At 65.1% G+C, this 44,176-nt stretch carries 38 protein-coding genes and 2 tRNA genes (1 of these 40 only partly in view); 35 read left to right on the plus strand and 5 right to left on the minus strand.

What is annotated here, in order from left to right; translation table 11 throughout:
- The 16 genes from AC1DES_RS10935 to AC1DES_RS11010 form a co-directional block, all read left to right on the plus strand.
- On the plus strand, positions 1 to 30 hold the 3' end of the coding sequence (locus AC1DES_RS10935) for a bifunctional hydroxymethylpyrimidine kinase/phosphomethylpyrimidine kinase (RefSeq protein ID WP_476895722.1). The gene continues 1,548 nt to the left of window position 1, outside the view; 30 of the gene's 1,578 nt are visible here — the last part of the coding sequence; its start codon lies beyond the left edge, outside the window; the stop codon is at positions 28 to 30.
- Between the two features lie 355 nt (positions 31 to 385).
- The gene (rplU, locus tag AC1DES_RS10940) at positions 386 to 694 is read left to right on the plus strand and encodes a 50S ribosomal protein L21 (RefSeq protein WP_018773353.1); all 309 of its coding nucleotides are present in this window, start codon (positions 386 to 388) and stop codon (positions 692 to 694) included.
- Between the two features lie 61 nt (positions 695 to 755).
- Positions 756 to 1,019 (plus strand): 50S ribosomal protein L27, encoded by a 264-nt coding sequence (rpmA, locus tag AC1DES_RS10945; RefSeq protein ID WP_069952019.1) that lies wholly within the window; start codon positions 756 to 758, stop codon positions 1,017 to 1,019.
- Positions 1,020 to 1,135: 116 nt separating this feature from the next.
- Entirely contained in the window at positions 1,136 to 2,725 is a 1,590-nt protein-coding gene (gene obgE, locus AC1DES_RS10950; protein ID WP_476895723.1) for a GTPase ObgE, read from the plus strand.
- On the plus strand, positions 2,715 to 3,881 hold the full coding sequence (proB, locus tag AC1DES_RS10955; RefSeq protein ID WP_476895724.1) for a glutamate 5-kinase: 1,167 nt from the start codon (positions 2,715 to 2,717) through the stop codon (positions 3,879 to 3,881). The genes obgE and proB overlap by 11 nt, the downstream gene beginning before the upstream one ends.
- A gap of 26 nt (positions 3,882 to 3,907) precedes the next feature.
- Entirely contained in the window at positions 3,908 to 5,317 is a 1,410-nt protein-coding gene (locus AC1DES_RS10960; protein WP_476895725.1) for a glutamate-5-semialdehyde dehydrogenase, read from the plus strand.
- Between the two features lie 78 nt (positions 5,318 to 5,395).
- Positions 5,396 to 5,635 (plus strand): hypothetical protein, encoded by a 240-nt coding sequence (locus AC1DES_RS10965; protein WP_476895726.1) that lies wholly within the window; start codon positions 5,396 to 5,398, stop codon positions 5,633 to 5,635.
- 55 nt (positions 5,636 to 5,690) lie between these two features.
- Complete coding sequence (gene nadD, locus AC1DES_RS10970) at positions 5,691 to 6,356, plus strand: nicotinate-nucleotide adenylyltransferase (RefSeq protein WP_476895757.1); 666 nt, start codon at positions 5,691 to 5,693, stop codon at positions 6,354 to 6,356.
- A gap of 7 nt (positions 6,357 to 6,363) precedes the next feature.
- Positions 6,364 to 7,722, plus strand: a complete 1,359-nt coding sequence (locus AC1DES_RS10975) for a hypothetical protein (protein ID WP_476895727.1) — start codon at positions 6,364 to 6,366, stop codon at positions 7,720 to 7,722.
- A gap of 58 nt (positions 7,723 to 7,780) precedes the next feature.
- The gene (gene rsfS / locus AC1DES_RS10980; protein WP_476895728.1) at positions 7,781 to 8,182 is read left to right on the plus strand and encodes a ribosome silencing factor; all 402 of its coding nucleotides are present in this window, start codon (positions 7,781 to 7,783) and stop codon (positions 8,180 to 8,182) included.
- A gap of 164 nt (positions 8,183 to 8,346) precedes the next feature.
- Positions 8,347 to 8,419 (plus strand) — tRNA-Ala (locus AC1DES_RS10985).
- A 193-nt stretch (positions 8,420 to 8,612) separates the two neighbouring features.
- Positions 8,613 to 8,685: transfer RNA gene (locus AC1DES_RS10990), tRNA-Ala, on the plus strand.
- Positions 8,686 to 9,372: 687 nt separating this feature from the next.
- Positions 9,373 to 11,148 carry a hypothetical protein gene (locus tag AC1DES_RS10995; RefSeq protein ID WP_476895729.1) on the plus strand — a complete coding sequence of 592 codons (1,776 nt, stop codon included), beginning with the start codon at positions 9,373 to 9,375 and terminating at the stop codon, positions 11,146 to 11,148.
- A 125-nt stretch (positions 11,149 to 11,273) separates the two neighbouring features.
- Positions 11,274 to 12,599: an NAD(P)-binding domain-containing protein gene (locus AC1DES_RS11000; RefSeq protein ID WP_476895730.1), complete on the plus strand. Its 1,326-nt coding sequence runs from the start codon at positions 11,274 to 11,276 to the stop codon at positions 12,597 to 12,599.
- Between the two features lie 27 nt (positions 12,600 to 12,626).
- A complete protein-coding gene (locus AC1DES_RS11005; RefSeq protein WP_476895731.1) occupies positions 12,627 to 13,766 on the plus strand; it encodes a class I SAM-dependent methyltransferase in 1,140 nt (379 codons plus the stop codon).
- 149 nt (positions 13,767 to 13,915) lie between these two features.
- The gene (locus AC1DES_RS11010; protein ID WP_476895732.1) at positions 13,916 to 15,118 is read left to right on the plus strand and encodes an ROK family transcriptional regulator; all 1,203 of its coding nucleotides are present in this window, start codon (positions 13,916 to 13,918) and stop codon (positions 15,116 to 15,118) included.
- A gap of 42 nt (positions 15,119 to 15,160) precedes the next feature.
- Here AC1DES_RS11010 and AC1DES_RS11015 read toward each other — a convergent pair whose 3' ends face one another.
- Positions 15,161 to 15,358, minus strand: coding sequence for a hypothetical protein (locus AC1DES_RS11015; RefSeq protein ID WP_476895733.1), 198 nt, complete (start codon positions 15,356 to 15,358; stop codon positions 15,161 to 15,163).
- Between the two features lie 414 nt (positions 15,359 to 15,772).
- On the opposite strand from AC1DES_RS11015, the gene AC1DES_RS11020 reads away from it, so the two are divergent.
- Both AC1DES_RS11020 and metE read left to right on the plus strand, forming a co-directional pair.
- Entirely contained in the window at positions 15,773 to 16,744 is a 972-nt protein-coding gene (locus AC1DES_RS11020) for a methylenetetrahydrofolate reductase (RefSeq protein ID WP_476895734.1), read from the plus strand.
- A 44-nt stretch (positions 16,745 to 16,788) separates the two neighbouring features.
- Entirely contained in the window at positions 16,789 to 19,128 is a 2,340-nt protein-coding gene (metE, locus tag AC1DES_RS11025; protein WP_476895735.1) for a 5-methyltetrahydropteroyltriglutamate--homocysteine S-methyltransferase, read from the plus strand.
- 161 nt (positions 19,129 to 19,289) lie between these two features.
- Here the strand turns inward: metE and AC1DES_RS11030 are convergent, their stop codons facing one another.
- Positions 19,290 to 19,796 (minus strand): DUF2004 domain-containing protein, encoded by a 507-nt coding sequence (locus tag AC1DES_RS11030; protein ID WP_476895736.1) that lies wholly within the window; start codon positions 19,794 to 19,796, stop codon positions 19,290 to 19,292.
- Between the two features lie 101 nt (positions 19,797 to 19,897).
- On the opposite strand from AC1DES_RS11030, the gene AC1DES_RS11035 reads away from it, so the two are divergent.
- Together AC1DES_RS11035 and AC1DES_RS11040 are read left to right on the plus strand one after the other, a co-directional pair.
- Positions 19,898 to 21,292, plus strand: coding sequence for an aldehyde dehydrogenase family protein (locus AC1DES_RS11035; protein WP_476895737.1), 1,395 nt, complete (start codon positions 19,898 to 19,900; stop codon positions 21,290 to 21,292).
- A gap of 186 nt (positions 21,293 to 21,478) precedes the next feature.
- Complete coding sequence (locus tag AC1DES_RS11040; protein WP_476895738.1) at positions 21,479 to 21,865, plus strand: low affinity iron permease family protein; 387 nt, start codon at positions 21,479 to 21,481, stop codon at positions 21,863 to 21,865.
- A gap of 2 nt (positions 21,866 to 21,867) precedes the next feature.
- Here the strand turns inward: AC1DES_RS11040 and AC1DES_RS11045 are convergent, their stop codons facing one another.
- Genes AC1DES_RS11045 through AC1DES_RS11055 form a run of 3 tightly spaced genes read right to left on the minus strand, consistent with a single transcriptional unit; the run spans position 21,868 to position 23,402 of the window.
- Positions 21,868 to 22,215: a hypothetical protein gene (locus tag AC1DES_RS11045; RefSeq protein ID WP_476895739.1), complete on the minus strand. Its 348-nt coding sequence runs from the start codon at positions 22,213 to 22,215 to the stop codon at positions 21,868 to 21,870.
- Between the two features lie 24 nt (positions 22,216 to 22,239).
- Positions 22,240 to 22,461: a hypothetical protein gene (locus tag AC1DES_RS11050; protein ID WP_476895740.1), complete on the minus strand. Its 222-nt coding sequence runs from the start codon at positions 22,459 to 22,461 to the stop codon at positions 22,240 to 22,242.
- Positions 22,462 to 22,472: 11 nt separating this feature from the next.
- Complete coding sequence (locus AC1DES_RS11055) at positions 22,473 to 23,402, minus strand: LysR family transcriptional regulator (protein WP_476895741.1); 930 nt, start codon at positions 23,400 to 23,402, stop codon at positions 22,473 to 22,475.
- Positions 23,403 to 23,663: 261 nt separating this feature from the next.
- Between AC1DES_RS11055 and AC1DES_RS11060 the strand changes: the two genes are divergently transcribed.
- The 15 genes from AC1DES_RS11060 to AC1DES_RS11130 all read left to right on the plus strand — a co-directional run bounded on the left by AC1DES_RS11060 (position 23,664) and on the right by AC1DES_RS11130 (position 43,939).
- Entirely contained in the window at positions 23,664 to 25,094 is a 1,431-nt protein-coding gene (locus AC1DES_RS11060; RefSeq protein ID WP_476895742.1) for an NAD(P)/FAD-dependent oxidoreductase, read from the plus strand.
- Entirely contained in the window at positions 25,091 to 25,822 is a 732-nt protein-coding gene (locus tag AC1DES_RS11065) for a DUF1365 domain-containing protein (RefSeq protein WP_476895743.1), read from the plus strand. Before AC1DES_RS11060 ends, AC1DES_RS11065 begins: the two co-directional genes overlap by 4 nt.
- A 2-nt stretch (positions 25,823 to 25,824) precedes the next feature.
- Positions 25,825 to 27,216, plus strand: coding sequence for a class I SAM-dependent methyltransferase (locus AC1DES_RS11070; RefSeq protein WP_476895758.1), 1,392 nt, complete (start codon positions 25,825 to 25,827; stop codon positions 27,214 to 27,216).
- On the plus strand, positions 27,213 to 28,463 hold the full coding sequence (locus AC1DES_RS11075) for a class I SAM-dependent methyltransferase (RefSeq protein ID WP_476895744.1): 1,251 nt from the start codon (positions 27,213 to 27,215) through the stop codon (positions 28,461 to 28,463). The genes AC1DES_RS11070 and AC1DES_RS11075 overlap by 4 nt, the downstream gene beginning before the upstream one ends.
- Before the next feature lie 488 nt (positions 28,464 to 28,951).
- Positions 28,952 to 29,197, plus strand: coding sequence for a glutaredoxin-like protein NrdH (nrdH, locus tag AC1DES_RS11080; protein ID WP_476895745.1), 246 nt, complete (start codon positions 28,952 to 28,954; stop codon positions 29,195 to 29,197).
- A 27-nt stretch (positions 29,198 to 29,224) separates the two neighbouring features.
- A complete protein-coding gene (gene nrdI, locus AC1DES_RS11085) occupies positions 29,225 to 29,701 on the plus strand; it encodes a class Ib ribonucleoside-diphosphate reductase assembly flavoprotein NrdI (protein ID WP_476895746.1) in 477 nt (158 codons plus the stop codon).
- A gap of 68 nt (positions 29,702 to 29,769) precedes the next feature.
- On the plus strand, positions 29,770 to 31,890 hold the full coding sequence (gene nrdE, locus AC1DES_RS11090) for a class 1b ribonucleoside-diphosphate reductase subunit alpha (RefSeq protein ID WP_476895759.1): 2,121 nt from the start codon (positions 29,770 to 29,772) through the stop codon (positions 31,888 to 31,890).
- 27 nt (positions 31,891 to 31,917) lie between these two features.
- Positions 31,918 to 32,712, plus strand: coding sequence for an NUMOD3 domain-containing DNA-binding protein (locus AC1DES_RS11095; RefSeq protein WP_476895747.1), 795 nt, complete (start codon positions 31,918 to 31,920; stop codon positions 32,710 to 32,712).
- Positions 32,709 to 33,683: a class 1b ribonucleoside-diphosphate reductase subunit beta gene (nrdF, locus tag AC1DES_RS11100; RefSeq protein WP_476895748.1), complete on the plus strand. Its 975-nt coding sequence runs from the start codon at positions 32,709 to 32,711 to the stop codon at positions 33,681 to 33,683. Before AC1DES_RS11095 ends, nrdF begins: the two co-directional genes overlap by 4 nt.
- A 358-nt stretch (positions 33,684 to 34,041) precedes the next feature.
- Positions 34,042 to 35,745: an AIPR family protein gene (locus AC1DES_RS11105; protein ID WP_476895749.1), complete on the plus strand. Its 1,704-nt coding sequence runs from the start codon at positions 34,042 to 34,044 to the stop codon at positions 35,743 to 35,745.
- A 233-nt stretch (positions 35,746 to 35,978) separates the two neighbouring features.
- Positions 35,979 to 37,472, plus strand: coding sequence for a type I restriction-modification system subunit M (locus tag AC1DES_RS11110; RefSeq protein WP_476895750.1), 1,494 nt, complete (start codon positions 35,979 to 35,981; stop codon positions 37,470 to 37,472).
- Positions 37,465 to 38,676 (plus strand): restriction endonuclease subunit S, encoded by a 1,212-nt coding sequence (locus AC1DES_RS11115; protein ID WP_476895751.1) that lies wholly within the window; start codon positions 37,465 to 37,467, stop codon positions 38,674 to 38,676. Before AC1DES_RS11110 ends, AC1DES_RS11115 begins: the two co-directional genes overlap by 8 nt.
- Complete coding sequence (locus AC1DES_RS11120; protein ID WP_476895752.1) at positions 38,673 to 39,608, plus strand: restriction endonuclease; 936 nt, start codon at positions 38,673 to 38,675, stop codon at positions 39,606 to 39,608. The genes AC1DES_RS11115 and AC1DES_RS11120 overlap by 4 nt, the downstream gene beginning before the upstream one ends.
- A gap of 120 nt (positions 39,609 to 39,728) precedes the next feature.
- Positions 39,729 to 43,154 carry a DEAD/DEAH box helicase family protein gene (locus tag AC1DES_RS11125; protein ID WP_476895753.1) on the plus strand — a complete coding sequence of 1,142 codons (3,426 nt, stop codon included), beginning with the start codon at positions 39,729 to 39,731 and terminating at the stop codon, positions 43,152 to 43,154.
- Between the two features lie 41 nt (positions 43,155 to 43,195).
- Entirely contained in the window at positions 43,196 to 43,939 is a 744-nt protein-coding gene (locus AC1DES_RS11130) for a hypothetical protein (protein WP_476895754.1), read from the plus strand.
- Positions 43,940 to 44,176 lie beyond the last annotated feature (237 nt).

Genomic DNA, 44,176 nt, shown 5'->3' on the forward strand with positions numbered 1-44,176 from the left:
TTTTTCGACGCGCCGCGCCTGCACGCCTGAACTGACCTGGCCCGTGCAGCCTGTAGGATAGTCGGGCACGGTTCGGGAAGTCGCTGCAGGAACGCTCTGTCCAAAGAGAGTGACGTCCATCACGCAGAGCCCGCCGGAACCAGCCTCGTTTGCGGCCGAAGGCAAAATTAGCGTAGTCTAGACCTTCGGTGCTTACGCCAATACTTGGGTTATGACCTTGAGGACAGTTCATTCGATTTTCGGATGGCGTTGTCCACGGGATAGCTCATGGATTCCCCCGGGGAATCCACCGGCGTAGAGGCACAGCGTGAGCCGGTCCGAACACTTTGGCCCCAGGTTCCGCACGCAAATCTAGTAATAAACGTCGAGAGAAGTGAGTTCCCCAGTGGTGTACGCGATTGTCCGCGCAGGCGGCCGCCAAGAGAAGGTTTCCGTTGGAGACTTCGTTACCCTGAACCGCGTCCCCGGTGGAGCCGGCAGCACCTTTGAGCTGCCCGCACTGCTCCTGGTAGACGGTGACAAGGTCACGTCCGCTGCCGCGGACCTGGCCAAGGTAACGGTTACGGCTGAGATCCTCGAAGACCTTCGTGGTCCGAAGATCGTCATCCAGAAGTTCAAGAACAAGACCGGCTACAAGAAGCGCCAGGGTCACCGTCAGGAATTGACCAAGGTCAAGATCACCGGTATCAAGTAACCACTCGTTACTGTTCAGGTTTTCAGCAGATTCCCCAGAATTTTAAAGGCAGGCATTTCAAATGGCACATAAAAAAGGCGCGAGTTCCACTCGCAACGGTCGTGACTCGAACGCCCAGTACCTCGGCGTCAAGCGCTTCGGCGGCCAGGTAGTCTCCGCAGGCGAGATCATCGTCCGCCAGCGCGGCACCCACTTCCACCCGGGCGCCGGCGTAGGACGCGGCGGCGACGACACCCTGTTCGCCCTGGCCCCCGGCGCCGTCGAGTTCGGCACCCGCCGCGGTCGTCGCGTTGTGAACATCGTGGCTGCTGCAGCTGCAGAGTAACAACAAGTTCTAAATCGGTGGGGCGGGCCATTAGGTCCGCTCCACCGGTGTTTTAACCGCATTACAATCATCTTGGGACCCTCTGGGCCCCGGGGAACAGCACTGAGGAGATCCACGTGGCGAGCTTTGTAGACCGGGTAGTACTGCACGTATCCGGCGGTACCGGCGGCCACGGCTGTGTCTCCGTCCACCGCGAGAAGTTCAAGCCCCTCGGCGGTCCAGACGGCGGCAACGGCGGCAACGGCGGCGACGTCATCCTGCGTGTCGATCCCCAGACCACCACCCTGCTTGATTACCACCACGCCCCGCACCGGCACGCCACCAACGGCGGCCCCGGCATGGGCGACTGGCGCGCCGGCAAACACGGCGAAACCCTGATCCTTCCGGTCCCCGTGGGCACCGTGGTGAAATCCAAGGACGGCACCGTCCTGGCCGACCTCGTGGGCGAAGGCGCCGAATACATCGCGGCCGCCGGCGGTATTGGCGGACTCGGGAACGCCTCGCTCTCCTCGCAGAAGCGCCGTGCCCCCGGCTTCGCGCTGCTCGGCATCGAAGGCGAGTCCAGCGACGTCGTCCTGGAACTGAAGTCCATCGCGGACATCGCCCTCGTCGGCTTCCCCTCCGCCGGCAAGTCCAGCCTCATCGCCGCCATGTCGGCTGCGCGGCCCAAGATCGCCGACTACCCTTTCACCACGCTCATCCCGAACCTCGGCGTTGTCCAGTCCGGCGACGTCCGCTTCACCATTGCCGACGTCCCGGGCCTCATCGAGGGCGCCAGCGAAGGCAAGGGCCTCGGCCACCACTTCCTGCGCCATGTCGAACGCTGCGCCGCCCTGGTGCACGTGCTGGACTGTGGCACGCTCGAGTCGGACCGCGACCCGCTCTCGGACCTGGCCATCATCGAGGCTGAACTCGAAAAGTACGCCGTGGACATGAGCTACAGCGGAGCCGACGGCCAGGTGGTTCCGCTGAACCACCGCCCCCGCCTCGTGGCCCTGAACAAGGTGGACCTGCCCGACGGCAAGGACATGGCCGAGTTTGTCCGCCCGGAACTCGAATCCCGCGGCTACAAGGTCTTCGAGATCTCCGCCACGAGCCACGAGGGCCTCCGCCAGCTCGGCTTTGCCATGGGTGAAATCGTCCAGGCCGCCCGCGACGCCCTCGCCGCCGCGCCGCCCAAGGTGCACGCCCCGATCCTGAAGCCGCGCGCCGTCAACGAGTCCGGCTTCAAGATCCGCCGCGAAGAGAAGAACCTCGAGCCGCTGTTCCGCGTCATTGGCGACAAGCCCGTCCGCTGGGTCAAGCAGACCGACTTCACCAACGAGGAAGCGATCGGCTACCTCGCCGACCGCCTCGCCAAGCTTGGCGTCGAGAACGAACTCTTCAAGCAGGGTGCCGTGCCGGGCGACACGGTGGTCATCGGCGAGGACGACGGCGTCGTCTTCGACTGGGAGCCGACCATGATGGCCGGCGCGGAACTGCTCGCCGCGCCCCGCGGCACCGACGTGCGCTTCGCCGACATCGGCGACCGCCCCACCCGCGGGCAGAAGCGCGACGAGCAGATCGAACGCCGCGAGGCCAAGGCCGCCGCCCGCGCCGAGCTCGAAGCCGAGCGCAAGGCCGGCATATGGACCGAATCCGTCAGCAGCCGCAGGGTCGCCAAGCCGCTCAAGGAGAGTGGACTGGGCGAAACAGATGACGAGTAAAACCGTCGTCGAACCCGGCTCATCCCGCACCCCGGACCGCGCAGCCCCCGACCGCGCAGCGCTGTCCGGGGCGCGCCGGATCGTGGTCAAGGTCGGATCGTCCTCGCTGACGTCCATCAAGGGCGGCATCTCCGAGGAAGCCCTGACCGGCCTCGCCGATGCCCTCGCGCACAAGCGCAACGAGGGCACCGAGATCATCCTCGTGTCCTCCGGGGCGATCGCTGCCGGGCTCGCGCCGCTGGGGCTGGAAAAGCGCCCCCGCGACCTCGCCACCCAGCAGGCCGCCGCCAGCGTGGGCCAGGGCCTGCTCATGGCCCGCTACACCCACGCGTTCGGGGCGCACGGCGTCACCGTCAGCCAGGTGCTCCTGACCGCTGATGACTTCATGCGGCGCAGCCAGCACACCAACGCCTTCCGCGCCCTGGACCGGCTGCTGAACCTCGGGGTGGTACCCGTGGTGAACGAAAACGACACTGTCGCGACGCACGAGATCCGTTTCGGCGACAACGACCGGCTCGCCGCCCTCGTGGCCCACCTGGTCCGCGCCGACGCCCTCGTGCTTCTCTCCGACGTCGACTCGCTCTACGACGGTCCGCCCTCGCACGGCGCCAAGCGGATTCCCCACGTCGCCGGCCCCCGCGACCTCGACGGCGTATCCATTGGCCGGGCCGGAAAGGCGGGCGTGGGCACCGGGGGAATGCTCACCAAGGTCGAGGCCGCCAGCATCGCTGCGGGTTCAGGCATCCACGCCCTCGTCACGTCCACCGCCAACGCGGCCGCCGCGCTGGCGGGGGAGGACGTGGGGACGTGGTTCTCCATCAGCGGTGCACGGAAGCCGATCCGGCTGCTGTGGCTGGCCCACCTCGCGTCGGTGCAGGGCACGCTGGTGCTCGACGACGGCGCAGTGAAAGCCGTGCGCGACCGCCACACGTCGCTGCTGCCTGCCGGCATCTCCGCCGTCCACGGCCACTTCGAGGCAGGCGATGCCGTGGAAATGGTGGCCGCCGACGGCACGGTAATCGCCCGCGGACTGGTCAACTACTCCGCGGCCGAACTGCCCCAGATGCTGGGCCGCTCGACGCGGGAACTCGGCAAGACACTGGGCCGCGGATATGACCGTGAAGTTGTTCATGTTGACGACCTCGTTCTGGTCTGAGCTGCCTGCACGCCTAAACTGGGAGCATGACTGAGGCCCTCACCCCCCACCCCGCTGTGATCTCCGAAAGCGCGCTCTCCGAAGGCGTGACCGCTGACGTCCTGCCCTCTGCCGGACCGTCCGGAGACGCCCGGGAGGTCCAGGCCGGACCGGAGGCCACGGCCGCTTCAGCGGCGGCGGACGTCGAGGCTGCCGTCCACGCCATCGCCGACCGCTCCCGCCAGGCCGCCCGCAAGATGGCGCACGCCAACCGAGCCTGGAAGGACCGCGGCTTGCGCGCTATCGGGGCCGCGCTGCTGGCGGGCAAGAGCCACATCCTGGCAGCGAATGACAACGACGTTGCCGCCGGCCGGGCCCGCGGCACCACGGCCGCCCTGCTGGACCGGCTGACCCTCACCGGGCCGCGCATCGATGCCCTCGCCGCGGCCCTGGAAAAGCTCGCCACCCTGCCCGATCCCGTGGGCAACGTGGTCCGCGGCCAGACGCTGCCCAACGGTCTCCGGCTGCGCCAGATCAACGTCCCGATGGGCGTTGTCGCCGCCATTTACGAGGCCCGTCCCAACGTCACCGTCGATATCGCCGGTCTGGCCCTCAAAAGCGGAAACGCCGTGATCCTGCGCGGCGGCAGCGCTGCCGCGGCGACGAACGCCGCCCTCGTCGCGATCCTCCGGGACGCCCTCGACTCCGTCGGTCTGCCCGCCGACGCTGTCCAGACCGTGGACCAGTACGGCCGTGACGGCGCCAATGCGCTCATGCGGGCCCGCGGCCGCGTGGACGTCCTGATTCCCCGGGGCGGCCGCGACCTGATCCAGACCGTTGTGACGAACTCCTCGGTGCCCGTCATCGAGACCGGGGAAGGCAATGTCCACATCTTCCTTGACGCCTCAGCGAACGAGGAAATGGCCGTGAACATCCTGCTGAATGCCAAGACCCAGCGGCCCAGCGTCTGCAACACCGTGGAGACGCTGCTGGTCCACTCCTCGTCCACCGTGCTGCCCGCCGTTGCCCAGGCACTGCGCGCCGCCGGCGTCACACTGCATGTGGACGAACGGATCCGCGCCGCCCTGCCGGCGCAGATCGACTCGGTTCCCGCGACGGACGAGGACTGGGCCACCGAATACATGGACCTGGACCTCGCCGTGGCCATGGTCGACAGCCTCGATGAGGCCGTCAAGCACATCCGCAGGTGGTCCACCGGGCACACGGAGGCCATCCTGACCAACGACCTCGCCAACGCGGAGCGCTTCATCGCGGACGTCGATTCGGCCGCCGTGATCGTGAACGCTTCCACCCGGTTCACGGACGGCGGCGAGCTGGGCCTCGGGGCCGAGGTGGGGATTTCAACCCAGAAGCTGCACGCGCGCGGTCCCATGGGACTGACCGAGCTGACCACCACGAAGTGGATCGTGCAGGGCGAGGGCCAGATCAGGGGCTAGCAACGCTGTAACATAGAACGGAAGACCGGAACGGCGGACACCTCCGCCGTCGTCAATTTTTGAACACTAGGGGAGAACATGCTCTCGCAGCAGATCGCCACTTTCGTCGCCGCCGCTGGCTCAGCCGCCAACGAGGAACTGGCCCCGCTCATTGCACCGCCGTTCGTGATCGGGGCGTCGATGTTCGGACTCCTTGTCATCCTGATGCTGATCACGCTGTCCTATTCCAACCTGGGCCTGCGCCACGAGGCAGTCGACGAACACTCGGACCCGCACCGCCAGCACCCGAACAAGCACGACCACAGCCAAGGCCACTAATATTTCCGCCACCATGAAGCAGCACGGCGCCCGGCGCCGTCTGCGTCTGGGTGTGATGGGCGGCACGTTCGATCCGATCCATCACGGCCACCTTGTCGCGGCCAGCGAGGTCGCGGCCAAGTTCGACTTGGACGAAGTCGTGTTCGTGCCGACGGGCCAGCCCTGGCAGAAGATGGCCAAAAAGGTCAGCGAGGCAGAGCACCGGTACCTCATGACCGTGATCGCAACGGCCTCGAACCCGCGCTTCACTGTCAGCAGGGTGGACGTGGACCGGCCCGGGCCCACGTACACGATCGACACCCTCCGCGACCTGCGCATGCTGCGCCCGGACGCGGATCTTTTCTTCATCACCGGCGCGGACGCCCTGGCACAGATTCTTTCCTGGAAAGACATCGACGAACTCTGGTCGCTCGCGCACTTCGTGGGCGTCACCCGCCCCGGGCACGTCCTGGACGGGATGGGCCGCAAGGACGTCAGCCTGCTCGAGGTGCCGGCCATGGCCATCTCCTCCACGGACTGCCGGACCAGGGTGGCCGCCGGGAACCCCGTCTGGTACCTCGTGCCCGACGGCGTTGTCCAGTACATCGCCAAGTACGGCCTGTACGACGGCGAACCGGACGCCGCAGATCCCGCCGAGGGGGCCACGGACAATACCGGCGGGATCGACCCTGCACAGTACGGGCCAGCCATCGAGATAAACCAACCAGCCAGCACCGAATGAGTTTGCAATGAGTCAGGAACAGCCTCCCATCCGCAGCCGCCGCGAACTGCGCCAGGCCAGAGATGAACGCCCGGAAGCGAACCAGGAACCCGGGTCCGTCCTTCCGGGACAGGTTCCGCCTGCCTCAAAGCAAACGTCAGGGCCGTCCGCCCTCCGCGATCCGGGCGAGCCGACAGAGGCGGAAATTACCGGGCGCCGCCGGGTTCCCAACGCCGCCGTCGATGCCCCGGGCGACCCTTCCCGCGGCGGCCCCGAACGGTCCTCGCAGGTCCGCGCCAGGGACCGTGCCGCGCTCCGCACCATCAAGGAGCTGGCGGAAAAAGAGGGCCACCTGGCAGCCGGGGGCCCGCCCACGCGACGCCAGTTACGGCTCCTGCAGCTGGCCGCCGAAACGGCCCCAGCGACCGCCGCCAACACCATAGTCCCTGTCTCCCCGCGCACCCGCGCCGTCCCCGTCGTCGCGCCGCCCGCCGGGCCCGCCACGAAGCCGTCGGGCAATGACATAACGGGCAATGACACAACAGGCAATGACACAACAGGCAACGGCGCGCCCGCCAAGGCTCCTGCCGCCAAGGGGCCGCAGGCTCCTGGGCGGAACGCAGACGGCGGCGCCCCGGGTGCCGGGGGACAGCCGCCGGCGGGCATGTCGGTGGAACAGGCCCTCGCCGCGCGGGAACTCCTCGTGGAGCAGGCGCACAACCAGGTGGCCAAGCTGGAGCACATCGCGGCCACGGACTCCGACGCTGTAGATCCCGCCGTCCTTGCCGAACAGATTGCGCTGGCCGAGCGTGCTGCCGTGCTGAACCGCCGGGCGGCCGCCAAACAGAAGCTGGCCGAGCAAAACAGCCAGCCCGCCCCGCCACGGAACGATCCCACCACCGCGAACAACCTGGCCATGGTTACGCCCCTGGAATTCGTCCAGGTCCCCGGCGTGGAGCGGCCCGTCATGAAGCGCCCTGCCACGTCCTACGTTCCGGTCGTCACCAACTCCGGCCCCCGGGTCGAGGCGCCACGGAAGTCCGGTACGCGCCGCCCCGGGCTGTCCCGCCAGCGGGGGTCAGGCCCCACGACCGGCCGAGCCGGCGTCCTGGCCCGCGCGGAGGCTGCCGCCCGGGCCTCGGCCGGAGCCGCAGCGACCGCGGGCGCCGAGGCCGGGAATCCGGCAGCGCTGGAGCCGGAGGAGAGTTTCCCCGGCAGGGCGCCCGTGGCCGCGAACTCCGCTTACGGCCTCGACCCCCTCGACGCAGCCACGGCCGGCCTCGGCAGGGCCCGCCGCCTCCGCATCCTGCAGCTGGGCGTGCTGGCCCTGGGCCTTTGTGCCCTCATCGCCGGCATCATCCTGATCGTGACCGGCCTGGCCCGCTAGCGCCGCAGCCCGCATTCAGCTTCACCATCACACGATTTACACCACAACAAGGAGTCCCGTGACTGCAACAGATTCAGCCATCGCCACAGCCCGCCACGCAGCCCGCGCTGCCTCGGAGAAACTCGCGGAAGATATTATGGCCATGGACGTCAGCGAGCGGCTGGCGCTGGCCGACATCTTCCTGATCGCATCCGCCCCGTCCGAACGGCAGGTCAACGCGATCGTTGACGGTGTTGAGGATGAGCTGTCCAAGTTCGACCTCAAGCCGATCCGCCGCGAGGGGCGCTCCGGCGGCCGCTGGGTCCTGCTGGACTACGGCGACATCGTCATCCACGTCCAGCACGAAGAAGACCGCGTGTTCTATGCCCTGGAACGGCTCTGGAAGGACTGCCCCGTCGTCGACCTTCAGCTCGGCGACGACGCCTCGGCCAAGGCCGCGGCGGGCACCGAGACGGAGTAGCAGCCCGGAACGGCACGGAACCGCCATATCGGGCGCAGCCTGAATATGCCCGATTTGGAATTTTCGGAGAGGCTGTTCTAAGATATTTGAGTTGCTTCGGAGAGATCCGGACAAAAAGCCGGAATCGGACGCGTCAGCGGACGGAGACGAAGCAACGAAAATTCGGGGCTGTGGCGCAGCTGGTAGCGCACCTGCATGGCATGCAGGGGGTCAGGGGTTCGAGTCCCCTCAGCTCCACCGGAGAATCCGTCGGAATCGAAAGATTCCGGCGGATTCTTTTATGCCCGGCGTTTCATTGGGTCTATAGCCAAAACAGGGGGTTGCGCCGAAACGCGTGCCGATTCGCGTGATGCGGATTTGTGGTTTAAGATAATCAGGTTGCTTGCGGGAGGTTAGTGCACCCGGAGCAGAGATCTTCCGAAGGAAATTCGGGGCTGTGGCGCAGCTGGTAGCGCACCTGCATGGCATGCAGGGGGTCAGGGGTTCGAGTCCCCTCAGCTCCACCGAGAAGGGCCTCACTCACTGAGTGGGGCCTCATTTCTTTAATCCCACCCCGGGGTCGGGATGGGCCGAAACGCCTGGCCGGCGGTCCGTGTCCGAGTCCGGGTCCGACCCGCCTCGGACCGAGCAGACAGTCCGCACCCCGTTCTTCCGAGAAGTCCGTTCCCGAGATGCAAGTATCAGACGCGTGGCGATCCCCACAATCCGAGTAGTCGCTACTCGTGCGCCGGACAGTCCCGGCTCCTAGGGTCGTGGTCATTACTAGTTGCCTGGTACAACTTGGCAGTCGGAAGCGGGTCTCTCATAATGCGCCATCAGACCATTCCTCGATTACAGACGCACACGCCGGTGGCGGCCCGCCCGCCTGGTGATCCGGTGTGAAGACTTCGATAAGCGAGGCCCCCTGATGCCGGCCCGGGCTTGTGTGCGGGACTAGCGCAGGCCATTCCCGATCAGTGTCGGGAGCGGCGCGGCCCGGGGCAGGGGAGCCCCTCGAAGTGTGGGGAATCCGTGAACTTCAATAACGCGCAGCGCCGAACAGAAGAGGCTTGGTCCCGAGGGCGCGGAACGCTTGCATTGGCGGGGTCCGAGGCCGCCGGAACTGGGTCCGATCATGGGTATGACCCAATTGGCAGAGATCCTGCATCCCCGGAGCTGAACAACAGATCACGATGTGGGAGGGCAGATCAATGAGAAGGCTTCTTCGGCTGTTTCTGGCAATTGCGCTTGGCATACCGCTGGTGGGTTCGATCGCATTTAATGGCGGGGCGGCCGTGGCTGCCCCCGCGTCGTGCATACCGGGTACCCCCGCGCCCGCGGATCCTTATCCCGGAACGACGGCGGCGGCCACGAACTTTGAATCCGGCGCACTGTCCCCGTTCACCCCCTTCACCGCGCTCACGGGGACCGTCTCGGTCTCCTCCGCGTTCTCGCACTCTCCAGGGTGCTCGGCTCATCTGCACGCAACCACGGACAACGGCTCGATCGCCAAAATGTCCGTGGGACTGGCATCCGGGATGAAGGAGGCGTACGCGGACGGCTGGTTCAACATCACCACGGAGGGTGTCGCGGGGAACGACGTTCCGTACTTCCGGTTCTTTTCCGGCGGCATCAGGTACCTCGACGTCTTCCGGCACAACATCACCAATGACCTGGTGCTTCGGGTGCTTGGCGGGCCGGGGTTCGTCTACACGACCCTGGTTCCCACCGTTGCCCTGGGCACGTGGCATCATCTGGTGATGCACGTCGTGCCCAAGGGCGCGGCGACCGGGGTGCAGGTCTGGTGGGATGACAAGTCTGTCTTTGCCCAAACGGTCAGCATCAGTGCGACAAAATTCGATATGGCCCAGCTTGGGGCCGAACACGACCAGCAGATGGGCGACATCTATGCCGATGATGTGATCATCAACAGCGGGTCGGAAGCCCCTGGCCCGGTTCCGGGCACGCTGCCCGGCGGCGGCGGCGGCGGAGGAGGCGGCGGCGGGGGAACCGTCCCGCCCGCGGCCACCACCGAGATCCAGGCGGCCGCGGCCGCGAACCCGGGCCTCGGCACCACAACCGCACCAATAACCTGCGGGCAGCCCGGCGGCGGCTGCTACCAGGATTACCCGGGCGGGGCGATCATCTGGTCCGCGACCACGGGTGCGCACCCCACCTCCGGGGAGGTCCGCGCGGCCTGGGCCCGCACCGGGTTCCTCACCGGATTCATGGGCTACCCCACCGGCGACGTCGTCTGCGGCCAGCCCGGCGGCGGCTGCTACCAGGACTACCAGGGCGGGGCGATCATCTGGTCCGCAGCCACGGGCGCGCACCCCACCTCCGGGGAGGTCCGCGCGGCGTGGGCCCGCACGGGGTTCCTGACCGGGGTCCTGCGCTATCCGATGTCTGATGTGGTCTGCGGCCAGCCCGGCGGCGGCTGCTACCAGGACTACCAGGGCGGGGCGATCATCTGGTCCGCAGCCACGGGCGCGCACCCCACGTCAGGATCCGTCCGCGCGGCCTGGGCCCGCACCGGGTTCCTGACCGGGGTCCTGCGCTATCCGACCTCGGATGTGGTCTGCGGCCAGCCCGGCGGCGGCTGCTACCAGGATTACCAGGGCGGGGCGATCATCTGGTCCGCAGCCACGGGTTCGCACCCCACCTCGGGGGAGGTCCGCGCGGCGTGGGCCCGGACGGGGTTCCTGACCGGGATCCTGCGCTATCCGACATCGGATGTGGTCTGCGGCCAGCCCGGCGGCGGCTGCTACCAGGATTACCAGGGCGGGTCGATCATCTGGTCCGCGTCCACCGGCGCGCACCCCACGGCCGGCGCCATCCGCCAGGCCTGGGCGTCCACCGGCTTCCTCACCGGCCGTCTTGGCTACCCGACCTCCGACGAATACGGCGCCGGCGGCGGCAGCGTCGCCCAGAACTACCAGGGAGGACGGATCTCCTGGTCCCCGCTCACGGGCACCAAGATCACCTAATTCGTCGACGCGAGGAACCTCCCGCCGGGAGGTTCCTCGCGTCACGGATCCGTCAGCGGCCGCTCCCTCATCGGGGCGGCCGCTGCTGCCACTAAAATTGGGGACGTGAACGATTTCCTGCTCCCATGCCCCCAGTCATGACGGCCGGGGCCGGGTCGTCGGCGTCCACGGCGGTGCCAGCGACCACGACATCGACTGCACAGTCGACGGCGACGGCCCCACGCAGCTCTAGACCGGCGTCGTCAGGAAGATCCGGGACGCGTTTCGCCGACGTCGCCGTCATCGGCGCCGGCCAGGCCGGCCTCTCGGCCGCATACCACCTGCAGCGCCGCGGCTTCGCGCCCGCGGGCGCCGCGGCTCCCGGGGCGCCGACCGCCGGGCAAACGAATCCGGGAGCCGTTGCCGCCGGCGCCGCGGATCCCCAACCCGCCGCCGCCGGCGGCCCGGCCGGGACGTACATCGTGCTCGACGCCGAGGACGGCCCCGGCGGGGCCTGGCGCCACCGCTGGAAAAGCCTGCTCATGGCAACCGTCAACGGCATCAGCGACCTGCCCGGTATCGGACAGCCGGCCGTCGACCCGGCAGAAGCAAGCTCCAGCTTCCTCACCCGCTACTTCGGAGGCTACGAGGAGGAACTGGGTCTGGCCATCGAGCGGCCCGTCAGGGTGCAGACCGTCCGGCGGCAGGATGATGATCCTGCCGGCCTGCTCGGGATCACCACCTCGCGCGGTGAGTGGTCCGCCCGGACCCTCATCAACGCCACCGGTACCTGGACCCGGCCCTTCTGGCCCATCTACCCGGGGCAGGCCTCCTTCCGCGGGCGCCAGCTCCACGTCGCGGACTACGTCTCCGCCGAAGAATTCCGCGGCCGGCACGTGATCGTCGTCGGGGGCGGCATTTCGGCTGTCGGGCTCCTCGATGAGATCTCCAAGGTCACCTCCACCACCTGGTTCACCCGCCGCGAACCTCTCTGGCGGGACGCCGCGTTCGACCGCCAGGCCGGGCACGACGCCGTCGCCCTCGTGGAGGAGCGGGTCCGCCAGGGCCTCCCGCCGCAGAGCGTCGTCGCCGTGACCGGACTGATCTGGACTCCGGCCCTGCGCGCCGCCGCCGCCCGCGGCGTCCTTGACCGGCACCCGATGTTCACCGCGATAGAGCCGGACGGCGTGCGGCTGCCCGACGGCACGTTCCAGGCCGCCGACGTGATCCTGTGGGCCACCGGCTTCCGGGCCGAGCTCGAACACCTCGCCCCGCTGCATCTGCGCGGCGCGGGCGGCGGCATCGCCATGGACGGCACACAGGTTGCCTCGGAGCCGCGGGTCCACCTCGTCGGCTACGGGCCGTCCTCATCGACCATCGGCGCTAACCGGGCCGGCCGGGCCGCAGTGGCAGGCATCGTCCGGCTGCTGGCAGGGCAGGATAGGTTTGATGCTGGCCGTGAACACCCATGACTGAACAGAGAAGGCGGAAGCTCGCGCGTGGCGGACATCAATCTCGAATCCCTCTTTTCCCGCCTGAGAAGGATCCCGGACGTCGAGGCGGCCAACCTGCAGGCCTGGGACGCCACCGACCGGCTGCTGCTGGACACCGCCGCCGGGATCCTGGAGCCAGGGAGCAGGCTCGCCGTGGTGGGGGACCGCTATGGAGCCCTGACGCTCGGGGCACTTGCGCTCGGGGCCCCGAGGCCGGTGCGCGTGCACCAGGACCTCATCACTGGCGAACGCGCGCTGCGCCGCAATGCCGACGTCCTGGGCGTGGACGGCGGCTTTGAGCAACTCCCGCTGGGCGCCACCTTGCTGGAGGGTGCGTCCGTGGTGCTGGTCCAGCTGCCCAAGTCCCTGGCGGAGCTGGAGGAAATCGCCGACGCCGTGGCCCGCCATGCGGCGTCCGACGTCGTGCTGCTCGCCGGAGGTCGGGTCAAACACATGGGCCACGGCATGAACGCAGTACTGGACCGCTACTTCGGCGAGGTCCAGCCCCAGCTCGCCCGGCAGAAGTCGCGGGTCCTGCTGGCCCGGAATCCCCGCCCGGTCACCGCGGCTCCGCCTTTTCCCGTCGCCGAGCCCAACGCCGAGCTTGGGCTGACGGTCTGCGCCCGGGGAGCCGTCTTCGCCGGCACCGGCCTTGACATCGGTACCCGCTTCCTCCTGGAGTTCCTGCCACAGATGCCGCGCGCGCGGTACGCCGTTGACCTGGGCTGCGGCACCGGAATCCTGGCGGCCATGTACGCACGCCACAACCCCGACGCCAGGGTCACGGCCACGGACAGGTCCGCGGCCGCCGTCGACTCCGCCCTGGCGACGGCCCGCGCCAACGGGCTGGAGGCGCAGATCGACGTTGTCCAGGACGACGCCATGTCCACGCTGCCCGCGGGAAGCGCGGATCTGGTCCTGCTCAACCCGCCGTTTCATCTGGAGTCGGCGGTCCACTCCGGCGCCGGAATCAAGTTGTTCGAGGCGGCCGCGAAGATCCTTGCGCCGGGCGGGGAACTCTGGACCGTCTTCAACAGCCACCTGCACTACCGTCCGGCGCTGGAACGGCTGGTGGGCCCGACGCGCGAGGTCGGCAGGAACCCGAAATTCACGGTGACGGCGAGCACGCGGCGCCCGGCCGAATAAAACCGGGAGACCATGAAGCGCACGTGTGGGCGCAGGCCCGCACGTAACGTACGATTCTGAGACCAGCAGTGCTTCCGCCGAAGACGTTAGAGGTATCAGTGACCGAGATCCGGCAGCCCGCGCCGAGACGCGGAACGAACCTGCCCCGCATGGGGGATTTCAACCTCACGGTCATCCTGGATGCGATCCGGCGTTCGCCGGGCGGCCTGAGCCGGGTGGAACTGGCCCAGATCGTCGGGCTGTCGCCGCAGACGATCTCCAATATTTCCCGCCGCCTCCTGGACCAGAACCTGATAGTCGAGGCAGGCAAGGAAGGCACCGGCCCGGGCAAGCCCCGGACCATGCTGCGCCTCAACGCCGCCGGCATGTACGCCGTCGGGGTCCACCTGGACCCCGCGGTGACGACCTTCGTGGTGCTGGACCTCGTCGGCGCCGTAGTCAAGCACTCCCGCATCAAAACCCCGTCCGGGGCCGACCCCGGTGCCGTCATTGACACCATTGCCGCCGAGATCGGGCAGCTCATCGCAGATTCCGGCGTGGACCCCGCCAAGATCGCCGGGCTCGGCGTCGCGTCCCCGGGCCCCATCGACCTCAACGAGGGCACGGTGGTCGACCCGCCCCTGCTGCTCGGCTGGGACCGCGTCCCGCTGCGGGACGCCCTCGTGCAAGCCACCGGCCTGTCCACTCTCGTGGACAAGGACGTGACCAGCGCGGCCGTGGCGGAGACCTGGGCCGGGGGCCCCAGCGGCGCCGGGAGCTTCATCTTCATGTACATGGGCACCGGGATCGGCTGCGGAATCGTCCTCAACGACGAGGTGGTGCGCGGCACGTCCGGAAACGCCGGCGAAATCGGGCATATTGTCGTGGACCCGGGCGGCGCCCTCTGCGATTGCGGGCTGCGCGGCTGTGTGAAGTCCACGGCCATACCCCAGGTGCTCGTGGCCCAGGCCGAGGAGGCCGGGGTGCTTGATGGGCCGCGCGGGGAAAACAACGGTCCCGCCGTCCAGGAACGGTTCGCCCAGCTGTGCGCCCAGGCCTACGGCGGCGACAAATGGGCCGCCGAAATCATCGACCGCTCTGCCGTGTTTGTGGCCCGGGCGGTTTCAGTCATCACCAACACCCTGGATGTGGACCGGGTGGTCTTCGGCGGACCGTTCTGGAGCTGCCTCTCCGAGACGTACCTGAAGCTGGTCCCTGGTCTTGTCGCGGAAAACAGTGCCACCCGGAAGATCCACGGCCTCGAAGTGGTCGGCACCGGCGTCGGTGAGGACGTCGGTGCCGTCGGTGCGGCGTGCCTGGTCCTGGAGCACACGCTGGCGCCGCGTTCGCAGCGGCTCCTGCTGGAGGGCTAGGCAACGGTCAGCGGCGCCGGCTGGCCGGCGCCGCTGACCGGCTCAGTCGATGTCTTCGATGACGGTGCCGAAAGGCAGGTTCTCGTCCAGGTGTGCCTGGTGGCCGTGCGGCAGCACGAGAATCCGGACCCCGTGCATCTTCTCCGCTGCAGACTGCATCAGGACGGGCCTGACGGTATTGATGAAACTCTCGCTCTTGCCTGCGAGGTACTCCTGGTAACTGGCTGGAAGCTGGATCATGGCAACAGGATAGCCCCGCACGTCCGCAATGGGGAGGGATCACGGTTCAGCCCGTCCGGCGAACAATATTCTGCCCGACCGCGAAAATGACCGTAAAGCCGCGTCTTAATTCGGGAGCGGACTTGATCGCGCCGCGGCGGGCCCCTAAAGTTCTATACAAGTTACCTCAGTAACGTGTCAGCGATCCTCCGCTGAAGGCCGGCCCCCGGGCAGCCGAGGAGGGTGTGGGTGCCCCCATGTGGGCCTGACATTTGCTCACGGACAACTTCGTATCAGGCGTAACAGTCGCGGCTGCGTCCTGCTGGAGTTCTCTCCGTGTTCCCAAACTCAATTCATCGACGGCAGTGTCCTCCCGTTCCCCGGTTCTCCGGGTTTCCGGCCGCTGCCGCCGATGGCTCACAGCCAAGGACGCAAATGTCACCACCAAGCCTCATTGACGCACATTCCAACCTGGCCGGCGCGGCACCCGTCGCGCTGTCCTACGAACTGTTTCCGCCGCGGTCGGCGGCCGCCGCCGAATCGCTCTGGACCACCATCGGCGAGCTGGAGTCCACGGACCCGGACTACGTGTCCGTGACGTACGGCGCCAGCGGCTCCAACCGGAGCACCGCCGTCGAGCTCATCAACCGGCTCGTGCAGGAAACCACGCTGCGCCCCCTGGCCCACCTGACCTGCGTCGGGAATTCCCCGCAGGAACTGGCCGAGATCATCGGCGAACTGCTCGACGTCGGCGTCCGGGGGATCCTGGCCCTGCGCGGTGACCGGCCCAAAGACGGCGGCACACCGCCTGAGGGTTCACTGCGCTACGCCCAGGACCTGATCGAACTCATCCGCCGCGTGGAACAGCGCCGCTCGGCACTGCTGTGCGCCGGCAAGGTGGCCGTCGGCGTCGCCGCCTACCCCACCAGGCACCCGGAATCCCCGAGTGAGGCCCACGACGTCGAGGTGCTGCTGGCCAAGCAGCGTTCCGGCGCCGACTTCGCCATCACCCAGGTCTTCTTCCACACGGAGCAGTACGCGGACCTCCTGGCCCGCGCCCGCCGGGCCGGAGTCACCATCCCGATCATTCCGGGCGTCATGCCGCTTACGAGCATCCGCCGGCTCACCCGCCTCGGCGAGCTGACGGGGGTGGAACCGGAGCCGAAACTCATGGCCCGGCTTGCTGCTGCGGACACCGACGCCGAACGGAACCGGATCGGAGTCAACGCCACTGTGGACCTGGCCAACGCTGCACTGGAGGCCGGCGCCCCCGGTCTGCACCTCTACACCTTCAACGAGCACACCAGCGCCCTCGAGGTACTGGACAAACTCGCGCTGCCCCGGCCCCGCCGCACGTCCGTGCAGAACGCACGGCGCGCCGCCCTCCGCGGCCAGCTCGCCAGCTGAGCACCGCCAACTTCCCACCCCTCACCACCACCCAAGGACTTCCCATGACTGAAAAGAACACCGCCAGCACCCCGTTCCCGGCAGCCTCGATCCTCGGCTACCCGCGCATCGGCCGGCGCCGCGAACTCAAAAAGGCCGTGGAGGCCTACTGGGCCGGCACAATCGACGCGGCCGCCCTGGACGCCGCCGCCAAGAAGATCCAGCTCGGCACCGCCCAGCGCCTCCAGGGCCTGGGCCTGACCGAACCCGCCGCGGTCCCGGGCACCTTCTCCTACTACGACCAGGTCCTCGACGCCGCCGCCCACCTCGGCGCCGTCCCGGCCCGGTTCGGCAACCTCCTCAGCGCCGGGGGCCAGCTGGACATCGACGGCTACTTCACGCTGGCCCGCGGCACCAAGGACCAGCAGCCGCTGGAAATGACCAAGTGGTTCGACACCAACTACCACTACCTCGTGCCGGAAATCGGGCCGGAGACCACCTTCGCGCTGACCTCCACCCGGATCGTCGAGGAATTCGCCTACGCCCTCGCCAACGGAGTCGAAACCCGCCCGTACATCGTCGGCCCGGTCACGTTCCTGCTGCTGAGCAAGGCCTCCGACGGCGCCCCGGCCGGCTTCAGCCCCCTGTCCCGCCTTGACGACATCCTCCCCGTGTACACCGCCCTGTTGGAGAAGCTTGCCGCCGCCGGCGCCAGCTGGGTCCAGCTGGACGAACCCGCACTCGTGGTGGACCAGGACACCTCCGCCGAGGAACTCCAGGCCGCCGTCGAGCGCTCCTACGAGGTCCTGTCCTCCGTGGCCAACCGCCCGCAGCTTTTTGTCTCCACCCCGTACGGTGCCCTGAACGGCCAGTCCGGACCCCTCGCCGCCACCAACATCGATGCCCTGCACATCGATGTCTTCAAAGGTGCCGTTCCTTCCGCCGAAGCACTGGCAGCACTGGGCAACAAGACCCTCGTCGCCGGCGTCGTGGACGGCCACAACATCTGGCGCAATGACCTCCAGGCTTCGGCGGACAAGATCGTCGAGCTGAAGAAGACCGTTGCCAAGCTCGCTATCAGCACCTCCACCTCCACGCAGCATGTCCCGCACGACGTCGACGAGGAAACCCAGCTTTCCGCCCAGCTGCGCAGCTGGCTGGCCTTCGCCGACCAGAAGGCCGTCGAGGTGGTCACCCTTGCAGGGCTGCTGACCGATGAGGCAGCGGTCCAGCCGGCCATCGACGAAGCCACGCGCATCATCGCCTCCCGCGACGAGGCCCAAGGCGTGCGCCGCGCCGACGTCCGGGCACGCATCGCCGCCCTGACCCCGGCGGACTTCAACCGCTCCGACTACGCGGTCCGCGAAGCCGCCCAGGAGAAGGCGCTGCACCTGCCGCCGCTGCCCACCACCACCATCGGGTCGTTCCCGCAGACCTCCGAGATCCGCACGGCCCGGGCGCGCGCCAACAAGGGTGAGCTCACCACGGAGCAGTATGAGCAGCTCATGAAGGATGAGATCAAGCGCGTCGTTGAGCTGCAGGAGGAGCTCGGCTTCGACGTCCTGGTCCACGGTGAGCCCGAGCGCAACGACATGGTCCAGTACTTCGCCGAGAACCTCGAAGGTTTCGACGTCACCGTGCACGGCTGGGTCCAGTCCTACGGCTCGCGCTGCACCCGTCCGTCGATCCTGTGGGGCGATGTCACCCGCAGCGCCCCCATCACGGTCGAATGGGCCAGGTACGCGCAGTCCCTGACCAACAAGCCGATGAAGGGCATGCTCACCGGTCCGGTCACGATCCTGGCGTGGTCCTTCGTCCGTGACGACCAGCCCCCCGGTGAGACGGCCAACCAGGTGGCCCTCGCGCTCCGCGACGAAATCGCCGACCTCGAAGCCGCTGGCATCAAAGTCATCCAAGTGGACGAGCCCGCCCTGCGCGAGCTCCTGCCGCTGCGCAGGGCCGACCAGGCCGCGTACCTGGACTGGTCGGTGAAGTCCTTCCGCCTGGCCACGGCCGGCGCCGGGGACGCCACCCAGGTCCACACACACCTGTGCTACTCGGAGTTCGGCGCCATCATCGACGCAATCGACGGCCTCGACGCCGACGTCACCTCAATCGAGGCCGCCCGCTCGCGCATGGAGGTCGTTCATGACCTCGAATCCCACGGGTTCGGCCGCGGCGTGGGCCCGGGCGTCTACGACATCCACTCGCCGCGTGTCCCGGGCGAGCAGGAAGTCACCGAGCTGCTCAGTACCGCCGTCAAGCACGTCCCGTCCCGCCAGCTCTGGGTCAACCCGGACTGCGGCCTGAAGACCCGCGGCTACGCCGAGACCGAGGAGTCCCTGCGCAACCTGGTCCACGCCACCAGGACGGTCCGGGCGGAACTGCTGGAAACCGCCAAGTAAGCCGGCCCAACCACTCACGACGGCGGGCGGTCACCTTAAGGTGGCCGCCCGCCGTCGTACGTTCTACTCATCGACTGCTGAGTAGACGCCGTTTTGAGCGCTCAAAAGGGCGGTGACGGAGCAGTCGATTCAGGATTCCCGGGCGATTCAGTATCCCCGGTTCAGGATTCCCAGAGGATTTCGTCGTCCACGACGCCGTCCTCGTCCGCGGAGGCGACCAGGACTTCGTCGGTGAAATGCGCTCCGAGGGTGAAGTCAAGCACGAAGTACCGCTCAGGCTGGCCGGGGAAGATGCCCACGTGGCCCAGCTTCAGGGCCTTGAGGAAGACCTCGTTGGTCAGCTGGCTCTTGTCCTGCACGCCGAAGACCTTCTGCAGGTGCTCTTCCTTGATGGCGCTGCAGTGGAAGTGCCGGTATTCCTGCGGGCTGGTTCCTTCCTCCTCCAGCTCCTCGGCGATCATTTCGCGGACCTGGTCCACAAGTTCAGGCAGGAAGCGCAGGCGGTAGTCAACTTTGTGCATGGCAGCTTCATCGAAGTGGTCATGCGCATTGACATTGAGGTCAAGCTCCAGGAGTTGCCCCGCCAGTTCGTGCTTGGCGGAGAAATTATGGTCCCTCCCGTGGTTGAGCTCGATCTCTCCGAAGTGCTGGCTCGCTACCTTGCTCATATCTTCAACATAGTCCTCAACACCGGCCCATTCCAGCATTCCCAAGGTTTTTTGTCCGCTACCGGACGGTTGCCGCGGCCCCCGGGCGGTACATTGATCGGATGCAGACCGAAGCCCCCGCCACCGCCCGCGCACGTGAACTGTTCGACACCGGCGCCACGCGTCCCCTGGCATGGCGGCTGGCGCAATTAGGCAGTCTGCGCCGCATGCTGGTGGAACGGCGCGCGGACTTTGCGGACGCCCTTGGCCGGGACCTGGGCAAGCACCGCACCGAGGCCCAGCTGACGGAAATCGGCTTTGTCACGGCCGAAGCCGCGCACCTGGAACGACATCTCGCCGCCTGGCTGCGGCCCCGGCCCGTGCCGGTTCCGCTGGCCGTGCAGCCGGCCCGCGCCTGGACCGAGCTCACTCCGCTGGGCGTGGTGCTGGTGATCGGACCATGGAATTATCCGGTGCAGCTGGTGCTCTCACCGCTGGCCGGCGCCCTGGCCGCAGGGAACACCGTGGTGCTCAAGCCCAGCGAGCACGCCCCGGCCACCTCGGCGGCCCTGGCCCGCTGGATTCCGGAATACCTGCCCGGCGCCGCGGAGGTTGTCGAGGGCGGCATCCCCGAGACCACGGCGCTGCTGGCCCAGCGCTTCGACCACATCTTCTACACCGGCGGCCCGGGAGCGGCCAAGGCGGTGATGCGGGCGGCCGCGGAGAACCTGACCCCCGTGACGCTGGAGCTGGGCGGCAAGTCCCCGGCCTATGTCGATGCCTCGACGGACCTGGCCAAGGCCGCGAAACGGATCGCCTGGGGCAGGTTCATGAACGCCGGACAGACCTGTGTGGCCCCGGACTATGTCCTTGCCGCGCCCGAGGTGCTCGAACCCCTGGAACGCGAGCTGGCGGGGGCCATCACGGCACTTTTCGGCGCGGATCCCGCCCGCAGCGAGTCCTACGGCCGGATCATCGATGACCGCCACTTCCGGCGGCTCGCCGAGCTGGCCGACGGCAGCACCGTGGTCCACGGCGGACAGCGCGACGCCGCCACCCGCTACTTTGCGCCGACGCTGCTGCGTCCGGCGCCGGGGGACGCGGTCATGGACGAGGAAATCTTCGGCCCGCTGCTTCCGCTGGTGCCGGTCAGCGGACGTGATGAGGCCATCCGGATGATCAACGCCCGCGCGAAGCCCCTTGCGCTGTACGTGTTCAGCGACGACGCCGATACCCGGCGCGCCTTCGCCGCACAGACCTCCTCCGGGGCGCTGTGCTTCGACGTGCCGGCGGCGCACCTGCTGGTCCCGGGGCTGCCGTTCGGCGGCGTCGGCGGGAGCGGACTGGGCGCCTACCACGGGGAACATTCGGTGCGGACGTTCTCGCATGAGCGTCCCACCCTGGCCAAACCGCTGTGGCCGGAGACCCTGGAACTGATCTACCCGCCCTATAACAAGGTCAAGCACCGGATCATCAGCGCCCTCGTGTCACCGGCCGGCCGGCTGCGGAAGCGCTGAACGGCCCGGCACCGGATCACAGCCGCGGATCCGGGCGCCGATCCCAGCACGCGTTCACAGTCCCCGGCGGCCGCGGGAGCCGGTCACCAGAGCTCTCACGTTGCTGCGGAGTCGCGTCGTTCTTTAAGGTCTAGAGTGCTGGTGAGGGACCGAAGTCCCGGGTACTTCACCTACTAGGAGGTCGGTATGGCAGCCACTGGCCAGGATGACAGGCCGGACTTTTTCACGCGGTTTACGACCAAGACCGCCAAAGTCCTCGGGCACGCCTGGGTGTTTGCGGCGGCCGTCGCCGCACTGATTGTGTGGGCGTGCACCGGCCCGCTGCTCGGGTTCTCCGATACCTGGCAACTGGTCATCAACACCAGCACCACGATCGTGACGTTCCTGATGGTGTTCATCATCCAGAACACCCAGAACAGGGATACCGCGGCCCTGCACGTAAAGCTTGACGCCCTCATGCTCGAGCTCAAAGTCAGCAACGCGAAGCTCTACGACGCCGAGAACGAGGGCGAGAAGGAAATCGAGCGCCAGCGTAAGCGGATTGAGGACGCCGCCGAAGCCGGCGGTGAATAGCTTCAGTCCTTGTCCAGCTCCGCGAGGAGGGACTTGGCCGCTTCGGCGATGTCATCGTGGCCGTTTTGGGCGGCCCGGCTCTCCGCGGCGATGACCGCGCAGCGGTGCAGCCGGCGGAAGTCGCCGAACGGAAAGCTGTAGCGGCCCTTGGTCTCCGGCGTCTTGTCATCGTCTTCACCGAGGTGCCAGGTGCCGTACTCGGCGTAGCCATGGTTGTCGATGAACGTGTTTTCCCGGCCGGCGTCGGGGGCGTGTTCGCTCCAGTCATCGCGGACGTCGCGGGTGGCTTTGCCGTCCCTGATCAGTTGCCGTGCGTGCTTCAGAGCGGCCTTGTTCAGTTGGATGCCCATTGCGTTCCTCCTTGCTTGCGCGGCTTACGCGCCTTTTTCGGCGTCCCAGTCGACGTGGACCCACCGCTGGCCTTCGCCGTCCCAGGATTCCGAGTGCCCGAGCAGGGCAATGTCTTCAAAGCTCGCCTCGATCTGATGCCGCCGAAGGGTCTCGCGAAGTTCCTCCGTGGCGGCGCGGACCGCGGCCGCCACTTCTTCCGGCTTGTCCGAGGCGACGCGGGCGGAGGCTGAATAGGTAGCAGTCATGGACCCCATCCTTATCGATCCGTGCCCGCAACGGAACCCCCGAGCTTGTGCATGGTGTCGGCGAGCAGTTCGACGAACAGCTGGACCTGCGCCGTCTGCTTCTCATTGATCAGCAGGGCAAAGACGTTCCGGGCCAGCCGGATCTCGGGAACGTCGAGGACCACGACGCCGGCCGGGCGGTGCAGGAGCGCGAGTTCCGGGACCAGGGCCGCACCCAGGCCGGCCGCTGCCATCTCCAGGCTGGCGTGGAAGTCGTCGCTGTACGCCACCACCCGCGGGTGCAGGTTGCAACTGGCGAACAGCCGTTCGATCACGGTGGCATCGCTCGTGCCCGGGTGGTGGACAATCCACGGCATGTCGGACAAATGGTCCGCGGCCACCTTCGAGTCCGTACCGATGCCCCAGGCCGCGGGCAGCACCACCCGGAAGTCGTCGTCGCCGATCCACTGCCGGTTCACGGTGTGCGGCCACGCCAGGCCGGACTGGCCCACCTGGTAGACGAGGGCCACGTCCAGTTCGCCGCCGGTGCGCAGCCCTTGAATGGTCTGGGCAGGCTCGGCCACGGACACGCGCAGGTCGATGCCAAGCTTCTTCCAGGCAGGGTTTTGCAGTATCCGCGGCAGGACATACGTGGCGAGGCTGGGAAAGATGCCCAGGCGGAGTTCCTGGCTGGTGCTGTCCTGCGTCCGGGAGGCCGCGGCCATGAGGGCCTCGATGTCCGTGAGGACCTTGGCGGCGTGGCGCGTCATGACCACCGCGGCTTCGGTTGGCTGGATGCTGCGGGCCGAACGCTGGAAGAGCGTGACCCCGGTATCGCGTTCAAGGGCGGACATCTGCTGGGACACTGCCGACGCCGTGTAGCCCAGGCGGCCCGCCGCTGCCGCGAAGGAGCCCAGCCGGATCACTTCAACGAGGGTCCGCAGATGGACGGGGTTAATCAAGGGCTGCCCTTCGACTGGTGGGAATGCTTGCCGCGCCGCGCATGACGGACCGGAAAACCCGCTTCATTCTGGCATATCCGGGCAGCGCGGTGTGCGCTGCGGCATGCCTGCGGAATGTCTCCGGGGCTGGGCGGCAAACATGACGGACAATCCCTGAAGGCGGCCGCTTTGAATTAATACTCATCCGTCCGCCCCTTGGTTTCGAATTGCCCATAAGAGAATTCACCAGGACGAGCCACGCCAAGCAACAGGAGCAGAAAAGTGTCGCAAGCAGCAGGGATTCCGGAGGGCCGGCGGGTAGCCGTCATCGGCAGCGGCGTGGCGGGCCTGACCGCTGCCTACGTGCTCAACGGGCAGGACCGGGTGACGCTCTTCGAGGCCGATTCCCGGCTCGGCGGCCACGCCCACACCCACGACGTGCCGCAGGCGGACGGCTCCACCCTCGGCGTGGACACCGGCTTCATCGTCCACAACGAGCGCACCTACCCCACGCTGCTCCGGCTCTTCGCGGAGCTGGGGGTCGAAACGCAGGAATCGGAAATGAGCATGTCCGTACGCTGCGACGGCTGCGGCCTCGAATACGCCGGTGCCCGGGCCAAGGGCCGCGGCATCATTCCCCGGCCCTCCACCCTGCTGCGCGGCCGGTACCTGCTGATGCTGCTGGAAGTCACCCGTTTCCACCGCCGGGCCCGCGCCCTCCTCGCCGGCCCAGGTACGCCGTCCCGGGCCGGAACGCCGTCCCGGGCCGGAACGCCGTCCCGGGCCGGAGAACCGGAGCTGACCCTGGGCGACTTCCTGGCCAGGGAGAAGTTCAGCGCCTATTTCATCTCGCACTTCATGACGCCGGTGGTGAGCGCGGTGTGGTCCTGCGACCCGACCACCGCGCTGGCCTACCCGGCCCGCTACCTCTTCACGTTCCTGGGCCACCACGGGCTCCTCGGCGTCACCGGCTCGCCCCAGTGGCGGACCGTCAGGGGCGGCTCACGCAGCTACGTCGACAAGCTGGCCGCCACCCTGCCCGATGTCCGGCTCGCCACCCCCGTCACCGGGGTCCGCCGCCACGCTGACGGGGTGGAACTGACCACGCAGCACGGGACGGGCAGCTTCAGTACGGAGCACTTCGACGCCGTCGTGATCGCCACCCACCCGGAGCAGGCGCTGCGCATGCTTTCGGACGCCTCACCCGCCGAGCGCGAGGCCCTGGCCGGCATGCCCTACTCCGTCAACCACACCGTTTTCCACCGCGACGAGGCCGTGCTGCCGGCCAGCGCCAATGCCAGGGCGTCCTGGAACTACCGGCTCCCGTCCTGCGACGCCCGGCCGGACAAGGTCCTGGTCAGCTACGACATGACCCGGCTGCAGCGGCTCGAACCGGCGGACGGACGGCGCTACATCGTGAGCCTCGGCGAATCCGGGCTCATCGGGGACGGCACCGTCCTGGACCGGATGGTCTACGAGCACCCGCAGTACACCCCGGAGTCGCTGAAGGCCCAGCAGCAGATCCTCGGGCTCGGCGATACCCGCCTGGCCTTTGCCGGGGCATACCACGGCTGGGGTTTCCACGAGGACGGCGCCCTGTCCGGCGTCAAGGCCGCGGCCCGGCTGGGACGGGACTGGGACCGGGTTCCGGCCACTATTGCTGCCGTCTCGATCGACCCGGACCTGCAAAGCGTCGCTGCGGAGGGCTCATGAGCGCCCCGGCTGCCATCTACCGCACCTCGATCGCGCATGTGCGGCGCACGCCGCTCAGGAACGCCTTCACCTATCACAGCTACGGCTGGTACGTCGACGTCGACCATCTCCCCAGGCTGCCGCTCCTCCTGAAGCCGCTCGCCGGCTTCCGGGTTGCGGACCATCTGGGCGAACCCGACGGGACCCTCCGCGGCAACGTTGAACGGTTCCTCGCCACGCAGGGGATCGGGCTCGACGGCGGCCGGATCACCATGCTGGCCAGCGCCCGGGTCTTCGGGCACGTGTTCAATCCGCTGACCCTCTTCTGGTGCCACGACACCGCGGGGCAGCTTCGATGCGTGATCGCCGAGGTCCACAACACCTACGGCGAACGGCACTGCTACCTCCTGGAAACCGACGACGCCGGACGGGCCAGCGTCCCGAAGGCGTTCTACGTCTCGCCGTTCAACGACGTCGAGGGCCAGTACCAAATGAAACTTCCGGAACCCGGCGAACGGCTGGCGGTCTCGATCGTCCTGGAGCGGGAAGGGCACAAGCCCTTCATCGCCACCATGGACGGTGAACGCCGCGAGGCGACCGTCCGGAACATCCTGGCCGCGGCGCTCGCCGTCCCGCTCGCCCCATTGCGGGTCTCCGCGCAGATCCGCTGGCAGGGCATCAGGCTTTGGGCACGCAGGCTGCCCATCATCAAAAAACCACACCACCCTTCACAGGAGGCAGTTCAGTGACAATGACCGAAGCGACCGGGTCCTCCGCGGGCCGGGCACAGGGCCCGGCCCCCGCCGGCCGGGTCCCCTACACCGTTCCCCAGCCGCCCGTCACCGTTGACGCCGCCATCTGGCCCAGCATCGCCACGGTGCCCTCGAGCCTCAAGGCCCGCGTGGCCGGCCGCGCCGCGGACGCCATCTTCCGGGCCGCCGTCCGCAGCCTGCCGCTGGAAGTCCGCTTCCCCGACGGCACCGTGCTCGGCAAGGCCGCCATCCCGGGCCAGGCCTACCCCGTGATGACCATGAACCGGCCGGACGCCTTCGCTGCCCGGCTCGGCGACGGCGGACTGATCGGCCTGGGGGAGTCCTACATGGCCGGAGACTGGGACGCCGATGACCTCACCGCCGTCATGGAAGTCTTTGCTGCCCGCGTCGGCACGCTCGTGCCGGAACCGCTGCAGAAACTGCGCGGCCTGTACCTGCCGCGGCAGCCCCGCAAGGAACGCAACACCGAGCAGAACACCCGCTCCAACATCGCGCGGCACTACGACCTCTCCAACGAGCTCTTCGCGACGTTCCTCGACAGCACCATGACGTACTCCAGCGCCCTCTTCCCGGAGAGCGGCGACGCCCTGCGGAACGTGGCCTGGGACGGCCTCGCCGCCGCCCAGCAGGCGAAGATCGACCGGCTCCTGGACAAGGCCGGCGTCAATGAAGGCACCCGTGTCCTGGAAATCGGCACGGGCTGGGGCGAACTGGCCCTGCGTGCTGCGGCCCGCGGCGCGACCGTCTACTCCGTGACCCTCTCCAGCGAGCAGCAGGAGCTGGCCCGCCGGCGTGTGGCCGAGGCCGGCTACGCCGATGCCGTCACGATCGAGCTGAAGGACTACCGCGCGGTGGAAGGGGAGTACGACGCCGTCGTGTCGGTGGAAATGATCGAGGCCGTCGGTTACGAATACTGGGCCACGTACTTCCAGACGATCGAGCGGGTCCTCGCGCCCGGCGGCAAGGTGGCCATACAGGCCATCACGATCGCGCACGACCGGCTTATCGCCACCCGCACGAGCTACACGTGGGTGCACAAGTACATCTTCCCGGGCGGCGTCATCCCGTCCGTGCGCGCCATTGAGGACATCACCGAAAAGCAGACCGGACTGCGTGTCCGGGAACGACTCGCCATGGGCGAACACTACGCGCAGACCCTGCGCCTCTGGGAGGAACGTTTCATGGCCCGCGCCGGGGACGTCGGAGCGCTGGGCTTTGACCCCATCTTCCAGCGCATGTGGCTGTTCTACCTGTGCTACTCCCGCGCCGGGTTCGAGACCGGCTACCTCAACGTCCAGCAGATTGTGCTCGACCGGGCGTCCTCCGCGGGCCACGCATCCCAGGGAGCGGCCCAGGGAGCGGCAGTATGACCGCCCCGCTCGCGGACACCGTCGCCGAGGTCCTGCGCCCGGTGGTCGGCGGGGAGCTCCCCGTGCGGCTCGTGGTCTGGGACGGCAGCGAGGCCGGCCCGGCAGGGGCGCCGGTCGTGCGGCTCAAGTCACCGGACGCGATCCGGCGCCTGCTCTGGGCGCCGGGGGAACTGGGCGCCGCCCAGGCCTACGTCACCGGTGAGCTGGACGTCGACGGCGACCTCAACTCCGCCCTCGTACACCTCTGGAAGGTGGTCCGGGACCGCGGACTCGCCGGCATCCGGCCCACGCCGGCTGTCCTGGCCGGCGTGGGCAGGATCGCAAGGGCCGCCGGAGCGCTGGGCGCCCCGCCCCAGCCTCCGGCCAGCCAGGCCCGGGTCAGGGGCCGGCTGCACAGCCTGATCCGGGACCGCGCGGCGATCAGCCACCACTACGATCTCAGCAACGATTTCTACGCCCTGATCCTGGATCCGCAGATGGCGTACTCCAGCGGCTACTGGGCCGACTCCTCGCCCGGTTACGGGCTCGAGGACGCCCAGCGGGACAAGCTGGACCTGGTCTGCCGCAAGATCGGACTCAAGCCGGGCATGCGAATGCTCGACGTCGGCTGCGGGTGGGGCTCGCTGAGCCTGCACGCCGCGCAGCACTACGGCGCCGACGTCGTCGGGGTCACCCTGTCCGTCGAGCAGAAATCGTTCATCGACGCCCGCATCACAGAACGCGGCCTGGAGGGGCACGTTGAGATCCGGGTCCAGGACTACCGGGAGATCCCGGACGGGCCGTTCGACGCCGTCGCCTCCCTCGAGATGGGCGAGCACGTCGGCCAGCGGAACTATCCCGTCTATGCCGGGGCACTGTTCAACAACGTCCGGCCCGGCGGCCGGGTCCTGGTCCAGCAGATGTCCCGGCGCGGCAAGCACCCCGGCGGCGGCCCTTTCATCGAGTCCTTCATCGCCCCGGACATGCACATGCGCCCGGTGGGGGAGACCCTGGGCTTCCTCGAGGCGGCAGGCCTCGAGATCGAGGGGGTCCAGGGCATGCGCCGTGACTACGTACGCACCCTTGAGGCCTGGTACGCGAAGTTCGAGGAGAACCATGACGCGGCCGCCGCAATGATGGGCAAGGAGATCGCCCGGGTGTGGCGGCTCTACCTCGTGGGGGCGCTGCGAAGCTTCGCCGAGCGCCGGATGGGCGTGGAGCAGATCCTCTGCAGCCGGCCCGCAGATGTCGCCGGGCCCGTGGCCTGAGGGCCCGGGGATTACCGGGGGAGCTAGAAGAGTCGCGATCGTTCAAGGCGGGCACCCCAGGTGTCCGCCTTTTCGTGTGACCGGACACCACATCTGGTGTTTGGCGCCACTGCCACGGCCTGGTGCGACACGCCGTCCACGGTCCGACACGCAGGGGAATTAATTGTGCATACCCACTCCACAGGGTGTGGATTTCGTCCTCGAAAATGGCTGGAATCCGGACATTTTGAGGGCCCCCGCCTGTGGATTAACGGTGCATTAAATGACATACTTGTAATACATCATCTTGGGGTCCTCGTCCGGCTCTTGCACTACATGTAGTATCGACATACGGTTCCAGCAGAGCGGCAGAGGCCGCAGGCAAGGCCAGTAACGGATAAGGATTCCTGACCCGGATCGGCCACCGACACGGCTGACAACCGACGCTAGACCAACGACGCTGGACAAGAGACTCAGCTCAGAAGATTTCAACAAAGGGGACAGGGACCATGACCGTTACGGTTTACACGAAGCCGGCCTGTGTTCAGTGCAACGCGACCTACCGCGCGCTGGATAAGAAGGGCATCACCTACCAGAGCGTCGACATCTCGCAGGACGCGGATGCCCTCGATCGCTTGAAGGCCCTGGGCTACATGCAGGCCCCGGTCGTCGTTACGGACCAGGACCACTGGTCCGGCTTCCGCCCGGACAAGATCGAAGAACTGGCGCAGGCATACGCTGTCGCCGTAGCCTGAAACACTGCTCGAAATGAGGTGACTCCCATGGCACCTGTTGCAACGGCACCCGCCGCCCTCACGGCGTCGGACGCTGCGCGGACCACCAACAGCCACCTCATCTACTTCTCCTCCTCCTCGGAGAACACGGCACGCTTCGTTGCGAAGCTGGGCGTCGACGCCGCCCGGATCCCCCTCCACGCGAGGGATTCCGCGCTGGTGGCGACCGAACCCTACGTGCTGGTGCTTCCTACCTACGGGGGCACCGGGGGAGAGGGATCCGTTCCGAAGCAGGTCATCCGCTTTCTGAACGATCCGAGGAACCGGCAACAGCTCCGTGGAGTGATCGGGGCGGGCAACACGAACTTTGGGGACAACTACTGCATGGCCGGCGACATCATCGCCGCGAAATGCCGGGTCCCGCACCTATATCGTTTCGAACTCATGGGGACGCCGGAAGACGTCAGCCGAGTACAACAAGGATTGGAAGAATTTTGGACACGACTGTCGCAGGCACGGAAGTAACCCGGAGCGGCGCGCCCGCCGTCGAAAAGCACGTCGAGAAGCACACGGTCCCCGGTGAGAAGCCGGCCATGCCGGCCGCCTACCAGGGCTTGGGCTACCACGAGCTCAACGCCATGCTGAACCTCTACGGCCCGAACGGGGAGATCCAGTTCGAGGCCGACCGCGAGGCCGCGCACCAGTACTTCCTGCAGCACGTGAACAACAACACCGTGTTCTTCCACGACCTCGAGGAAAAGCTCGACTACCTGGTCAAGAACGAGTACTACGAGCGCGAAACCCTCGACCAGTACACGATGAACTTCATCCGCGAGCTCTACAACCGCGCCTACAAGAAGAAGTTCCGCTTCGAGACCTTCCTTGGCGCGTTCAAGTTCTACACCTCATACACGCTGAAGACTTTTGACGGAAAGCGCTTCCTGGAGCGCTACGAGGACCGCGTCTGCATGGTGGCCCTGCACCTGGCCCGCGGCGACGAGCAGCTTGCCACCCAAATGGTGGACGAGATCATCGAAGGCCGCTTCCAGCCGGCTACCCCGACGTTCCTGAACGCCGGCAAGCGCCAGCGCGGCGAGCTGGTCTCCTGCTTCCTGCTCCGCATCGAAGACAACATGGAGTCGATCGGCCGGTCCATCAACTCCGCGCTGCAGCTGTCCAAGCGCGGCGGCGGCGTGGCGTTCGCGCTGACCAACATCCGCGAGGTCGGCGCGCCGATCAAGCAGATCGAGAACCAGTCCTCCGGTGTCATCCCCGTGATGAAGCTCCTCGAGGACAGCTTCTCCTACGCCAACCAGCTCGGTGCCCGCCAGGGTGCCGGCGCCGTGTACCTGCACGCGCACCACCCGGACATCTACCGCTTCCTGGACACCAAGCGGGAGAACGCGGACGAGAAGATCCGCATCAAGACCCTCTCGCTCGGCGTCGTCATTCCCGACATCACCTTCGAGCTGGCCAAGAAGGACGAGGACATGTACCTGTTCTCGCCGTACGACGTCGAAAAGGTCTACGGCATGCCGTTCTCCGACGTCTCGGTCACCGAGAAGTACTACGAGATGGTGGACGATTCCCGGATCAAGAAGACCAAGATCAAGGCGCGCGAGTTCTTCCAGACCCTCGCCGAGATCCAGTTCGAATCCGGCTACCCGTACATCATGTTCGAAGACACCGTGAACCGGGAAAACCCGATCGACGGCAAGATCATAATGTCCAACCTGTGCTCCGAGATCCTCCAGGTCTCCCAGCCCACCACGTACCACGATGACCTGTCCTACGACCAGACCGGCAAGGACATCTCCTGCAACCTGGGCTCGCTGAACATCGCCAAGACCATGGACTCGCCGGACTTCGGCCTGACCATCGAGACGGCCATCCGGTCCCTCTCCGCAGTGTCTGACATGTCCAACATCACCTCGGTGCCCTCGATTGCCCGCGGCAACGACCAGAGCCACGCGATCGGCCTCGGCCAGATGAACCTGCACGGCTACCTGGCCCGCGAGCGGGTCCACTACGGTTCCGAAGAGGGCCTGGACTTCACCAACATCTACTTCTACTCGGTCGTGTTCCACGCGGTCCGCGCCTCCAACCGGCTGGCCATCCAGACCGGCCAGACCTTCGGCGGCTTCGAGAAGTCCAAGTACGCGTCCGGCGAGTTCTTCGACAAGTACACGAACCAGGAATGGGTCCCGCAGACCGACAAGGTCGCGGAGCTGTTCAAGAACATCCACATCCCCACGCAGGATGACTGGCGCGAGCTGAAGGCCTCCGTCATGGAGCACGGCATCTACAACCAGAACCTGCAGGCTGTGCCGCCGACCGGCTCGATCTCCTACATCAACAACTCCACCTCCTCGATCCACCCGGTGGCGTCCAAGATCGAGATCCGCAAGGAAGGCAAGCTGGGCCGCGTGTACTACCCGGCGCCGTACCTGACGAACGACAACCTGGAGTACTACCAGGACGCGTACGAGATCGGCTACGAGAAGGTCATCGACACCTACGCCGCGGCCACGCAGCACGTGGACCAGGGCCTGTCCCTGACGCTGTTCTTCAAGGACACCGCCACCACGCGCGACATCAACAAGGCCCAGATCTACGCCTGGAAGAAGGGCATCAAGACCATCTACTACATCCGTCTCCGCCAGCTCGCGCTGGAAGGGACTGAGGTGGAAAATTGTGTCTCATGCATGCTTTAATCAACTGATTTAGGTTGATCAGGTGAAATGATGGAAACGACGACGGCGACGGGCGGCTTGGTCTACGGCATCCGGCTTCGGCGGGAGGTCGAGTACCGCTATGTCGGTATCACGACTAAGACGGCCAGTCGTCGTTTCCATCAGCACCTGCGAGTGGCTGCTGAGGGTCGCAAGACGCCGTTCTACGATTGGCTCCGAAAGCATGATCCGGCTGATCTCATAGCCGACGAGCTGGACTGGATCGAGGGCTTGCCCGAGCTGGGACAGGCGGAGATCGAGTGGATCAGCTACCTGCGACGCGAAGGAGATCGACTGCTGAACCTTGCGGACGGCGGTCTGGGTCCGACCGGCGTGGTGTGGACGGAGGAGATGCGGGAAGCCGCACGCATCCGCAATACTGGACGGAAGGGACTGAGCCGGCCAGGAGCTGCAAATCCCTTCTACGGTGGAAAGCACAGTGCCGAGCAGCGCAAGAAATGGGAAGTCAGCCGCAAAGGAACAAACGCCGGCGAGGACAATCCGAACTTCGGGAAGTTCGGATCGGACCACCCAAGCTTTGGCCACAGAATGAGCGAGGAAGCCCGCAAGGCTCTTTCCGAAGCCAGGAAGGGCCCGGGAAATCCAAACTTCGGCAAGAAGGCCAGCGACGGAACGCGAGCGAAACTGTCCGCTGCTCAAAAAGGCCAGCCGAAGCCGGCAAGCCAACGTAGTGCCCACACCAGACATCACACCAACAAAGGCATCGAGAACGCCGAGTGCAGCTACTGCATCGAGGACTCAGCCAAACCCAGTTTCTCTGCAGAAAGCGAGTCGGAGTCATGACAGCAAAAGTAAAGCTTCTCACCCATGTTGATGCGATCAACTGGAACCGCATCCAGGACGAGAAGGACGTGGACGTCTGGAACCGTCTGGTCAACAATTTCTGGCTGCCGGAGAAGATCCCGCTGTCCAACGACGTTCAGTCGTGGGCTACGCTGACCCCCGACGAGCAGCAGCTCACCATGCGCGTCTTCACCGGTTTGACCCTGCTGGACACCATCCAGGGCACTGTCGGCGCCGTCTCGCTGATTCCGGACGCGATCACGCCGCACGAAGAGGCTGTCTACACGAACATCGCGTTCATGGAGTCCGTGCACGCGAAGAGCTATTCCTCGATCTTCTCCACGCTGGCCTCCACCAAGGAGATCGACGAGGCGTTCCGCTGGTCCACCGAGAACGTGAACCTTCAGAAGAAGGCCCAGATCGTCATGGACTACTACCAGGGCGACGATCCCCTGAAGCGCAAGGTGGCCTCCACGCTGCTGGAGAGCTTCCTGTTCTACTCGGGCTTCTACCTGCCGATGTACTGGTCCTCACGCGCCAAGCTGACGAACACGGCCGACCTGATCCGCCTGATCATCCGCGACGAGGCCGTCCACGGCTACTACATCGGCTACAAGTTCCAGAAGGGGCTGGAGGGCCTGTCCGAGGAGCGCAAGCAGGAGATCAAGGACTACACGTTCGAGTTGCTCTTCGAGCTGTACGAGAACGAGGTCCAGTACACCCACGACCTCTACGACTCCGTCGGTCTGGCCGAGGACGTCAAGAAGTTCCTGCACTACAACGCCAACAAGGCGCTGATGAACCTGGGCTACGAGGCCATGTTCCCGGCCTCCGTCACCGACGTGAACCCGGCCATCCTCTCGGCCCTGTCGCCGAATGCGGACGAGAACCACGACTTCTTCTCGGGTTCGGGTTCGTCTTACGTGATTGGCAAGGCTGTTAATACTGAGGATGACGACTGGGACTTCTAGGTCTGTGTGAGATCGGAGGCTAGTTGGCGGTTTTACCATTAGTTGTGAGTTGCCAAGATAGTTGGCACAAGTGACAAGTTAGTTGGCCACTGACAAACGACATGGCATCGGTGACAAGCTAGTTGGCAAATTGTGAGGCCAGAAGTTGGTTGGCGGTTCTAGCGGTCGTTAGCGGAACTCGACTCCAAATCTGGTGAGGACTCACCGAGCTGGCGTTAGAAGGACCAAGCCCGACCTGCAGATAAGAACCTAGAACGGCCGCCGTACGCAGACACGTGCGGCGGCCGTTTAATTAGTCACTCGTCGGTGGCTGCAAATCTGAAACAAGCGTGCAACGAAGAGCCTGGAAGGCAAAGACATGGGGACGCTGCAAATTCAACAGGTGAAACGCAGGCTGGAAGACAGCATCGTTCCCCATCTCGACCTTTCCGACCTCAGCGCCCACGGTCCGCAACAGAGTTCGGCGATGTCGCTGACCCGGGCGCTCACGGCGTTCGTCGTTCACAAGCGTTCCGACCTGTCTTTTCAGGATGCGGCAGCGAGCGTCGTCGATGAATCGGGAGATAACGGAATAGATGGGCTGGCAATCCTGCCCGACGCCGATCGGCTAATCGTTGTCCAGTCGAAGTGGTCCGAGAACAGCAGGGGAAGCGCTGAGCTCGCAGAGATGATCAAGTTCCGCGAAGGCATCAATGATCTGGTAACCATGCGGTGGGACAAATTTGGTCCAAAGGTCAAGAGTCGCGCCGCAGAGTTGGAAACCCTTCTACTTCTCAATCCCGAAGTTAAGATCGAGATCGTCTTTGCCCACATGGGCTCTGGCGAGTTGGCTGACGTGGTAGCCCGGACGATGACCGACTTCGTAGCGGACCAGAACGACTCCGTCGGTGACTCTTTTAGTTTCAGCTACCTCGATCAGACGCTCATCCATCAACTGCTGATCGATGAGCGCCAAGCTCACGACATCGATCTGACGGTGACTTTGTCCGATTGGGGCAGCTTGGATGGACCGCCAAAGGCGATTTATGGCCATACACAGGGATCCGATGTTGCTGCGTGGTTGAACGACAACGGAGAGCAACTCTTGGCCAAGAATGTCCGCGTCTTCCTCGGCGATTCCGAGGTTAACAAGGGGATTAAGGAAACTGCAGTCAAGACACCGGACGAGTTCTGGTATCTAAATAACGGCATCACCGTGCTCTGCAAATCTTTTGAGAAGCACGTCGCGGGCGGCACCGATCGTCGCGTGGGGACGTTCACCATCAAGGGAGCATCGGTTGTCAACGGTGCCCAAACAGTTGGCGCTCTCGCTCAACTGGGGAACACGGCATCGGCACAAGCACTGGAGTCAGTGCGCGTAACTGTTCGATTCATCTCCCTGGACGACGCATCCGACAATTTCGGCACACGGGTCACGCGAGCCACCAACACACAGAACAGGATCGGTGGTCGCGACTTCGTCGGCCTGGATCCAGAACAGGAACGGCTGCGCAACGAATTCGCTGTTGAACGTCTCGTGTATGCCGTTCGGAGCGGCGAATCAGACCCGAATCCGACGGACGGTTGCACATTTGACGAAGCGGTGGTGGCTCTAGCCTGCTCTGCGTCCGACGTGGACCTGGCAACACAGGCGAAACGGGAGATTTCCAGGTTGTACGCCGACACGTCCAAGGCCCCCTACAAGGCCCTTTTCAATGCCGAGACTACTTCAACTTCGATCTGGCGTCGTGTTCAGGTTCTCCGCCACGTGGATGAATATCTCGGTAGCCCTAAGAGGGCTTGGACCGACAGCCGCGCTAAAGGATATGCAATCCACGGCAACCGAGTCATTGCACATCTTGTTTTTTCTCGGCTAGAGCGCTCATCTCTGGACGACTCCTCATCGACTTGGTCACCTGATGCTTCGACGTTGGACGCACTCACCGGAGCCTGCTATCAAGCAATGGTTGAAGTGGCCGAAGCGGAATACGACGGCTATCTTGCGAGTCTCTTCAAGAACTCGACGAAGGTGCGACGAATTAGGTCTTTGGCGATGTCCAAGCTCGCCACACCCAAGAACTAGCCTGGGGCGCCTGATGACGGGACACGTAGTGCTTCGGCCGCATGAAGCGCTAATGCCTTAGCTGGCACGAATTTATTGTGGCCATTACGGGTCGAAGTCCGACGGAGGAGGAGTGGCGCCGCCAAGCGCCGCGCAAGTCTGGCTGTGTGCGCCGCAGGGACGACAAGGATCGCTCAAATTTGCTTCTGTCTTGGTTGCCTCGCGCTTGGCCACGGGCCGACTAAACTCGAACGGTGATAACAGGCGAAATCAAATCTCAGGTAGACAAGGTCTGGAACGCGTTCTGGACCGGTGGCATCTCCAACCCTCTGGAGGTGATCGAACAGATCACCTATCTGCTCTTCCTGAAGCGCTTGGATGAGAACCAAACCCGGGCGGAGAACAAGTTCAACCGCACCGGCAAGCCGGTCGAAAACCCGGTCTTCCCGGTCGGCCTGGATGAAAAGGGTCGCTCGTACCAGGATTTCCGCTGGAGCAAGTTCAAGAATTTCTCCCGCGACGAAATGTACACGGTCTTCGCTGAGCACATCTTCCCGTTCCTGCGCACCGGGCTGGTCCAGCTGGCCAACGGCGAGGAATCCTCATACGCCCAGCACATGAAGGACGCCCGATTCACCATCCCCAACGCCGGGCTGCTCGAAAAAGTCGTCGACATCATCGACGAGATCCCCATGGATGAGCGGGACACCAAGGGCGACCTCTACGAATACATGCTTGGCAAGATCGCATCCGCCGGCACCAACGGCCAGTTCCGCACGCCCCGCCACATCATCGACCTGATGGTGAGGATGACAGCGCCCGAGCCGATGGAAGCCATCTGTGACCCCGCCGCCGGCACCGCAGGATTCCTCGTCCAGGCCGGCGAATACCTCCGGCAGCAGAACCCGAACCTGCTCACCAATCCGGACCAGAGCCAGTTCTTTCATCACAGCCAGTTCCACGGCTACGATTTCGACAGCACCATGCTGCGCATCGGCTCCATGAACATGCTCCTCCACGGCGTCGAAAACCCCGACATCACCTACCGGGACTCGCTGGCTGATCTGCACAGTTCCAAGGAGGAAAAATACGACGTCATCCTCGCCAACCCGCCCTTCGCCGGCAGTCTGGACTACGAAAACGTCGCCAAGGACTTGCTGTCCCTGGTCAAGACGAAAAAGACTGAACTTCTCTTCCTGGCCTTGTTCCTGAGGCTGCTCAAGCCCGGCGGCCGAGCCGCGGTGATTGTGCCCGACGGGGTGTTGACCGGACTGTCCAAGGCACATGTGGAAGTGCGCAGGATGCTCGTTGAAGACCACCACCTCCACGGTGTAGTCAAGCTCCCATCGGGTGTCTTCAAACCCTATTCCGGGGTTTCCACCGCAATTCTGTTTTTCGCCAAGACCAACTCTGGCGGCACGGACAACGTCTGGTTTTACGACGTGAAGTCTGACGGCTTCAGCCTGGACGACAAGCGTATGCCGTCGGGAACTTCGGACCTGGATGATGTCCTGTATCGGTGGCAGCGGCGAACCACAGAGGGGCGGGGGCGGACCGACCAGTCCTTCTTGGTCCCCAAGTCGGAAATCGCCGAAAATGGTTATGATCTTTCGCCGAACAGGTACAGAGAAGTTGTCCACGAAGAGGTGGACCACCAGCCACCAGCAGCCATCTTCGCCAATTTGGAACAGCTTGAGCGGGAAATCACTTTGGGAATGTCTGAACTGAAAGATCTCATCGGTGGTTGAGCACGTAATGACCCGCACCGTCGAGTTGGAGGAAGTCGCGGATGTGAATCCACGCTTTTCCGGGGCCATTGACGCGTCAACTGCAGTAACTTTTGTTGGAATGGCTGATTTGTCGGCTGACCGAGCTGTCACCGAAGCACATGAGTCGAGACCATACAGCGAAGTGGCCAAGGGATATACGGCTTTTGAAAATGGTGACTTGCTAGTCGCGAAGATTACTCCGTGCTTCGAGAACGGGAAGATCGGCCAGGCCCGACTGAAGCATCGGGTTGGATTCGGGTCCACTGAGTTTCATGTGGTCCGGCCCGATCCGGAACAAGCTGACGGCAGATTCCTCCTGCACTTCCTCCGGTCTCCCAGATTTCGTTCGCAAGGCGAAATGCGGATGACTGGTAGTGGCGGACAGAGGCGAGTCCCAGCTGACTATGTCAAGAAGGCGAAGCTCAATCTCCCTCTCCTCGATGAGCAGAAGAGGATCGCGGTCATGCTAGACAAAGCCGACGAGCTTCGTGCACAACGCAGCCGAGCGATCGCCAGCCTTGACAACCTGAAGCGTTCCATCTTCCATGCAATGTTCGGCGATCCCGTGCGCAACGAGCGAGGCTGGGATTCACACCCCGTTTCCGACTTCGTATCCGATGCCACTGGAGGAAAGAACGTCGTCGGATCCGTCGATGAAGATGGGGGGTACCGCGTTCTGAAAATCAGCGCCATAACGTCTCTCCGGTTCAATCCCGTCGAGACTAAACCCTTGCCAGCAGGCTATGTCCCTCCGGATCGTCACCTCTTGCGCAACGGTGATGTGTTGTTTAGCCGAGCTAACACTTCAGAGCTCGTGGGAGCAACGGTGTTGATCCGTGAGGCCCCCGAAAAATACGCGCTACCGGACAAGATCTGGCGTTTGGAGTTCGATCCGGCGTTCCCCACAGATCCTCGGTTCGTTGAGACACTTTTCCAGCACAAGGCATTTCGGTCCAAGGTCTCCGCCCTGGCGTCAGGATCCAGCGGCTCAATGAAGAATATTTCCAAACCCAAACTATTGGGTATTCAAGTTGGGATGCCGCCATTGGGGCTTCAAGTGGCCTTCGGTAGCCAGGTCGAAGCCGCGGTACGCCTCCAGGACGCTGGGCGTACACAGCTCGCTGAATTAGACGCATTGTTCGCGTCCCTCCAACACCGGGCATTTGACGGGAATCTGAGATGAGCGAAACTGCTTCCCCCATTACTGAGTCCGAAGTGCCGATTTGGCCTCTCTTTGTGGCCCATGTGCTCCGGGTCCTGTCCGCAGGCGAAACGCTGCACCGCCGAGACATTGTGAGCCGCGCCATTGACTCTGCTCGGCTGTCCGAGGCCGCGCGTGCGGAGACGCTGAACACCGGCGGCCTTCGATGCGAGCAGAGGCTTGGATGGGCTATCAGCAACCTCCTCAAGGCAGGATGGATCGAGCGGCCGGTCCGGGCAAACTACCGCATCACCGCGGCCGGTCGGGAATGGTTCTCGAAGCACCCTGATGGGATCAGCGACTTCTCCTCGGCTCGGACGATCTTCGCTCCGTTCTGGCCGCAATCAGATGGTACGAAACCCGTAATGTCCGCAGTCGACGAGACTCTGGTGGAGGACGTTGACCCGATCGAGCAGATCGAATCTGGGATCAACCGCATCCACTCGGACGTCGGCGATGCACTCCTCACCCGCCTTCGTGAGAGCCATCCCGACTTCTTCGAGCAAGCGGTTGTTGATCTGCTCCTCAGGATGGGGTACGGCGGGGCCGAAGAGCGGGGAAGACGGATCGGCGGCAGCAATGACGGCGGCGTCGACGGCGTAATCGACCAGGACGCGCTGGGCCTGGACCGCATCTACGTGCAGGCCAAACGTTACGCCGATGGCAATACTGTGGGCCGTGAAGCTATTCAGGCCTTCGTCGGCGCACTGCACGGTGTCGGCGCCTCGCGCGGGGTTTTCATCACCACCAGCGCTTTCACGTCCGGCGCACGGGATTACGTGAAGGCGGTTCCGTCGCGGGTCATCCTGATCGACGGTGCCCGGCTTGTGGGGCTGATGATCAAGTACCGGGTCGGAGTCCAGGTGAAGCAGAGCTACGACATTGTCGAGCTCGACGAGGACTTCTTCGAGTAACCGCGCGGCCTATGGAACCAATCGCATTTCCGCTGGTTTGAGTTGAAACCGGTGTCGCCCGGCCACATGCCGGTCACCACCATTTAGGCTCTAGAGGAGAATATCGACTGAGGAGTGGCATTGGGGGATGTTAGGAGCAACTTCGCTGTACTGCAGGCGGAGTGGCCGGTTATTGCGAAAGAAGCGCGGCTAGCCGAGCTGTATGCGCGGAAAGACCCTCGGTCTTCGCTGCTCTACGCGCGGCGGTCCGTCGAAGCGCTGCTGGCCTGGCTGTACGACGCCGACGACTCGCTGACGGTGCCTTACAAGAGCGATCTCAACGCCCTGATGTCGGAACCGACGTTCAAGCGCCTCGCGGGCGAGACGATCGTGAGCAAGTTCCACCTCATCCGCAGAGTGGCGAACAGCGCTATCCACACCAATGCTGCCATTACCGTCCAGCATTCCGAGCAGACTGTTCGGGAACTTTTCCACGTCTGCATCTGGCTGGCGCTCCGCTACACCCGGGATCCTGCCAACCGCCCGGCCTCGACGATCGCGTTCAACGGTGAGTGCCTTAGCCCGCCGCCGAAACCGGGGGTTCAGGCGCCTGCCGATAAACCCCGCTCGGCCGACCAGACGGCGAAACTCGCCGAAGAACTGGCTACCAAGGATGCTGCCCTGGCCGCGCAGAAGCAGGACAACGAGCAACTGCAGTCCCAGCTGGCGGCCCTGCGAGCGGAGATAGGCCGGGCGAAAGAAGAAAACAAGAAGCTCCCGGACAGCCACGACTACTCCGAGGCAGAAACCAGGGTCTACATCGACCTATACTTGGGCGAAGCAGGATGGGCGCTGGATAAGGCCGAGGACCGGGAATTCGAAGTCCACCACATGCCCACCCACGCCGGCCCCGCTACCGGAACCGGGTTCGTGGACTACGTCCTGTGGGGATCCGACGGCAAGCCACTCGCCGTCGTCGAAGCCAAACGGTCATCCAAGTCACCGTACGAGGGGCAGCAGCAGGCCAAGCTCTACGCCGACGCGCTGGAGACGGAGACGGGCCAGCGCCCGGTTATTTACTACAGCAACGGCTACGAGCACTGGATCTGGGACGACGCCTCAGGGTATCCACCCCGTCCCGTTCAGGGCTTCCACACCCGGGACCAGCTCCAGCTCATGGTCGACCGCCGCACCACCCGTAAAACGCTGGCCGCGGCGCCCATCGATACGGAGATCGCCGGCCGCAGCTACCAGCAGGCCGCCATCAGGGCCGTCACCGATGCCCTGGAAACGGATAAGGAACGCAAGGCGCTGCTGGTGATGGCGACAGGCTCCGGCAAGACGCGTACCGTCGTCGCGCTCTCCAGTCTGCTGATGCAGGCAAACTGGGTCAAACGGGTGCTGTTCCTGGCCGACCGCGTAGCCCTGGTCGACCAGGCGGCCCGCGCCTTCAAGACCAATCTCCCCGGTTCGTCCCCGGTGGTCCTGGGCCGGGATGTGGAGGCGGACAGCCGCATTCACATTGCCACCTATCCGACGATGATGAACCTGATCAACGAGCGGACCGACGACGGCACGGTCCTGAAGCAGCGGTTCGGGATCGGCCACTATGACTTGATCATCATCGATGAGGCCCACCGTTCCGTGTATCAGAAGTACCGGGCCATCTTTGACTACTTTGATGCGTATCTGTTGGGTCTGACCGCCACCCCACAGTCCGAAGTGGACCGCAACACTTACTCCTTGTTCGACATCGAGGACCACGTCCCCACGTTTGCCTACGAGCTGACGCAGGCCATCTCCGACGGTTACCTCGTGCCGCCCCGGACCATATCAATTCCGCTGAAGTTCCCCGTCGAAGGGATCCGCTACGAGGAACTCTCGGAGCAGGAAAAGGAGGAGTGGGACTCCGCTGAATGGGATGAAGACGGGGAGATACCAGACGCAGTGGATCCGGCCATCCTGAACACCTGGCTGTTCAACTCCAACACCGTGGACAAGGCACTCGAGGTGCTGATGACACGCGGGCACAAGGTCGCCGGGGGAGACCGGCTCGGGAAGACGATCATCTTCGCCAAGAATCAAAAGCATGCCGAATTCATCGCCGAACGGTTCAACGTCAACTACCCCCAGTACGGGGGCACCTTCGCGAAGATCATCACGCACAGCGTCAACTACGTCTCCACCCTGATCGACGCCTTCGCCCGCACCGAGGACAGTCCACACATTGCCGTGTCAGTAGACATGCTGGACACTGGCATTGACGTGCCCGAAGTGGTCAACCTGCTCTTCTTCAAGGTGGTGCGCTCGAAGACGAAGTTCTGGCAGATGGTGGGCCGGGGAACCCGACTCAGGCCGGAACTGTACGGACCTGGTCAGGACAAGCATGACTTCTTCATCTTCGACGTCTGTCAGAATATTGAATACTTCAACGCCGAGCTGCCCGGTTCCGAAGGATCCCTGGGACAGTCGTTGGCGCAGCGCAGCTTCGCCGTTCGGACACAGCTGCTGGCCGAAGCCCGCACAGCCGGGCTCGACGGCGACTTCGTGCCGGCGCTCCAGTCCGGCCTTGTGGGCCAGGTAGCGGGGTTGCCCCGGGAGAACTTCCTGGTCCGCCCGCAACTGCAGTGGGTAGAGAAGTTCGCCAATGCCCACTCGTGGGCCGCACTTGGCACGCAGGACCTGACGGACCTGCAGACCAAGCTGGCACCCTTGGCGACACTGGCTTCCGCCGCCGATACTGAGGAAGCCAAACGCTTCGACCTGCTGATGTACCAGGCACAGCTGGCTTCGCTGACCTCTGCCGCGGCCGTCGAGCCGTACCGCAAGAAGATTGTCGAGATTGCTTCCGCCCTGCAGGACCAGCCGAACATCCCCGCCATCGCGGCCCAGATGCTCCTGATCCAGTCGATTCTGGAAGGCGAGGAATGGGGCCAGGTCTCGCCGCAGTGGCTTGAGCTGATCCGGGTGCGGCTCCGGGGGCTGGTGCACCTGATCGAGAAGAAGCGCCGCAAGGTGGTCTACATGAACTTCGAAGACACCCTCGGCGAGATCGTGGAAGGTGAGCTGAAAGGGACCGTGACCGGATCGGTAGATCTGGCCCGGTACCGCGAGAAGGCCCGGATGTACCTCCAGGGCTTCCTGGACCACATGGCTATCCATCGCCTCCGCCGCGGGCTGCCACTGACCGAGACCGACCTTGCTGAACTCCAGCGCATGCTGATTGAGAGCGGCGCGGGTTCACCCGAGGAACTTGAAGCAGCCACTGAGCAGGCCGAGGGTCTTGGGCTGTTCGTCAGATCCCTGGTGGGCATGGATCGACAAGCGGCGTTGGATTCCTTGTCTGGGTTCGTGGGAGACAAGACTCTCAACGCCAACCAGCTGCACTTCGTTGACATGATTGTCCAGCAACTCACCGAGAACGGCGTCGTGGACGTCGGCGCGCTGTATGAATCTCCCTACAGCGACGCTGCGCCTGCGGGGCCGGAGAGCTTGTTCCCGGAGGCGGATGTGGATCTTCTGGCTGAGGCGCTGAACCGGGTTCGCGTTTCGGCGATGGTGGGGTAGCTGTCGCCTTGGTTAAGTCCGGTGCAGAGAAGGAAGTGTCTGTGGAGGTTATACCGAGTCTTGCCATGTCCATGGTTGGAAAGCTGCTTGAGGAAGTGTCGTGGGAGCACGCCACAAGTTACCGTCAGGGTGGCCGGGGACGCGAGAACGTACTGAGCGCAGAAGTCATGATGGCACTGGACTTCCTTCCCCGGGACCGCTTCCTCGGTGCCGCAATTCGTGCCGCCAAGGGTGCCGACCACGCTAGGAATGTCCTGATCAATGAGATCGAAGAGGCCGAACTTCGATTCCTGCCCGGGGATATGACGCTCGCCCCGAACCGGCCAGGAAATGACCAGCTCGTGGTGCAGCCAGACGCCCTCATAACGTCTCCGAGCTCTTTTGCCCTCGTTGAGGCCAAGCGTGTTCGAGCGAGTTCATTCCAGCCCGAGCAGCTGGCAAGGGAATATGTGGCAACGATGGCGCATGCCGGAACTCGCACTCCTTTGATCCTGTTGCTGGGTGCACGACCACCTGTTCTGGTTCGAGGCCGTGGGCGAATGAGCGTCGAACGGGCCATCTCGTCGGAACTTGAGTCCGTTCTACTTCGCGCCAAGAACGAGCACCTAATGATGGATCGGATGGTTGAACGGATTCCCGAAGTGTTCTGCTGGATCACCTGGGCGGAACTATCGGCCGTGATTGCCAGTCAGGCTGCGGGCTTCTGGACGACGGACCCGTCTGTCGACGCCTCTGTCCAGCGCCTCGCGAAATCCATAAGTTCGTCTATTGCGTGGCACGCGTAGCCGGAGTCAGGCGCCAGACGAGACTGCCGATTCGATGACCTGCGAACTTGCTATTCCCACAGCGGCAACAATATCTATCCGCGGGACGGCCTAGCCCGGGGTTTTCATGGCGCAGCGTTTGGCGTGCGTGTTTAAGCAGGGAAAGGGTGCTCTGAGCTGGGAAAATAGTGGTTGTCGAGACCGTTATTTGCCTTGCGAAGGAGCACCCTTTCGATGCAGAAGTCTACCCGTGTTTTT

Source organism: Arthrobacter sp. 05T442 (genome assembly GCF_056395945.1).

Excerpts from the sequence above, each read along its gene's own strand:
- AC1DES_RS11010 (WP_476895732.1), top strand. The coding sequence starts at position 13,916 with ATGGGGGATTTCAACCTCACGGTCATCCTGGATGCGATCCGGCGTTCG.
- nrdH (WP_476895745.1), top strand. The coding sequence starts at position 28,952 with ATGACCGTTACGGTTTACACGAAGCCGGCCTGTGTTCAGTGCAACGCG.
- AC1DES_RS10960 (WP_476895725.1), top strand. The coding sequence starts at position 3,908 with ATGACTGAGGCCCTCACCCCCCACCCCGCTGTGATCTCCGAAAGCGCG.
- AC1DES_RS10965 (WP_476895726.1), top strand. The coding sequence starts at position 5,396 with ATGCTCTCGCAGCAGATCGCCACTTTCGTCGCCGCCGCTGGCTCAGCC.
- AC1DES_RS11015 (WP_476895733.1), bottom strand. The coding sequence starts at position 15,358 with ATGATCCAGCTTCCAGCCAGTTACCAGGAGTACCTCGCAGGCAAGAGC.
- AC1DES_RS11120 (WP_476895752.1), top strand. The coding sequence starts at position 38,673 with ATGAGCGAAACTGCTTCCCCCATTACTGAGTCCGAAGTGCCGATTTGG.
- AC1DES_RS11035 (WP_476895737.1), top strand. The coding sequence starts at position 19,898 with ATGCAGACCGAAGCCCCCGCCACCGCCCGCGCACGTGAACTGTTCGAC.
- AC1DES_RS10975 (WP_476895727.1), top strand. The coding sequence starts at position 6,364 with ATGAGTCAGGAACAGCCTCCCATCCGCAGCCGCCGCGAACTGCGCCAG.
- nrdI (WP_476895746.1), top strand. The coding sequence starts at position 29,225 with ATGGCACCTGTTGCAACGGCACCCGCCGCCCTCACGGCGTCGGACGCT.
- AC1DES_RS11050 (WP_476895740.1), bottom strand. The coding sequence starts at position 22,461 with ATGACTGCTACCTATTCAGCCTCCGCCCGCGTCGCCTCGGACAAGCCG.
- nrdF (WP_476895748.1), top strand. The coding sequence starts at position 32,709 with ATGACAGCAAAAGTAAAGCTTCTCACCCATGTTGATGCGATCAACTGG.
- AC1DES_RS11030 (WP_476895736.1), bottom strand. The coding sequence starts at position 19,796 with ATGAGCAAGGTAGCGAGCCAGCACTTCGGAGAGATCGAGCTCAACCAC.
- metE (WP_476895735.1), top strand. The coding sequence starts at position 16,789 with ATGACTGAAAAGAACACCGCCAGCACCCCGTTCCCGGCAGCCTCGATC.
- AC1DES_RS11045 (WP_476895739.1), bottom strand. The coding sequence starts at position 22,215 with ATGGGCATCCAACTGAACAAGGCCGCTCTGAAGCACGCACGGCAACTG.
- nrdE (WP_476895759.1), top strand. The coding sequence starts at position 29,770 with ATGCCGGCCGCCTACCAGGGCTTGGGCTACCACGAGCTCAACGCCATG.
- AC1DES_RS11040 (WP_476895738.1), top strand. The coding sequence starts at position 21,479 with ATGGCAGCCACTGGCCAGGATGACAGGCCGGACTTTTTCACGCGGTTT.
- AC1DES_RS11095 (WP_476895747.1), top strand. The coding sequence starts at position 31,918 with ATGATGGAAACGACGACGGCGACGGGCGGCTTGGTCTACGGCATCCGG.
- AC1DES_RS10995 (WP_476895729.1), top strand. The coding sequence starts at position 9,373 with ATGAGAAGGCTTCTTCGGCTGTTTCTGGCAATTGCGCTTGGCATACCG.
- AC1DES_RS11105 (WP_476895749.1), top strand. The coding sequence starts at position 34,042 with ATGGGGACGCTGCAAATTCAACAGGTGAAACGCAGGCTGGAAGACAGC.
- nadD (WP_476895757.1), top strand. The coding sequence starts at position 5,691 with ATGGGCGGCACGTTCGATCCGATCCATCACGGCCACCTTGTCGCGGCC.
- AC1DES_RS11000 (WP_476895730.1), top strand. The coding sequence starts at position 11,274 with ATGCCCCCAGTCATGACGGCCGGGGCCGGGTCGTCGGCGTCCACGGCG.
- AC1DES_RS11020 (WP_476895734.1), top strand. The coding sequence starts at position 15,773 with ATGTCACCACCAAGCCTCATTGACGCACATTCCAACCTGGCCGGCGCG.
- AC1DES_RS11070 (WP_476895758.1), top strand. The coding sequence starts at position 25,825 with ATGACCGAAGCGACCGGGTCCTCCGCGGGCCGGGCACAGGGCCCGGCC.
- AC1DES_RS11065 (WP_476895743.1), top strand. The coding sequence starts at position 25,091 with ATGAGCGCCCCGGCTGCCATCTACCGCACCTCGATCGCGCATGTGCGG.
- proB (WP_476895724.1), top strand. The coding sequence starts at position 2,715 with ATGACGAGTAAAACCGTCGTCGAACCCGGCTCATCCCGCACCCCGGAC.
- AC1DES_RS11075 (WP_476895744.1), top strand. The coding sequence starts at position 27,213 with ATGACCGCCCCGCTCGCGGACACCGTCGCCGAGGTCCTGCGCCCGGTG.
- rpmA (WP_069952019.1), top strand. The coding sequence starts at position 756 with ATGGCACATAAAAAAGGCGCGAGTTCCACTCGCAACGGTCGTGACTCG.